The organism is Helcobacillus massiliensis, assembly GCF_033106145.1.
Lineage (GTDB): Bacteria > Actinomycetota > Actinomycetes > Actinomycetales > Dermabacteraceae > Helcobacillus > Helcobacillus massiliensis.
Genome location: NZ_CP136959.1, coordinates 2,237,689 through 2,295,359 on the forward strand (window position 1 = coordinate 2,237,689; position 57,671 = coordinate 2,295,359).

Below are 57,671 nucleotides of genomic sequence, written 5' to 3' on the forward strand. Positions count from 1 at the left end.
TTCGGCGCCGTCATGATCACGGCGATGCTGCTGTTCAAGGGCCTGAAGAACACCGGGTTCGAACCGACCACCACCCAGGCCGTCGTCGGCCTGGCCATGGTCGCTGTGATCGCGTGGATGTCCCTGTTCATGTTCGCGAACAGCCTGCAGACCCGCTCCCTGTCCCGAGCCACGTTCATCCTGTTCGCCTGGATGCAGGTGTTCACCGCGAGCGCGTTCGCGTTCTCGCACGGCTCCAACGACATCGCCAACGCCATCGGCCCGTTCGCCGCGGTGCTGGACGTCCTCGCCACCGGTGAGGTGGGCGAAGAGGCCATGATCCCGCTGCCGGTGCTGGTCGCGTTCGGCATCGCGCTCGTGGCGGGCCTGTGGTTCATCGGCCGCAACGTCATTCAGACCGTGGGGTCGGGCCTGACGAAGATGCACCCGTCCTCCGGCTTCGCTGCTGAGCTCGCCGCTGCAACCGTGGTGATGGGCGCCTCGCAGCTGGGCCTGCCGGTGTCCTCCACGCACATCCTCATCGGTGCCGTGCTCGGTGTGGGCATGGTGAACCGGGCCGCGAACTGGCGCATGATGCGTCCGATCGCGCTCGCGTGGATCGTGACGCTGCCGGTCGCCGCGGTGCTCGGCGCAATCGCCGTGACGGCGTTCCGCACCGTGTTCTGATCCGTTGCGCGGGCGCGGGGCTCTAGGCTGCCGATATGCAGGAACCTTCGGCCCCCACGGGCACCTCACCAGCCGCCTCCTCCCCACGCCCAGCACCCGCCCTCACCCCGGGGCTCTACGAGCGCGTAGAGACCGTCGGCCTCCTCCACCTCATCCAGGAGGCCCGCGATGCCGGCCTGCGCGTCGAGGAGCCCGCCGACGTGGACGCCGCGGACGCCGCACATGTGCTGACCGTGGAAGTAGCGGAGCGTCTGCACCGCGTCCTCGACCAGATGAAGGACAGCAGCGACCAGATCGACCTCGCCAACCGCATCCTCGACCTGCTCGACGCCGCCGCCCCTGCCCGCGACAGCGCCCCCGCCTCCACGATCATGCCGGGGCCGCGCCTGCTGCGCAGCATCGCCGACCCGCTCGTCGCCGCACCGCCGCACCCGGAGATCCCGCTGCGGGACGCCGCCCTGCTCACCAACGCGAAGCACGATCCGAGCCTGTCCAGTCAGCTGCTCAAGGAGATCGACAGCGCCGACCGCATCGACCTGCTGTGCGCCTTCGTCAAGCACTCGGGGCTGCGGATCCTGCACGCGAGCCTGAAGCGAGCCCGAGAGCGCGGCATCCCGATCCGGGTTCTGACCACCACCTATATGGGCGCCACGGACGCCACCGCGGTGCAGCGGCTGGCTCAGGAGTACGGCGCGCAGGTGAAGGTCTCGTACACGGCGGACACCACGCGGCTGCATGCGAAGGCGTGGATGTTCCACCGCCGCACCGGGTTCAGCACCGCGTATGTGGGGTCATCGAACCTGTCCTCGGCGGCGCTGGTGGACGGCTTGGAGTGGAACGTGCGGCTGTCCAGCACGGCGACTCCGCGGCTGCTGGAGAAGTTCGACTCCGCGTTCTCCACGTATTGGGAGTCCGACGAGTTCGTCCCGTTCGATCCGGCGCGGGACCTGGACCTGCTGACGTCCGAGATCGCGCGGCAGTCGATGCGCAGCGCGCCGGCGCCGCGGCCCAGCGAGGATCTGGCGATCACCACCGCGCACGTGGATGTGCGCCCGTACCCGCATCAGGCGCGGATGCTGGAGCATCTGGAGGCGGAGCGCACTCTGCATGACCGGCACCGGAACCTCGTGGTGGCGGCGACCGGCACCGGCAAGACGATCCTGGCCGCGCTCGACTACCTGCGGCTCTGCCCACCGAGTGGGCCGCGGCCCACCCTGCTGTTCGTGGCGCACCGGCAGGAGATCATCGAGCAGGCGCGCCGCACGTACCGCACGGTGCTGAAGGACGACACGTTCGGGGAGGTCCTGGTGGGCGGGCAGCGGCCGCAGCGGTGGCGGCACGTGTTCGCGTCGATCCAGAGCCTGTCGAAGGCGCGCCTGGTGAACGAGGTGGACCCGTCGGCCTTCCAGGTGGTGGTGGTGGACGAGTTCCACCACGCCAGCGCCTCCTCGTACCGCCGCGTCCTCGAGCACCTGCGGCCGGAGGAGCTGCTGGCGCTGACGGCCACACCGGAGCGGGCCGACGGGGTCAGCGTCGCGACCGAGTTCTTCGACGGCCGGATCGCGAGCGAGCTGCGGCTGTGGGACGCGCTGGAAGAGGACCTGTTGGTCCCGTTCCACTACTTCGGGGTGGCCGACGGGACCGACCTGACGCAGGTGCGCTTCGCCCGCGGCCGGTACGACGAGCAGCAGCTCGCGCAGATCCTCGCCCACAACCGGGACCGTGCGGCACGGGTGATCGAGGCGCTGCGCACCACGGTGACCGATGTGGCCGGGATGCGGGCGCTCGGGTTCTGTGTGAGCGTGGCGCATGCGCAGTTCATGGCCGAGGTGTTCACCGAAGCGGGGATCGCGTCGGTGGCGCTGTCGGGTGAGTCGCCGCAGGAGGTGCGCCGGGATGCGCTGAACGCCCTGCGCGCGGGGGATCTGCGGTGCATCTTCGCGGTTGACCTGTTCAATGAGGGCCTGGACATTCCTCAGATCGACACGATCCTGATGCTGCGGCCCACGCAGTCGGCGACGATCTTCCTGCAGCAGCTGGGGCGCGGTCTGCGCCGCAGTCACGGCAAGGCGCTGCTGACGGTGCTGGACTTCATCGGTGAACAGAACCGGTCGTTCCGCTTCGATCTGAAGTTCCGGGCGCTGACGGGCACGAGCCGGCGCCGCCTCGAGGACCAGGTGCGCAAGGGCTTCCCGTTCCTGGCGCCGGGGTGCGAGATCGTGCTGGATGAGACGGCGCAGGACATCGTGGTGCAGTCGATCCGCACCCAGATGGAGATGACCACGCGGGAGCTGGTGGCGGATGTGCGCTCTCACGCCGGTGTGGCGGCCGACGGGTCCCTGGGAGAGCTGACGCTGCGGGCGTACCTGGAGGAGGCGGATCGGACGCTCGAGGACGTGTACGGGGCGCGGGCGTCGACGCGCACCTATCAGGGGTCGAAGCGGTCGACGTCGTGGCGGAGCGTGTCGGATTGGGCGTTCGGCACGGACCTGATCCGGTTGCCGAGCGCGGAGGAGGAACGGCTGCTGCAGCGGGCGCGGGCGTTCACGGCGGTGGATGACCCGGTCCGGCTGCGCCTCTACCGCGACCTGCTGCTGAACCGGGTGGACCTCGCTGCAGCTGATGCGCCCACGAAGCTGGCGGCGGCGATGCTGGTGTTCTCGTTCTTCCCGGGCGGTTTCACCCGTCCTGATGGGGAGGCGTTCACCGGGTCGGATGGATCGACCGATTCGGTTCAGGCGCGGGAGGCGGCGGTCGCTGCCGGCGTGGAGCACCTGCGGTCTCTGCCGGCAGTGGTGGGTGAGCTGCTGCAGATCTTCGAGGTGCGTGCTGAGCAGATGGACACGGTGCCGCGAGCGCTGGAGGGCCGTTTGGGGGCGGTGTCGCCGCTGTGCACGCACGCCGCCTACACCCGCGAGGAGCTCCTGGCGGGGCTCGGGGTGGGGACGCTCGATGCGGAGAAGCCCGGGTCGATCCGTGAGGGCGTAAAGTACGTGCGGGCCTTGAACACGGACATCCTGCTGATCACGCTGAAGAAGTCGGAGGCGGACTTCTCCCCGTCCACTCTGTACCGCGACTATGCGCTGAACCAGCAGGAGATGCATTGGGAGTCGCAGTCGCTGACGGGGGCGGACAGCCCCACCGGCCGGCGGTACGCCGACGGGTCCTCGACCGTGGTCCTGTTCGTGCGTGAGACGAAGACGGGGGACATCGGAACGGAGCCGTACACCTGTCTCGGCACGGCGACGTGCGTCTCGGCCACTGGGTCGAAGCCGATGCAGATCCAGTGGCGCCTGGATCGGGCGATGCCGGGCGACCTGTTCCTCGCCGCGAAGGCCGTGGCGTAGGGCGTGCCCGCGTCCAGCTCGCCCGATTCGCTCGCCCCCGCCTCACCGTCGCCGTGAAGGCGAACACGCTGGGTGCGGGGCTGTTCGCGTTCTGACCGGGCTACGGTGGGTCCATGCCGCGCCCCGCTCGCCCCAGCCCCGCCTTCTCCCCAGCGCGCCTGCTCACCGGCCTCGCCCTGATCGCTGCGGCTCTCCTGATCGGTCTGCTCACCCGCACCAGTGCACTCACTGCCGCGGACCAGACGCTGTCCACGGCCGCGATCGACGCCCGCACTTCGGCCCTCACGGGGATCGCGCAGCTGTTCACGCCGCTGGCGAGCCCGCTCGGCAGTGTGGCCCTCGCCGCGGTCGCGGTGATCGCCCTGGTCGCGGCCACGAGGCGCTGGTGGTCCGGCCTGCTGGTCATCGCGTCCACGTCCGGCGCGGGGGTCCTCACGGACTGGTTGAAGGAGGTCTCCGGTCGGGAGCGGCCACCGGAGACCCTTCGCCTGGTGCACGAGACGAGCCCGGCGTTCCCGTCGGGTCATTCCACGGGCGCGGCGTCGCTGGTCACGGCGATCGTCCTTGTTCTCGTCCTGTGCGGCGCCGTCCGGACCAGACGCGCCCGCGCAGCCCTCATCGCCGCAGCGGCGGCGTGGGTGGTGACAACGGCGCTGATCCGCATCTACCTGGGGGTTCATTGGCCGTCGGACACCGTCGGCGGGGCACTGGTGGGCGCCGGGGCGGCGATCGCGCTCAGCTCCTGGTGGCCGTCCGAGAAGATCGTCGCGGAACCAGGCCAGCGCGAGCACCCGTCGGCCCCCTGAGCGCCGCTCGCCCGAGAAGGTCAGCCGAGGGCGATGCGGTGCGCGACCTTCAGCACCAGCTTCTTCGGCGCCCGCGGGATGATCACCTTCGCCAGCACGGTGTTCGCGAACCCGTCGATGAAGCTGGGGGCGCTGCCCTCGAGCTTCTTCAGCGTGGTGTCCACGAGATGGTCGGGGCTCTGCATCGGCAGGGCGAGACCGGTCGCCTCCGCGTTGTCGAAGAACTCGGTCTTCATCGGGCCGGGGCAGGCGGCGAGCACGCGGATGCCGTGCTTCTTCTCCTCGTACCAGAGCGCTTCGCTGAACGACAGCACGAGCGACTTCGACGCCGCGTAGACCGCCATATCGGGGATCGGCTGGTACGCGCCGGTGGAGGCGATGTTGATGATGGTGCCGCGGCCGCGCTCCCGCATCGCCGGCAGCACGCGGGCGGCGAGCCCGACGGGGGTGACGCAGTTGAGCTGCACCTGCTTCTCCAGCGTGCCCGGGGTGGAGTCCTTGACGGGGCGGATGGTGGCGAACCCGGCGTTGTTGACGAGGACATCGACCTCGAGGCCGCGGCGTTCGATCTCGGTCATGAGCGCCTCGGGGGCGCCTTCGCGGGCGAGGTCCTGGCCGATGACCTGGACGTCGATGCCGTAGCCGCTCGAAAGGCGGGTGGCGAGGGCTTCGAGGCGGTCGGTGCGGCGGGCCACGAGGATGAGGTCGTGACCACGGCGCGCGAAGCGGTCCGCGAAGATGGTGCCGAGGCCGGATGAGGCGCCGGTGATGAGGGTGTGCACGATGGGGCTCCTTGGGCCGCGGGGTCGGCGAGCGGTGGGGCGCGCCGACGGGTTCGGTCTCGCTGGTGCCTCCAGGCTAGGAAGGGCGGCCGACGGGTGCCAACACCCTGTGATGGACACGGATCACCGTTATGCTCTGAACTGCGCGAATCAGACACGGGCCCGGTGGTAGGTTGAGCGCTGTAGAAAACGGTGTGATGCGTCGGCCCACGGCACGCTGAGCATCCGTCGGCCGTGATGGCCGCCGAGCAGGAACGAACAGGAACAAGGGGGTTCGTCGTGCAGGATCCGAAGTCGGCATCGCCTGATTCGCGGCCGCCGTTCCTGAACACCGGCGATGAACCGCTGCCGTCGGATCTGCCGTCGGATCCTGATTTTCCGACCCGTTTCCAGGCCGCTGTTCAGCGGCGGAACCTGAGCCTGCACCGGATGCGGGAGCATCTGAAGTCGCACGGCGTCAGCGTGTCCGCCTCCACTCTCAGCATGTGGCGCACGGGCCGCACGAAGCCGTGGCGCGACCAGTCGCTGCGCGCGCTGCAGGCACTGGAGTCGATCCTGGACACGCCGCCGGGCTATCTGACGGCGGCGGAGCAGCAGGTGGAGAAGGGGTCGGAGTCGTGGTGGGCGTCGATCCGGACCCGTCCCGAAGTGCTGAACCATAGCGAGGAGTACGCGCAGGTGCGCAGGGAGGTGGGACTGGACGGCCCGCCGGAGCTGCGCAACGCGTTCATGCACTGCACTGTCTGGTACAACGAGAACGGCCAGTTCATGGGTGCGCGCAGCACCCACATCTTCCAGGCGGTGGAGGCGCGCGGTGAGCGGTCCCTGCAGGCCACGTTCCCGGATGCGCACGGTGATCGGAATCCGCATCGGGTCAACGTGCGCGCGGGCGGTCGCATCGGCCTGCAGCGCGTGTTCGAAGGATCGGGGCAGACCGTGTTCGAGCTGATCCTCGATCAGCCGCTGGAGCGCGGGCAGATGGCGTACGTGGAGTACGAGATGACCCCGAGCCGGCTGGACGCTCCGCGGTCGAGGCCCCTGTACGACGTCCGCACCACGAACGCGATCGGCCAGTTGGGCATGGAGCTGCACTTCCATCCGGACTGCCCTCCGCGCAGGCCGAAGATCCGCCGGCACAACATGGCCTCCCAGCCGGAGGGGACGGAGTTCCTTGACGACTCGAAGGACGGCGCCCTGCTGCTGGTCACCACCGATGAGTTCGTCGCCAACGGCGGCATCTGCATGGAGTGGGAGTGGGACGGATGAACACGAAGGCGGTGCACCACCCGGAGCCGACGGGGCCGACGGATCCTGCCGCTGACATGGGCGTTCGCCGTGACACGTTCGCGGAGGCGCTGGCCACGGCGATGACGGAGCGGGAGTTCACGTACGCGTCCCTGGCGCAGGCGCTGAAGAAGCGCGGCGCATCGGTGTCGGCGCCGACTCTGCGGACCTGGTCGAGGGGCGAGGGTGCGCCGGCGCGCGGCTCGACCCGCCGGGCGGTGGCCACGATCGAAGAGGTGCTGCAGCTGCGGCCGGGCAGTCTGAGCACCCTGCTGGATGTGGAGTCCTCCGAGCTCGCGGAGCACTCCTGCCATGACCATTTCCCCACCCTGTGCCGTGTCATGGCGGATTCTCGGCGGGCGTGCACGGTGACGCCGATGCCGGGGCACCGGCCGCTGATGCTGCTGTCCGAGCTGGATCTGCGGGACCCGTCGGCGCCGACCGTCACGCTGCGGCTCACGTTCACGTCGTCGCTGGCGGACATGAACTGCGTGCACGTCGCGGTGGACTCTGCTGACCTGTCGCGCGAACCCATCCGGATCGACGGCGCGCAGGTGGGCGAATGGTGGCCGGTGCCGGGGACGTCGCTGACGGTGGTGGAGCTGCTGCTGCCGCATCTTCTGGCGATCGATGACGCGTGGGCGATCGAGGCCGTGCTGCCGGCCGCTGAGGGGGCGGGCCAGCCCGGTGATGATGGGCGTCGCCGATTCCATACGGTGGCGACTCGCCCGTTCAATGCGTGCGTGGCGTCCGTGCTGCTGCCGGAGGCGACACGGACTGTGCCGGAGCCCGAGTATGTGGCGGGGTGGCGTCGGCGCCGGGCGGGGCAGACCACCCCGGATTCGTCGACGACAGTGGCGCCGGTGGCGGCGTCGATCCAGTCGGTCGCCGTCGATGGCGAGGATGGGGACGTCTGGGTCCGGTGGTGACCGGCCGACGCCCCCACCCGGCCGTCACGCCTTGGGGGCGCGGATCCGCTCGGGCAGTTCGAAGTCCTCGCTCGGGACCGCCACCTGCCCGGTGTCGACGAGGCCGGTGCAGCGGCCGTTCTCGACGCGAGCGAGAACGGGCTCGAAGTAGGAGCCGTACCCGGTGTCGCCCCAGGTGGTGAGCTCCACGCACGGGACACCGTCGAGGATCGCGTCCGGGCGGGTGCCGGTGACCGCCAGTTCGATGGCGCCGGCGGCGGGGTCGTAGGAGGACAGGGGCAGCTCGAACAGGCGGTCGCCGAGGCGCGCCACCCAGGTGCGGCCCCAGCCCGCGCTGTACGTGCCCTCAACGATCCCCGCGACCTGCTCCGCCGTCATCTCCTCACCGCCGATGGTGACGGAGGGCTGGTCGGCGAGCTCCTTCGGGCGGGGTCGGCCGACGGCTGCTCCGCCGCCCGCGGCGGCGCTTTCGAACATGTCCGCGTCGGGGGCGGGGCGCCCGGCGGCGAGCGCCAGCAGGCCCAGGATGCCGACGGCGATCTCCGATGACGGCGAGTCCGTGGACGTGCCGATGACGCTGACGCACAGGCGCGACGCGGGCACTGCCCAGGTGCGGGACAGCCCCGTGGGGAATCCACCGGAGTGGGCGAGGGCGGTGAAGCCGTGGAAGCGGCCCTGCTGGAGACCGAGACCGTAGTGCCCGCCTTCGCGCAGGGTCCACACCTTGCGGCGCATTTCGCGGCGGGACCGGTCGGTGAGCAGAGCGCTGTCGGTGAAGACACGGCCGGTGAACTCGGCGATGGACGCGGCGGTGGCCCAGAAGCCGGTGGCGGCGGCGAGTGCGCCGGTGCTGATCTGCTCAACAGCGCGGCGGTCCCCGTGGATGAGGCCCGTGTGGCCGTACGCGAACCCGTCGGCCTGCTCCGGTCCGGCGGCGCCCTCCGGGAGATCGGCGCCCAGGTGGAGGGTGCGGTCGCTGTCGCGCTCCACCTCCGCCGTGACGGGATCGAGGACGAGGTCGGTGACGGCGTCCTCGAACGACTGGCCGGTGACCGCTTCGATGGCGAGGCCGAGGAAGCCGTAGCCGATGTTGGAGTACTGCAGGTGGATGCCGGCCTCGGCGACCACGGCGCCGTCGCGCGCGATCTCGATCAGCTGAGCGCGGTCCGCGAACGGGGTCTGCAGCGCCCACCAGCGGGAGTCGGAGCTGTCGCGGGTGAGGCCCGCGGAGTGGGAGAGGAGGTCGCGGATGGTGCGGTCGGCGACAGGGGTGTCGGCGAGGTCGTCCACGAGGTCGCCGACGGCGTCGTCCAGTCGCATGCGGCCCTGCTCCACGAGCCGCATCACGGTGATGGCGGTGAACATCTTCGAATGCGAAGCGATGCGCAGGCGATGGGTGGGCAGCAGCTCGGTGCCGGTCTCGGGGTCGGCGGTGCCCTGCGCGTAGTCGAAGACGATGTCGCCGTCGTGCCAGATCGCGACCTGCAGGCCGGACAGGCGGCGCAGATCCCCGAGGGTGCTGAGCCACTGCGGCAGCTGGTCCACCACGGACTGCACCGCCTCCCGGGAGAGAGCCTCATCCTCGCGGACAAATGCGGACGTTCCGGTGGTGGCGGTGGCGGTCACGGGGGCTCCTTCGCTCATCGGTGATGGACCGGGACGATTCTCCCATGGGGACGCCGGCCCCGCAGGGTGTTCGGGCAGGTCGCCCGCACGTTCGGGGCCGCCCTGCGAACCTCCTGGTCACCGACTGTTCACCAAAGTACCCATGCGCGGGTCACATGTCCCCATCGGCAGGAATCGCAAGTGGTGCAACAGTTGTAGCCATCACCGCCCTTCCGATTCATAAGGAGCCCCTCATGAAGACCATCCGCAGCACCCGTGCCCGCGCCGCCTCTCTTGCCGCCATCGGAGTCCTGGCCCTCAGCCTCAGCGGCTGCGGCGCCCTCGGCATCGGCGGCGACCAGGACTCGGACACCGACGCCAAGCCCACGGAGGAGAGCTCCGCCCCGGCAGAGACCACCCCCGAAGAGACCACCCCCGAAGAGACCACGCCGGAGGAGACGACTCCCGAGGCGACGACTCCTGAGGAGTCCACCCCGGAGGCGACCACTCCTGCGGAGACCACCCCGGCGGAGACCACCCCGGCGGCCCCCACCACGGATGACTCCTCCGCGGACCCCGACAAGGAGCCGAGCACTGACGAGATGGCCAAGGGCATGGAGAAGATGACCGCTGAGGCCGGCTACTCCCGCGAGAAGTTCAAGGAGAGCGGCATCTCGGACGAGAAGATCGACAACTACTTCACGTGCATTGTCGAAGAGTCCGCCCCGTCGCTGAGCCCGAAGCTGAAGCGCGCCATCGCCGACGGTGACTCCAACGCCCCGCTTTCCCCGGAGGAGAAGAAGGTGCTGAACTCCGCGATCGACACCTGCGTGAGCAAGACCATCGGCTGATCCCGGCCATCCCCTTTTTCCACCTCCTCAACCCAAAGGAGAACATCATGATCACCACCACCCGTCGCGCCATCGCCGCCCTGGGCGCCAGCCTCGTCCTTGCCGGCAGCCTCGCCGCGTGCGGCTCGGAGCCGTCCGAGGCGGAGCTCGCCAAGGGCATGGAGAAGATGATGGCCGCCGAAGGCTTCGACCGCGCCAAGCTCAAGGAGTCCGGCATCACGGACGAGCAGATCGACGAGTTCTACACCTGCATCGCCAAGGAAGTGAAGCCGAACGTCTCCAGCCGCGGCCAGAAGCTCATCGCTGAGGGCGACGGCGAATCCAAGGTCAGTGACGAGGACTACAAGGCTGTGGAGAAGGCGGCCGACGGCTGCGCCTCCAAGATCATCGGCTGACCCGGGCCATCGACGGTCACTGACACGAACTCGGAACCCGTCGGCCTCCCCCTTTCTCTTCCTGTGGGAGGCGACGGGTTCTTCTATGCCCGGGGTCCGGCCGTCCCCGCATCAGCGGGAGGCGTGATCAGATGCCCAGACTCTGTTCATGGCACGGTCAGGCTGGCATGGAACAGTCGGCCCGTTCCCGGAACAATCCACTGATACAGGAGAGAACCGAATTGAGCACCACCATCCGCACCCACGGCAAGAAGATCGTCGCGCTGAGCGCTACGGGCCTGCTGGCCCTCGGCCTGGCTGCGTGCGGCGATGACAAGAAGGACGAGAAGCCCGCGGAGTCGAGCTCGTCGTCCTCGCAGCCGGCGGACACCACGCAGGACGCTGGGGCGTCTGACGCCGGGGGTGCATCCGATGCCGGCGGCGCCTCTGATGCCGGTGGCGCGTCGGATGCCGGTGGCGCGTCCGATGCGGGCGGTGCTTCTGACGCGGGCGGCGCCGCAGCCGGCCCCACCTCCAAGGAGGACTACACCGACGGCTTCATCAAGATCATGAAGGCGCAGGGCATGGCGGACCAGATGAAGGCCGCCGGCCTGAACGACAAGCAGGTCGATGACCTCCTGAAGTGCAGCGCCGAGAAGTCCTTCCCGGAGATGTCCGACGGGGTGAAGGCGGCGCTGGCCACCGGCGATCCGCAGACCCCGGCGCAGGTCACCCAGGAGGAGCAGCAGGCGCTCGCCACCGCCACCCAGACCTGTGTCTCGGAGCTCGGCCTGGACAAGGCCCTCCAGCAGAACCAGGGCGGCCAGGGCCAGGCACCCGGCGGTGACGGTCAGGCCCCCGGTGACGGCCAGGACTCCGGCAAGGGCGGCAACTGATCTCCCCACCCGGCTGATCGGCCCAGTCACCTGACCGGCGCCGACGCCCCCGTTGCGACACGTACCCCGCTCGGCACTGCCCGGGCGGGGTACTGTCATGTGGCCCCGACCCCGTCGAGACGCGGACGATCATCGCCGCAGAAGAGGGCGAGAAGATCGCCACCATCCCGGACGCCGACAACACCCTGGTGGAGAACGCGATCGACGCCTGCGCCGTCGAACTGGTCTCCTGACCGCAGGCGGGCACCAGCCTGACGGGCCTGCCGCATGGGCACTCCTGCACCCGCTGTCGGCGTGACTGCCCGTCGTGCCGTCTCTAGGCTGGGGACAGACGCCGGGCAGTGGGCCCGGCACCTGAGAAGAGGGGGACGCGATGCGTACTCGACCGCTCACTGCACGTCTGGCCTCCGTCGGCGCCGCGGCAGTGCTCACCATCAGCCTGGCCGCCTGCGGCGGCTCCACCACCGAAGGCCGGGGCACGGAGGAGCCGACGACGACGCCGACCATCACCTCCCCACCGAAGGAGACCAGCCCCGCTGAGGACGCCGACGCTGGCGACCGCAAGGACGCGTCGGCCGACGGGAAGCGCGCCACCGGCGCTAAGCCCCCGCGCGGTGACGACCTCGACGGCACCACCGGCACCGACGAGGGCGGCGGCACTGACAAGGCCACCCCAACCCCGGTGGACCCGAAGGACGTCCCATCCAAGGATGAGTTCTCCGCATACCTGGTGAAGCAGCTGCGCACCGCCGCCGAGGAGGACGGCGCCCTCGGGGAGATGAAGGCCACCGGCATTACCGACGAGCAGTTCGACCGGTTCTTCACCTGCTTCAGCGACGAGATCTACCCGCACCTGTCGGACGAGGCGAAGGTCGCGATAATGAACGGTGACACCCCGTCGGGCGAACCGCCTTCGGACGATGTGATGATGAATGCCCTCGTCACCTGCGGGAAGGATGACCCGGAGATGCTGAAGATCATGATGGAGGAGATGAAGGGATGACCCGACTCCTGCCGCGCCTGGCCTCGTGAAGGGCAGGGCGAGCGCGCGCCAACGGGTCCCGCACCCACACATGCGGAAGGCCCCGGTCCGATCCGCTGATCGGCCCGGTCACCTGACCGGCGCCGACGCCCCCGTTGGGACACGTACCCCGCTCGGCACTGCCCGGGCGGGGTACTGTCATTCCAACCCGTGTGTGCGGGCCTCCCATGCTGCTGCACTGTCGCCGCGGCACTCACCGACAGGATGTCCCCATGACTCTCCCCTTCCGCCCCCGCTCCTCCGCGCTGTTCCTCACCGCCGGTGCGCTGCTGTGCGCCTCCCTCACCGGCTGCGGCGCCATCGGCTCCCTCACCGCCGGTGGTGAGGACCCGTCGCCGTCGGCGTCGCCCGCGCCGGCGTCGACCTCCCCTCAGAAGCCGACGGATTCCGCGTCCCCGTCGGACTCCCCGTCCAGCCCCGCCGCGTCCCCCTCCAGCCCGGCCGCGTCCCCGTCCGAGTCGGCGTCGGCGAACAGCGGCGCTGCCCGGCCCGTCAGCAAGCAGGAGTACACCGACGGATTCGTGGAGACGATGCGGACGTTCACGCCGTCGCAGGAGGAGCTGAAGAAGAACGGCCTGACGCAGAAGGACATGGACGACATGTGGCGCTGCGTTGCCGACAAGACCTACGACGACATCTCCGACGAGACCCTCCAGATCATCTCCAACAAGGAGAGTGAGAAGTACGCCACCATCTCCGAGGAGGACAACACCCTCGTGGAGAACGCGATCGACGCCTGCGCCATCGACCTGGTGACGCAATGACGGCGCAATGGGCACTCCTCCACCCGGCGACCCGCTGACGGGACGCCGCATCCTCTCTACGCTGGAACCATGCGCCGGGCACCGGGCCCGGCATCAACCACGAGGAGGGTGCCATGCGCACTCGAAGGATCGCCGCCCGTCTGGCATCCGTCGGCGCCGCCGCCGTGCTCACCATCAGCCTCGCCGCCTGCGGCAGCTCCAGCACCGAGGGTGAAAGCACCACGGAGCCCGCATCGTCGCCGGCGACCACCGCGCCGCCGGAGAAGCCCAGCGAGAAGACCGACGACGCGAACTCCGACGCGTCAGCGGACCCGAGCGATGACACCGACGCATCCGATGGCGGCCCCACTGACACGAAGGCGTCGACCAGCCCCGGCGCCCCCACCGATGACGCCGACGATGACGATGACGCTGACGCTGACGATGACAAGGATGATGCGTCCGCGAAGACGGTGGATCCGAAGGACGTGCCGTCAAAGGAGGAGTTCATCGCCTCGACCGTGAAGCAGGTGCGGGCGAATTCTGCTGAGGACGGTTCGCTCGGCAAGATGAAGGAAGCCGGCATCACCGACGAGCAGTTCGACCGGTTCTTCACCTGCTTCAGCGAAGAGATCTACCCGCACCTGTCCGATGAGTCGAAGGTGGCGATCTCCAAGGGCGAGGACCTGCCAAGCAAGCCCGGCAACGAGGAGCAGATGATGACCGCCCTCGTGACCTGCGGCCAGAAGGAGCCCAAGGTGATGGAGTACATGATGAAGGCAATGGGCTGATCCCAGCGCAGACGGCTGACCGGCCAGTTCCCACTGCCGGACATGCGGAAGGCCCCGGCCCGATCTGCTGATCGGCCGGGGCCTCATCTGTGCGCAAGGGGGGACTTGAACCCCCACGCCCGCGAAGGCACACGGACCTGAACCGTGCGCGTCTACCAATTCCGCCACTTGCGCGTCTCTTCGGAGCCGGGTGTCAAGCACGACCAACGCCGAAGCATGATCAACTATAGGGCGCGCCCCGGGACTGGTCCACTCGGGCGCCACCCGCAGGCCGCACATGTGTCGTATGCCATTGTTCTGACCGTTCACCGGGCGGGCAGCACCCGTCGGCCCGCACCCCGCGCGCGGCCCGCAGCCCGGAGGCCGACAGCCGCGGTCGGCGGCGCGATCACTCGGCGGGGAACGCCTCCGTGGGGATCAGCACCGTGAGCCCCATGTCCTGCGACGGCGTCATGCCCAGGAAAGCGTAGCCCTGCCACGTGTCGCCGTGCTTCGTGGTGAACGTGCACGCCGTGGCGCTCTGCGACTGCGACAGCGGCCCCTCACAGTCCACCGCCGTCAGGTCCTTCTCCAGACCCACCTTCCCCAGGGCACTCATCGCGATCTGCTCCACGTCCGCCTTCGGCACCTCCTGGTCCACGCCGAACATGCCGCCCTGGCCGAAGGACACCACCGTCAGCTGGTTCGAATCCTGCCGATCCGCCACGAGCTGTGCGAGTTCGCTCTGCAGCGGCGTCCCCGTTGTCACCAGCGCGCCCCCGGTCTCGTCACCATCAGCGCGGGCAGTCACCATCGGCGTCACCGTCAGGACGCCCTTCCCCTCGGGGGCGCCCTTCTCCCGGCAGGTCACGGAGGCCGACGGGTCCGTCAGATCCAACGGGCCGTCACACTCAGCGCCACTGCTGTCCGGCAGGGACGATTCGATGCCGGAGGACAGCTCCTCCGGGCTCAGAGTGTCCGCGCCGTCGTCAGCGGCGATGGTGAAGAAACCGGTGGGGCCGGGCTGCGCCAGCGTCACCGCGGGAGCGCCCTTCACCTCGCCATGGGCGCCGCCGGCGTCAGATGTGCCGCCGGAGGCTCCACCATCGGACGCACCGCCATCGAACGCACCGCCGTCGGAGGCTGCAGTCCCATCCGCACCGGCCGACGGGGCCCCGCCATCGGACGAGGAGTCCTGCCCTGCGGACGTGGAGGAGTCAGTGGACGTGGAGGACGCGTCGGCCCCCTCCCCATCAGGGGTGACACCGCCGCAGCTGCTGAGCAGCAGCGCGGCGATGCCGGCACCAGCCGTGATGCCGCTGAGGCGCCGGGCGGACGAGAACGGGCTGCGGGAACGGATCGGGGTCATCAGGAGCTCCTCTCGGCGATGCCGGCGACTGTGCCGACACCCTCACAGTAGACGGGACGCCCCAGGACAGCGACGAAGGAGGCGGGCACAGCTGCGCCCGCCTCCTTCTGCTCTCGAGCACACGGCCCGGGCTTCAGTCCGTCAGCGTACGGGCCTGCTCCGCCTCCACGAACGACTCGTCGATCTCCGCAGCATCCACACGCCTGCGGAACACCGCGGCGTACGCGATCGCCATCAGCGCCACCGCCGGAACACCCAGCATCGCCGCGAGCGTCATCGACTCGACAGCGACCACGGTCGAGAACACGAAGACCAGCCCGATCAGGCCCAGCACCGCCATGACGGTGCCGCCGGGGGCGTGGAACGTCTCCAGGCCGTCGCGCGTGGGCCGGTACGCGATGTATGTGACGAGGATCAGCGCCCACACCAGCGTCACCGAGAACACCACGATCGCCATCAGCAGACCGAAGATGTTGCCGACCCCGGTCGCGGCGAGGATCGCCACCGCCACGATGAACACGATCGTCAGGCTCATCGCCGCCAGCGGCACATTGCGACGCGTGGTGTAGCGCGCGAACGCCGGGCCGAGACGGTCCACCGACAGCGAATGCATCATCCGGCTCGACGCGTACAGGTTCGCGTTCGCGGCACTCAGGGCCGCGATCAGCACCACGAAGTTCGTGATGGATGCGGCGCCCGGGATGCCGGCGTAGTCGAAGACGCGGACGAACGGGGACTGCTCGACCCCGTCGGCCTGCGCCGCCGACTGCCACGGCACCAGCGCCACCACGATGCCGATCGCCATCACGTAGAAGAACGCGAGCCGCACGATCGTGGTCTGGGCCGCCACGCGGATCGACCGCGCCGGATTCTTCGCCTCAGCGGCGGAGACGCTCAGCAGCTCGATGCCGCCGAAGGAGAACATCACGATGCTCATCGCCAGCCATACGGCACCGATGCCGTTGGGCAGGAAACCGCCGTCGTTCGTCCAGTTCTGCAGTCCCGGCGCCGGGTGGCTGCCCGTGCCCACGAACACGAAGAACAGGCCCACGATGATGAACGCGAGCACCGCGATCACCTTGATGGATGACAGGAAGAACTCGATCACGCCGAAGGAGTTCACGCTGTAGAGGTTCACCGCGATCACGGCGACGGCGAACACGAGGATGCCCCACCCGAGGTGCACCTGCGGGAACCAGTACTGCAGGTAGGTGGCGCAGGCGACCAGTTCAGCGCCGGTCACGCACAGGGTCACGAACCAGTACAGCCACCGCACCAGGTAGCCCCAGAACGGGGACAGGAACCGGGCGGCGAGGGTGCCGAAGCCGCCGCGCACGGGGTAGCGGGACGCCATCTCACCCATGGTCAGGGCGATGGTGGCGGCGATGGCGGAGCCGATCGCGAACGAGATGATGACGGCAGGTCCGGCCACGGCGATCGCCTGCCCGGACCCGAGGAACAGGCCGGTGCCGAGGGCAGAGCCCATCGCGATCATCGCCATCTGGCGGTGGGACAGCGTGCGGGAGAGGCCGACGGCGGCCGGGTCTGCGGTGGTGCTGCCCGTGCCGGGGCCGGCGACGGTGCCGGAACTCGATGCTGCGGGACGCTGCGGGTCGGACTGTGCGGAGGGATGGGATGAGCGGGTTCCCGATGAGTGGGAGCCGCCCGAGGGGGTGTCTTCGTTGTCCATCCGGCCAAAGTACCCCACGGTCACAGCTGGCGCAGGCGAATCCACCGAGGCGCCGCCGGCCCCCTGGTTCCGCCGAATCGCCGCCGGCCCCTGGTTCCGCCGAATCAACATCGGCACCACCGGCCCGATCTGCGATGTGCGCCCCTTCCCTCAGCTGGGATACCCAGATGCTCATTGCCCCCGGGATGCCGCGATGCTCACTGCCCCCGGGATGCCGCGATGCTCACTGCCGCCGTGCGCACTGCTCATCCCTGCCCCCGGGAGGGCGATCGCCAAAATTCGGAAGAATCATCCACCTCTCCAGACCCCCTCTCGAACTTGGGAAGAATCATCCACCTCAGAAGCCCTCCACGCGTGGATGATTCCCCACAAGTTCACAACCCGGAGCACAGGCGTGGATGATTCCCCGCAAGTTCAAGCCGAAGGCGCGAGCAGTGGCCCGAGCGGGGACACGGGCAACCGCCGACCGCGCGACGCGGAACCCGCGCGCAGGCATGCGAGAACCCGCCAGCAGCGGGGCCGAAGCCCCACCACCAGCGGGTTCTCAGACGATCACGCGACCAGCGTCGCTATCAGGCGCGGGCGCCCTTCGCTGCGACGACCTGGACGATGACCTTGGCATCGACCTCGTCATGCAGGTGGATCGTGACGGTGTACTCGCCGAGGGTCTTGATCGGAGCGTCGAACGCCACGGTGCGGCGGTCGATCTCGCGGTCGAAGGTCTCCTTGACGGCGTCGGCGACCTCACCGGAGGTGACGGCGCCGAACAGGCGGCCGGACTCGCCGGCGCGCTCAGCGATGACCAGCGGGCGGGTCTTCAGCAGGTCGCGCAGGGCCTGTGCGTCCTCGAGGGAAGCGATCGCACGCTTGGAGCGTGCAGCGGCCATCTGCTCGATCTGACGCTGTGCGCCCTTGGTCCACGGGGTGGCCAGGTTGCGCGGCAGCAGGAAGTTGCGTGCGTAGCCGGACTTGACCTCGACGACCTCGCCGGCAGCGCCGAGCTTGGCGACCGAGTGGGTGAGGATGAGCTTCGTGGTGGTTGCCATGTGAGTGTCTCTTCCTTTCCTGATCAGCGACCGGTGGTCGAGTAGGGCAGAAGAGCGATCTCGCGGGCGTTCTTGACGGCCTTGGCGATCTGGCGCTGCTCCTGGACGGACACGCCGGTCACACGGCGTGCGCGGATCTTGCCGCGGTCGGAGATGAACTTGCGGAGAAGTGCAGCGTCCTTGTAGTCGACCGACTCGATGCCGGCCGCCTTCAGCGGGTTCTGCTTCTTCTTCGGCTTACGAAGAACTGGCTTCGCCATCGTGGTGCTCCTTCAGCTTTCATGGAGCCCGGGGTTTCAGCCCGGGATGGGGTGAATAGGTGTGGTTGTGAACCCGTCGGGCGCCGGGGCTTCCCGGCCGGCGGACCGCTGAGGTCCGGCCGACGGATCCGTGACCGCCTCGCCGCAGCCGTCCCGGCCGCGCGTGGAGGTCATGCTGGCCGCGTGTGCGGCCGGTGAGGGATCTTAGAAGGGCGGGGGCTCTTCAGCACCGCCGGAGCCGCCCCACGGATCGACGTCCTGCGGTGCCTGACCGCCCTGGTTCTGGCCCTGACCGTAGCCGCCCTGGTTGCCGTAGCCGCCCTGGCCGCCCTGGTTCTGACCGTAGCCGCCCTGACCTCCGCCGAAGCCTCCCTGCTGACCGCCCTGGCCGCCGCCGAAGCCGCCGCCCTGGTTGCCGCCGAAGCCGCCGCCGCCACCGCCGCGCTGAACGCGGGTGGGCTTGGCCGTGGCGTAGCGCAGAGCCGGACCGATCTCATCGACATCGAGTTCGATGGTGGTGCGGTTGTTGCCGTCGCGGTCAGTGAAGGAACGCTGCTTCAAGCGGCCCTGAGCGATGACGCGGGTGCCCTTGGTGAGGGACTCGGCGACGTTCTCAGCGGCGTCGCGCCAGATGGAGCAGCGCAGGAAGAGGGCTTCGCCGTCCTTCCATTCCCCGGCCTGACGGTCGAAGGTTCGCGGAGTGGACGCGATGGTGAAGCCCGCCACGGGCACTCCGGAGTTCGTGAATCGCAGTTCGGGGTCCGCGGTCAGGTTGCCGACCACGGTGATGACGGTTTCGCCAGCCATTGCCTTCTCTTCCCTGATGAGGTTCGTGTACGGAGGTCGACTAGATCACTTGGCGTCGGTGCGCATCAGCTTGGTGCGCAGCACGGACTCGTTGAGGCCCAGCTGACGGTCGAGCTCGGCAGCGGTCTCGGGCTTGGAGACGAAGGAGAGGACCACGTAGATGCCCTCGGCCTTCTTGTTGATCTCGTAGGCGAACTTGCGCTTGCCCCAGACATCGACGTTCTCGATCTTGCCGCCCTCAGCGGGGACGACCTGCACAAGCTTCTCGAACGTGGATCCAACGGTGCGCTCGTCAATCGACGGGTCCAGGATCACAACCATCTCGTAGTTACGCATGTGTGTATACCCACCTCCTGTGGTCTATCGCGGCCACGGTCCTTCCGTGGCAGGAGGGTCATGCTGGTGGGCGAGGTCCGCCCACACGAACTCCAACCCTACCGCGCCCAGCGACCGGGCAGAAGAGCGATCGCTGGTGGCATAAGCCTCACCCGCGCGACCGGGGAGGCCGACGGGCGCCGGCAGGGGCTGACGGGTGCCGGCAACGGCGAAGGCGCCGCCCGTCCCCATGATCCCGGGGAGGGACGGCGCCTTCGCGCAGTGATGGAGCGGCACAGTGGCGAAGCAGCCCAGCGCCGCAGGAGCGGAGTCGATCAGCGCGGGGCAGTGCCGGGCGCATCAGCGGCCGGGCTGTCCGCAGTCGGCTGCGTCGCCGGAGGATCAGCAGGATCCGGTGCCGGAGCAGGGGTGGTGGGGGCGGGAGTCTTCTTCTCCTCCTCCTCGCGCTTCTTGCGCTCCTCCTCCTGCTTCTTCTTCTCCTCTTCCTGCTTCTTCTTCTCCTCTTCCTGCTTCTTCTTCTCCTCTTCCTGCTTCTTCTTCTCCTCTTCCTGCTTCTTCTTCTCTTCCTCCTGCTTCTTCTTCTCCTCTTCCTGCTTCTTCTCCTCTTCGCGCTTCTTGCGCTCCTCCTCGGTCTTCTTGTCCTGCTCCTCCTTCTGCTGGCGCTGCTCCTCCTGGCGCGCCTTCTCCTGCTCCTGGCGCTGCTGACGCTCCTTCTGGCGCTGCTCGGACACGGCCTTCTCATCAGTCTTCGAGCGCTGCTTCTGCGGCAGGTCACCCGGCGGCGGGAACTCCATGAACGGCTCGCCCTCCAGGGACGGCTTCATGATGTCCACCCAGAGCAGGGAGGGGAACGTGGCGCCGGTGATCTGATCGAACTCACCGAACGGAGTGAGGGACTCCGAGCCCTTGCCGTCCTCGGTGGGCTGGAACATGCCCACGCTCGTCACGAGCTGCGGGGTGAAGCCCACGAACCATGCGGAGTGGAACTTCTCGGAGGTGCCGGTCTTGCCGGCCACGGGGCGGCCGTCCATGTTCTGGGCGACACGGCGAGCCGACCCCTGCTGCGAGGGCGGGCCGGTCAGTGCCTCGATGGCGTTGGTGGCCACGCCCTCGTCCAGCACACGCTTGGCTTCGTCCTTCGGCTTATACCGCACGGAACCGTCGGGGTTCTTCACCTCGCGCACGATGTGCGAGGGGCGGTAGATGCCGCCGGAGGCGATGGTCGCGTACGCCTCGCCCATCTCCCGCACCGTCGGGGACGCGGTGCCGAGCACGTTGGTGACGTCGCCGTCCAGGCCCGGGGTCTTCTCCGGCAGGCCGAGCTTGATCGCGGTCTCCTTCGTGCGCTCCGGCCCCATCTCGAAGTTCAGCTGCCCGTAGGCGGTGTTGATCGAGTTGGTGGTGGCCTTCTTCAGGTCCACGCGGCCGTAGGAGGTGTTGCCGAAGTTCTTCACCTTCCAGCCGCGGATGTCCTTCGGCGAGTCGCCGTCCCACCGGGAGCGGAGGCCGTAGCCGTCCTCGAGGGCTGCGACCAGGGTGAAGGTCTTGAAGATCGAGCCGGCCTGCATGCGCGACTGGGTGGCGTCGTTGCGGCCCTGGGTGATGTAGTCCTTGCCGCCGTACATGGAGACGATCTCACCGTTGTTCGGGTCGATCGTGACCGTGCCGACATGGTTCCGCTCGGGGCGGTCCTCCGGCAGGCTGTTGACGGCGTCAACGGCGTACTGCTGCTTCTTCTTGTCGATCGTGGAGACGATGTGGTACCCGCCGGTGTCGATCTCCTCCGGGGTCAGGCCCTTCGCCTCGAGCTCCTTCTTCACCTCCGCGAGGAGGTAGCCGTTGGTGCCGCCGAAGCGGTTCTCCTTCTTCGGCTTCTTCACCTCGGGGAACTCCATCGCGTCCGCTTCCTTCTCGGTCAGCGTCTTCGTGTCGTTCACCTGGCGGGAGATCACGCGAGCCCAGCGCTGCTGCGCCATCTTCTCGTTCACCGCGGGATCCCAGGACGACGGCGCGGGGATCAGGCCCACGAGCATCGCGGCCTCGGAGTCGCTGAGGTCCTTCGCCGGCTTGTTGAAGTACGCCTGCGCGGCCGCTTCGATGCCGTACGCGCCGCGGCCGAAGTAGATGGTGTTGAGGTAGCGGGACAGGATCTCGTCCTTGGAGAGCTCCTGGTCGATCTTCAGCGCCATCACGGCCTCACGGGCCTTGCCCAGGTAGCCGGTCTGGGTGCCGGTGTGGTAGCGCTCCACGTACTGCTGGGTGATGGTGGAGCCGCCCTGCTGGGCGCCGCCGGACACGTTGTTGACGAAGGCGCGCACAATGCCCTTCGGGGACACGCCGCGGTTCTCGTAGAACGACGAGTCCTCGGACGCCACCACGGCGTCCTTCACGTTCTGCGGGATCTCGTCCGAGGGCAGGATCGTGCGGTCGATTTCGCTGAACTCACCCATCAGGGTGGTGCCGTCGGAGAAGTAGACGCGGGAGGTCTGGGCGACTGCGACGTCCGTCGGCTCCGGGACGTCGGTGCTGTTGTAGAACCACACGCCGACGCCGACACCGGCGAGGATCAGCAGGGCACCGACGAGGGCCAGCAGACGGAAGGACGGGATCCAGCGCCACAGGCCCTTCTTGCCGGCGCGGGGCCAGCCGATCATGTTGCCCTTGGGGCGGGCAGCGGCGGAACCGGCCGCGGCCGTCCCGGCGGCGCGACGGCGCCGACCACCGGCAGGGGTGCGCCTGGTGGAGGCGGCTGCGGCGCCGGCTCCGGTGCTGCGGCGACCCGACGACTCCGAACCGGGGGTGCGCACGGTGCGGCGCGATCCGCTGGCCGCCCGGCTGGGGCGGTGAGGATCCTTGCCTGACGATTTGTCGCTCACGCGGTCGATTCCTTCCGATTGATGGGAGTGATCAGAGCCTAGGTCCATTCCCTGGTGGTGAACACCTGCACCCGATTCAGTTCACACCTCATCTGCACAGACCGTCCCCATTCCTCCGGGCGCCGCGCGGCGCCCCGGGCCCGGCGGCCAGGGGCGAGCGTCAGTCGACGCTGCGGGCCCGCCACCAGGCGCGCAGCCGCTCGGTGGCCTCCTCCTGGCTGAGAGGACCCTCGTCCATCCGCACCTCAAGCATGTGCTTGTACGCCTCGCCGACCACGGGCCCGGGCGCGAGGTCGAGGATCTCCATGATCTGCCTGCCGTCGAGGTCGGGGCGGATCGCGTCGATCTCCTCCTGCTGGGCGAGCTCGTCGATGCGGCGCTCCAGGTCGTCGTAGGCGGAGGCGAGACGGCGCGCCTTGCGCTTGTTGCGGGTGGTGCAGTCAGCGCGGGTGAGGCGATGCAGGTGCTGCAGCACGGGGCCGGCGTCAGTGACGTAGCGGCGCACCGCGGAGTCGGTCCATTCGCCGTCGGCGTAGCCGTGGAAGCGCAGGTGCAGCTCCACCAGGCGGGTGACGGCCTTCGTGGTGTCCTTGTCGAACCGCAGCTGCTTCATCCGCTTCGCGGTCATGCGGGCGCCCACGATCTCGTGGAAGCGGAACGTGACCTGCCCGCCCTTCTCGAAGCGGCGCGTGTCCGGTTTGCCGATGTCGTGCATGAGGGCGGCGAAGCGGAGCACGAAGTCGGGCCGGGGGCAGGGGCCGTCGGCGTCGGTCTCGAGGTCGATCGCCTGCTCCAGCACGGTGAGCGTGTGCTCGTACACGTCCTTGTGGTGGTGGTGCTCGTCGCGCTCCAGCCGCAGCGCGGGCAGCTCCGGCAGGACGTATTCGGCGAGGCCGAGGTCCACCATCTGCTCGAGGCCGCGTCGCGGCTCGGCGCCGTTGATGAGCTTCACCAGCTCGTCGCGGACGCGTTCGGCGGAGACGATGTCGATGCGCTCGGCGAGCTGGGTGACGGCGGCGGCCGTCGCATCCTCGATCTCGAAGCCGAGCTGGGAGGCGAAGCGGACGGCGCGCATCATCCGCAGCGGGTCGTCGCTGAACGACTGCTCGGCGCGCACGGGGGTGCGCAGCAGCCCGTGGGCGAGGTCCTCGAGGCCGCCGAACGGGTCGATGAACTCCAGGGACGGCAGGCGCACCGCCATCGCGTTGACGGTGAAGTCGCGGCGAGAGAGGTCCCCGTCGATCGTGTCGCCGTAGGAGACCTCGGGCTTGCGGGAGAGCGGATCGTAGGTTTCGGAGCGGTAGGTGGTGATCTCCACCTGCACGCCGGCCTTCTGCGCGCCGAGGGTGCCGAAGTCGCGGCCCATGTCCCAGATGGTGCCGCCCCAGCGCTTGAGGATCGCCTCGGTGTCGTCGGGGCGGGCGCTGGTGGTGAAGTCGAGGTCGCTGCTGGAGCGGCCGAGGATGGCGTCGCGCACGGGGCCGCCGACGAGGGCGAGCTCATGCCCGGCGTCCTCGAAGAGGCGGCCCAGGTCGTGGATCTCCTGGGGCAGGGCCCGGAACATCTTCTCCGCTCTGGTGCGGGCCTGCTCGACGGCGTCGGGGCGGCTGGTCTCGTTCTCGGGTTCGCTCACGGGGCTCTTTCGTGTGGGATTCGTGATGGCCGTCTGCAGATGGCGGCGCGGCCTCTGCGTCCGGGGGCTCGGCACTTTACAGTAGAGGTCATGCGGACCCAGGCGACCATGAGGGGGGTGCGTGCTGTCATCAGCGCGCTCCTCATGCTTCTGTGCATCGCAGTGGTGCCGCAGGCCGCGAGCGCCGCAGCTCTGTCCGCCCAGTCTATCCGCCCGGCCCCGTCGGCCCCCTCCGCACCGACCGGCCCGGCCGCCCCCCGCAGCCCCTCTGCACCCCAGCCCACTGCGGGCGGCGCCCGCACAGCCGACGCCGCGCCCGCCGTGCCGATCGCCCCGATGGAGCGCGACGGGGTGCGGATGACGATCACGCACATGGCGCCCGCCGCCGTCACCCCCGACTCCACCCTCACCGTGAAGGTGACGGTCACGAACACGGGCGAGGAGCCGCTGGAGCGCGCCGCGGTGCAGCTCGGAATCAAGCGCCCCCGCCTGGACGATCGGGAGGATATCAGCCGCTGGGCCGCGACCGACGGGCTGAAGGACCTCGGCTCTGCCGTCGCGCTCTCACCCCGGTCCACGATCGCTCCCGGGAAGTCCGCGGAATTCGTGGTGACCGCGCGCGCCGCCGATCTCGGCCTCGGCCCCAGCCCCGACCATTGGGGCGCGCGGGCCGTGTCCCTCACCCTGGTGACGCTCGGCCCGGCCGACGGATCCCAGGCATCCGCCGATGCCGCCGACGGCGCCGGCACCTCCTCGGCCGCAGCCGCGAACGACTCCACCGCGATCACCGGCCCCGAGGCGCCGAACCTGCTGCCGCTGGAGGGGCAGAAGAGCGTCTCCGCTGTCCGCTCGTTCATCGTGTGGCAGCCGCAGGACGCGCAGGACCTGCCCACCACGGGCGTGTCCACCCTGGTGCCGGTGCGCTCCGAGGTGCCGGCGCAGGCCGTCACCGATCCCGCCGGGTACGCCGAGTCGCTGAACTCCGGGACGATGAAGAAGCAGCTGGAGGTGGCGCGGCGCCCCGATGCGGACTGGCTGCTGGATCCGTCGATGCTGGCGTCGGCGCCGGTGCCGCAGTCACTGGCGGAGGAGCCGGCCGCCTCGACTGCGAAGAAGCAGAAGGGCGGCGACGAGGGCACTGAGGGGTCGGCGAGCCCGTCGCCGTCCCCGAGCGCGCAGGCCGACGACCCCGCGGCCGCCTGGGCCTCCTCCGAGCCGTGGGTCGCTGATCCGACGGCCGCCGCCACCGCCTCCGCGCTCACCGACGCCGCCGAGGACCGCACCGTCATCGCCGCGCCGTACGGCCAGTTCGACCCCCTCGCGGTGGATGCGAAGTCCCGCCTCGCCGCCGCCGGGAGCGCCGAGACCGGCCGGGTCCTGAACGCGCGGTCCGTCACGCCCGCCGGCTCGGCGGTGCGGCTCGCACCGGGGGAGGCCTCCGCGCGCCTCGCGCAGGACGCCGCCGGCCGCGGCGCCGACATCGTCCTGGTGCCCGCGGAGTCCCTCGGCTCCACCCCGGAGCCGCAGGTCACCACCAGCGGCTACGGCCGCCTCGACCCCGCTAAGGGCAGCGGGAAGCGGGGTCCGAGCGTTCCGCTGCTGGCGTACGACACCCGCCTCAGCGCCCTCAGCGAAGCGGACTCCTCAGTGACCGACCCGATGCTGATCCGCCAGCAGGTGCTGGCGGACACCGCCGTGATCTCCGGGCAGTCCACGAACGCGCCGCGGCACGTGCTGATCTCCCCGGACCCGTCGGCGACGCTCGACCCCACCACGATGACGGCGGGGATGGACGCCCTGGCGGACGCGCCGTGGGTGGAGCAGCGCCCCACCAGTGACCTGGTGGATGCGGCGCGCTCCGGCAGCGGCACCCGCAGCCTGTGGGTGGACAAGGGGTCGCAGTCTCTGCTGTGGAGGGGCCCGTCGGCCTCCCTGGCGCCCGTCGCCATCGGGGCCGACGGCACCCTGGAGCGGCCCGATTCTCCGGCGGACCGCCCCGCGGTGTCCGGCGATGTGGTGACGGTGTCGGACGCGGCGGTGGGGCAGATCCTGCCGCTGCGGTCCATGATGAAGGACCAGACGCGGGCGAACCCGCCGCTGCTGACGGCGTTCGCGTCCACCTCGCCGCGGGCCGCGCGCGATGACGCGCTGGCGACCGCGCTGGCGGAGAGAACCGTGGACTTCAGCAGTGACTTCCACAAGCGAGTGACGGTGACGATGGCCTCCAGCTACAACCTGGCGTCCTCCTCCGTCGGTCTGCCGATCACGATCCGCAACGACTTCGACACCCCGGTCACGGTGACGCCGGACCTGTCGGTGTCGAAGCGGATCGTCCGGATCCAGAAGGAGCCGGGCGCGGTGACGATCCCGCCGCACTCCTCCGTGGACGTGTCAGTGCCGATCGAGGCGATCGCCAACGGCACCCTCGACCTCGACGTCACCCTCGTGACCCCGGACGGGTCGAAGCCGTTCGGGACGCAGTCCGTGGAGGTCCACGCCAATCCCGCCTGGGAGAACCGGACCACGCTCATCATCGTGGTGGGCATGGCCGTTCTCGTGGTGGCGGGTGTGATCCGGGCGGGCCGCTCCGGCCGCTCCGACGCCCGCAGCCCCGGCGTGCAGACCCCTGAGACCATCAATGAGAAGTGAGGCCCCCGACTCCATGCCTTCGGACTCCTCCGCACCTGCGGCCCCGCAGCGCGGGCGCGCCGCCCACATGCGCGCCTCCGCGCTCATGGCGGCCGGCTCCACCGTTTCCCGCATCCTCGGGTTCGTCCGCAACTTCCTGCTCGGCATGGTGCTGGGCGGCACCAGCACGGTGGCGGCGAACTCGTTCTCCGCGGCGAACATCCTGCCGAGCTCGCTGTGGCTGCTGATCGGCGGCGGCACCCTCAACGCGATCCTGGTGCCGGCGATCGTGCGGGCGATGAAGCGGCCCGACGGCGGCGACGACTACATGTCGCGCCTGACCACCCTGATCCTGGTGGTGACGGGTGCGGCGACGGCGCTGGCGATGCTGCTGGTGACGCCGCTGCTGGTGGTGGCGAACTCGAACCTCGACCCGGTGACGATGCAGGCGGCGACCACGCTGGCGTACTTCCTGCTGCCGCAGATGCTGCTGTCGGCGCTGTACGTGATGTTCGGGCAGGTGCTGAACGCGCACGAGTCGTTCGGCCCGTTCCAGTGGGCGCCGGCTCTGAACAACATCATGGCGATCCTCTCCTCGATCGCGTTCCTGGTGCTGTTCGGGTCGCAGCCGGACCCGACGGCGTGGACGATGCCGATGGTGCTGATGCTCGCCGGCATCCAGGTCTCCGGCTCCGTGGTGCAGTCGGCGTTCCTCTGGTACTGGACGCACCGCATCGGGCTGCGGATCCGCCTGAAGTGGGGCTTCCGCAACCTCGGCCTGCGCACCCTCGGCAAGCTCGGCATGTGGACCCTGGCGATGGTGATCCTGGGGCAGATCGGCGTGTTCGCCACTCGGTGGGCGTCCGGCCCCACGGTGGATGCGATTTCGCGCCTGCACCAGGAGGGCCGCACTGCGGAGGCGCAGAAGTATGCGGGTCTGGCGGCGCTGGACTGGTCCTACACGGTGTTCATGGTGCCGCAGGGCATCATCGCGGTGGCGCTGGTGACGAGCGTGTTCACGCAGATCTCCCGGCATGCCCGCGACGGCGATCACCAGGGCGCGTTCGAGACGTACGCGGAGACGGGCCGCATCCTGATGGTGCCGATGATCCTGTTCAGTGTGCTGTTCGGGGTGCTGGCGGGACCGATCATGTGGGTGGCGATCGGTGGAACCACGCCGACGTCCGCCGAAGCGAACGGCCTGGTGCTGGCCGCGTACATGGTGGGTCTGCTGCCGTTCGCGTCGCTGTACCTGACCAAGCGGTTCTTCTACGCGTATGAGGACGCGCGGATGAGCTTCCTGACGCAGATCCCCGTCACCGCGTTCAGCCTGGCGATGATCATTCCGATCTCGCGCCTGGTGGATCCGCAGTTCGCGACCCCGGCGGCGGCGCTGGTCACCAGCATCGGCAACCTGATGGCGTGGGGCATGGGCACGTGGATGCTGCGTCGGAAGCTGCAGCGCCTGGGGGTGCGGCCGCACGGCCTGGGCCTGACGATCTCCACGTTCCTGCGTCTGCTGGTGGCGGCGGTTGTGTCCGGCGCTGCCGGGTGGGGGCTGCTGCACGCGGCGCATGACTGGGTGTGGTCGAGCCGTCCGGTGGCGGTGCTGGTGTGCGGCGCGATCGGTGCGGTGATGGCGGCTCTGTTCATCGGTGCGGCGTTCGTGCTGCGGGTGGAGGAGATCCGCGCCATGGGGGCGTTCGTGGGCCGACGGCTGAAGCGCTCGAGGTGATCCGCACGCCGTGCGTCTACCATGGGGAAGCGGTATCGGCCGCGGGCCCTGCGCCGGGAGGCGCGTTCCGGCCGTGTGCGGCCGATGACCCGATGACTGAAGTCAGGATGACCATTGCCGAGCAGAGGTGACTGGATGGCCGAGCATTCCACGGTGGACGCATTCCTCAAGGAGTACGCGATCGTGCCCGGGTTCGACGGCGAGGGCGAGGCCCCCGCGGACCGGACGCTGCCCGCGCACCCTGTGGACGGCGCCACCTGGCATGTGGGTGAGAAGGAGGGCGGCAGCGTCCTCGTCTTCCTCGCGCGCGGGGAGATCGCCGCGGATGTGGCGGATGCGGCGCGGCGCTCTCAGCTGGTGGTGCACCAGTCGCTGGTGCCGATCGCCGCTGTTCATGAGCTGACCGACGACGACGGCACTGCCGTGGCGGCTGTTGTGTACGAGCGGGTCGATGCGCCGTCGCTGTCGGACATGGCGCGTGAGCGAGCGCTGCGCCCGGAGACGGTGCGGTCGATCGCCGGGCAGGCGTCGGTGGCGCTGGAGGCGGCGCGCCGCAAGGGTGTGACGCATCGCCTGCTGGATGAGGACCGTGTGTTCGTGGATGCGGACGCTGACCGGGTGCTGATCCTGGGTGCGGGCGTGGAGTCCGCGGCGCTGAGCGACCTGGACATCGTGGGCCTGACCTCGGGCGCCGGCCGCGGCAGCGGTGAGGGCGAGCCGGGAACGGTGGACCCGGATGCGCGGTCCCTGGGCCGGATCCTGTTCGTGGGCCTGACGGGCCGGGACAGTGAGTTCTTCGGCGGGTCCGATGTGGTGGATCCGCAGCTGGCGTCGGCGCGGACGGTGCCGGATGACCTGCGGGACATCACGGTGATGGCGCTGACGTATGTGGCCCCGCAGGTGGGCGACCCGGTGTACGAGCCGCAGGATGTGCACAATGATCTGCGGCCGTGGCAGTCGCTGCCGGTGACGCTGGAGGCGTTCGATCCGGAGCAGCGAGTGGGGGCGCCGCAGCCGCTGTCGGCGGCGCAGCTGGCCGTGATGCGCGGCGAGGAGCCGCCGGTCGAGGACGCGCCCGCTGATGATGCTCCCGCTGACCAGGCGCCCGCCGCCGGGACCGTCTCCGACCAGCCGGCCTCCGAGTCCGCCTCGGAGCCGACGGATCCTGCGGCCGCGTCCGGTTCCACGGCCGCCGGCGGCGCTTTCGCAGCGGGGCCCGAGGGCGACGACGCCCCGACGAGCCCCTCCGTCCTCACTGACGGCTCCGCCGACGACACCACCCCCGGCGCCGGCACTGCTGGCGCCTCGACCGCGGGCGCTGCCGCTGCTGGCGCTGCCACGGGCGGCGCCGCCGCTGCTGGCGCTGCCGATTCGGGCGCGCCGGCCACGCAGGCGTGGGGCGACGCGATCGGCCCCGCCCCCGAGTTCTCCTCCCGCACCGACAGGCAGCAGACCCGCGCTGAGGCGGAGAGCGCCGCCGCGACCGGTCCGCTGCGGGTGGCGGGCCGCACCGAGTCGCTGAGCGGGGAGCCGGCGACCACCACCGGCGGGATCGCGATGTCCAGTTCGTCCAGCGCCGCTGCGGGTGCCGCGGGTGCCGCCGCTCTCGGCGCTGCCGGTTCCGCGAGTACGGGTGGGCGCACCCCCCACGATCCGACGGGCGTGGGGTCGGTGCCGACGGCGTCGGAGGCCCCTGCGCCGGTCGACCCGTCGAAGCCGACGGGCGCGCCCGAGCCTGTCAATCCGTCGAAGCGGTCCGGGCGGTCCGCACCGGTGGAGCCGGTGCACCCGTCGGCCGCCGCGGCGCTGACCAGCGCGAACGACACCCCTCGCGGTGCCGGCGCGCCCGCGATCCCGGTGCCTGGGCGCCAGCGGTCCATGACGGAGCCGCCCACCGAGGACACCGGCGAGCGCGATTCGCCGTCGCTGCTGCGCGACGTGGTTGGGGTGGCCTTCGCATCGGATGACCCGGACTCGCTCAGCACCGGTGATGCTCGTGGTGACGGCCGCAGCTATCAGTCCCGCATCCTGATCATTCTGATGATCGTGCTGGTGGCGCTCGCCGGGTTCCTGGCGATCAACACGGTCACCTCGGTGAACCGCGACCGCGGGGTCTCCAGTGAGCCCGCGAAGACTGTGGAGCCGACCGCGACCGCGGAGTCGGAGGCTCCGGCGGAGAAGTCCCCGGAGCCGGCGAAGTCGGAGGAGCCGAAGGTCGAGCCGGCGGCGCTGAAGAATGCCGAGATCGTGTACCCGGAGGACCCCTCGAAGGCGGACTACCCGGAGAACGCGGGCCGCATCAACGACGGCGACATGGGCACCGTGTGGAAGACCAAGGAGTACGCCAGCGAGGACTTCGGCAACCTCCGAAACGGCATGGGTGTGCTGCTGAACTTCGAGAAGAAGGGCGAGGTCACCGAGGTGATCGTGCACGGTGGTGAGGCGCAGGGCGGCACCCTGGAGCTGCGCACCGTGAACCCCGACGGCACCCCCGGTGACGTCCTCGCCTCCACGGACCTGAACCCGGGTGAGATGTCGCTGAAGCCGGAGGAGCCCGTGGAGGCTGAGCGGCTGATGCTGTGGTCGCCGAAGCCGGGCGCCCTGCCGAACGGCCGCTTCCGTGTGGACGTCGCCGAAGTCGAGGTGAAGTGACTCGGTGGCGAAGCGCAGCGACCAGCCCGGGTCCCGGCGGCGCGTGACCCCGCGCCGCGCGGGAGAGCCGGGGAGCGGGCGGGGCCGTGGACGCCGCGCCCGGATCCTGAGGACTCCGCTGAAGGAGGCGATCGGGATGCCGCCGTCGATCATGCTGCTGCTGATCGCGGCCGCGATCCTGCTCGGCGTGATGCTGTCCTGGGGCCTGAGCGTGTCCAGCCAGACCTCGACCTCGGCGGCGGTGCCGGCGGGGTCGCAGTCGGAACGGGGAGTGGACGCGTCCGGCCTGCCGGTGCTGACGGAGAACTCCATCGGTAAGGAGGTGCAGCGCCTCGTGGACACCGGAACTCTGCAGAACCCCGCTTCGTTCGACGTCACCGCCTGCATGCAGGAGCAGGGCGTGGACGACCAGATCCTCATGATCGAGGAGGTGTTGTGGATGGATTCAGGGCCGGCCTGGCTGCTGGTGCACTCCGCGACCACCGCTGACGTGATCCACACCGAGGGCGGGGAAGTGAACGCGACGGTTGTGCGTTCTTCCTGTGGAACCCCCGAATCGAAGGGGGCGAGCAGTTCCCGCCTGTGGAACGGAGCCGTGAAGCTCGTGCCCACGTCCTAGATCCCGGCTCCGTCGGCCCGCCGACCGGTTCCCCGGCCCCGAACGCCCCGCCTCCACTGTCCGCCACCCGACCCCGTCGGCCCGTCCCGGCCGCTGACCCGTTCTCTGACCGCAGCGCCTCTGCGAAGAAAGGACCCTCGTGAACACTGAGACCAACCCGTCGATCCTCAGCTCCATCTCCGGCTTCGGCATCGGAGTCGGCGACTCCGATGCCGCCCCGCAGGCCGCGCCCGAGGCCGGTGCGGAGCCGCAGGCCGATTCGCCGGTGCGGGAGGTTGTGATCGTGGGGTCCGGCCCGGCCGGCTACACCGCCGCCGTGTACGCGGCCCGCGCCGAGCTGAAGCCCCTGGTGATCGCCGGCTCCCTCGACGCGGGCGGCGCCCTCATGACCACCACGGACGTGGAGAACTTCCCCGGCTTCCCCGAGGGCATCATGGGCCCGGAGCTGATGACGAACATGCAGGAGCAGGCGGAGCGCTTCGGCGCGGAGCTCGTGTACGAGGATGCGGTGCGTCTGCAGCTGGACGGCGAGATCAAGGAGATCGAGACGGAGTCCGGCGAGGTGCATCGTGCACGCGCGGTCATCATCGCGACGGGATCCGCGTACCGCAAGCTCGGCCTCGCACGCGAGGACGAACTGACGGGCAAGGGCGTCTCCTGGTGCGCCACCTGCGACGGCTTCTTCTTCAAGGACAAGAAGCTCGTGGTGGTCGGCGGCGGCGACAGCGCGGTGGAGGAGGCAACGTTCCTCACCCGCTTCGGTGACGTCACCCTGATGCACCGCCGCGACGAGCTGCGCGCCTCCAAGGCAATGGTGCGCCGCGCCGAGAACGACCCGAAGCTCACCATCATGTGGAACACCGAAGTGACGGAGCTGCACGGCGAGAACGCGCTCACGGGCCTCACGATCCGCGACACGGTCACCGGGGAGACCTCCCAGGTGGAGGCCGACGGGTTCTTCCAGGCCATTGGGCACCTGCCGCGCACTGACCTGGTGAAGGACCAGCTGGAGCTCGATGAGGCCGGGTACATCGCCGTTCAGGGGCGGTCCACGCTGACGAACCTCGAGGGTGTGTTCGCGTGCGGCGACGTTGTGGACCACACGTACCGTCAGGCGATCACCGCGGCCGGCTCCGGCTGCTCGGCGGCTCTGGATGCTGAGCGCTACCTGCTGGCGAAGGACGACGTCTGAGCAGTTCGGACCGCTCCGGCGGTGTGCATGCAGCGGGCAGCGGCGGGGAAGGCCCAGTGGAGGCTTCCCCTGCCGCTGGCGTTCCTGCTGCGGCTGCTCCTGTTGCGCCGGCGGCCGGTGCCCACGTGTCGGCCGTGGTGTTCTGGGCGCGGTGGAGCATTCCCTCCCTGCCGGCAGTGCTGGCGGCGGAGGAGATCGGCCAAGTCATGGGGCCGCGTGTCACGACAGCGACCGTGGATGTGTCCGACGGTTTCCCAACTTCTGATGACCTGAAGCAGTTGCCAGTGTTCTCCAGAAGCCGTCCCGCGCAGCTTCTGGAAGCGGTCGAAGACGACACGGCAGCTCTGATTGGCGATACCGCAACTGAGCGTCGCCTCCCAACATGGCTCCTCATTCCCGAGGCCGGCCTACACGCGGCAGCGGCGCACTCAGCTCCGGGCGGAGAGGGGCATAATGATGGCGGTGACGGCCCTGGCGCACTTGCCGATTCGCCAATCACACTTCTCCGGGGAGCCCGGCCGAAGTACGAGGTCGTCGACGCTATCGAGCGACTGCTGCACCCGTAATCCGTTCATCCCGTCCGCCTGGGTCGCCAGCTGGGCGCCAGGCGTGCCGGACCGCAGCTACTGGCCCCGCGCCTTGTTGGGTCAAGCTCACTTGTCCCCAGCCATCCACTAGGTTATCCACAACCTTGTGGATACAAGTCTGTGCAGATCCCAGGCCGTGCGCTCCGGCCCTCGTCGCGTGCGCTCGCACGGTGAGCGCTTCTCAAAGAGCCGAAAATCACCTCTGACCTGCGATTTTACCGCCTATGTGCCACACCGGTTCCACGTGGAACCCCGCTTAGCGATCACTGACGTTGTCACCAACACTGTGGATAACTCGACCGGACCACGTTCTTCCACAATTGATTGCACACTCGTGGATAACAGTTAGCCCCGGGCCTTGGCTCACCTCAATCGCAACCCTTCCAGAGGAGAGGCTGGGGGCCAGATGCCGACCCGTCCCCCTACAAAGAGGAATGCGCGCCCTGCCGCTTTCTCAACGCGGAGTTCCACGTGAAACGCATGGGCCGCGTGGCCAGCAGCAGCGTGCACACGCCGCAGGGGCCTCGGGCCCGGCCCACTGGTCGCTGTCGCCACCAAGTCGCGGGCACAAGTGTGGCTTGGGGCCAACAGAGCTTGGCGGTTCTGACGACGCCGCGCCCTCAGCCGGATGCTCTTTCAGAACGTTTCCCGTGAAACGGATGGCTTTGGGTACTGCCGTTCATTGGTTGCACGTGAAACATGCCGTCCCAGCATGGTTGGGAAGCCACCCTCTCGATTCCGATAGCAGCCTCCGACTCTTTTCGATGAGACAGAGACGTCATCACAATCGGCACCTCGCAGTAGGGACTCCGGTCCAGCCTTGGCCCTCTACAAACACGTCAGTCGCGTTTCACGTGAAACAAGCGCCCCATTGATCGCGCCGGCAACTGTCAGGTGCGCACAAGAGCCTCTAACAGGCCGAGGCACACCGGTCCGTTCCACGCGAAACGTGTCGCCATCGCCGGCGAGGGCGCGCGGCATGTTCATTCCGGAGCTCCGACACGTGCTATCTCGTGCCGCAGGCTGTTTCACGTGGAACTGCCTGCACCGGAAGGAAGCACGCCGGAGAGCCTTCGCACCCTACGCCGCCGAATGTGGCACGTCGTCGAGGATTCACGTGAAACCTCGCACGACCGCAACTTGAGCCAGTGGAGAGTCGCCATGGCCGTAGCTCCCTCCCTGTCGTTCCGTCCCAGTGGTTTCACGTGGAACACACTGTCGCAGACACAGCACCGCAGCATCTCCCCACATTGAGAACTCATTGCCACCGAAGAGCACGACTTTCGATCGACCGAACACAGTGACTCGGGGCAGCGGCTCTGCCAAGGTCGAAATACCACTCCGAATGATTGCCTGCGTTTCTGTTGCCGAGAGCGGTGGTTTCACGTGGAACCGAGTGAGCACACGACACCTCCACCGCCGCCTCGGCCGAGTTCGCAATGTGTCAATCAACGGGCATGCCCGCAGGGCACAGTCGTCCTATCCGCACAGCAAACGAAGAGGGTCAAGGGTGCATGCCGGTTGGCCGGCACGATGCTGCGTCCTGACTGAGGCCGAACAAGCGTGTTTCACGTGGAACCACTCCGCGGCATTGTCTGCATGCGAACTCCTCCCGCGTTGCGCATCCACACCGTTGCCGTTTCACGTACAACCACAGTCAGATACGACAACTCAAGAGGGTGGCAGTCAGCTGAACTCCACAGTCGTGCAGCGTCAGGAGGGTGTACCCCATCGCTCTGTCGTGTCTACGTGCGCGAAGGTTCTAGTGGAAAGGGTCTGTTTCACGTGAAACCTGAGGAGGCTAGCTATCTTTCGCACAAGTGGGTGTCCAGACCCGACTGGAGCAAACCATGACGTCATGTCTATCGAAGCGTTTCACGTGGAACACCTCCAACAACGCGCTGATCAGCACTTATCGGACCGGTTCCACGTGAAACCCGACTCCTGGGACAAGTCACCACACCCTCGGACCGACAGCGAAGCGAATAGGCGCCCCTGGGCGTGGTCCATTACTCAGCAGTTCTACGTGAAACGACCTTTCTGCCGAGTTGGACTCAATGGTCCCGGCACCTGAACTGATTCCTCAAGCACGCCGCTCCTTCCAGACGGAGCGGTGGTACTTTTCGCGATGCCCGCTGAGGATGCGTGGGGACGGGGGCTGAGGTTCCACGTGAAACCTAGCGGCAGATCAGTGCCGCTGTCCTTGTCCACAAGGCGGCCCGAGAGAGGGTGACAAGTCCTGACCAGAGCCCGACCAGTGCCACTATCCGCGCAGGTCAGGCATCGTTTCACGGAGTTATCCACAGAAGAGTGCACACACGTGGATACAGCACTCGAGAGGTGAGGTCAGCGCGGGTGAGCACCCTGACGGATCTCGCCCCAAGTCTGTGGACGGAAGAGACAGTCAGCACGGAGCGGCCTGCCGCAGCCCAGCCGCAGCCAGCACAGCACAGCACAGCACAGCACAGCACAAACCATCACAGCCCAACGCGCCCCAGCACAACCGAACACTGCGCAGCACAGACAGCTCACCCGCGCTCGACCCGGACGGACGAGATGGGCAGAGAAAAGGGAGGGCGCCCGTCGGCGCCCTCCCTTACCAGATGGTAATCAGAACCAGACCGTGACGCTCAGCCCTCGCCGGGCAGGTCATCGGCGTCGATCCCGAGGAGAGACGCCAGGCGATCGAGGTCCTCCATCGAGGAGAACTCAAAGGTGATCTTGCCCTTGCGCTTGCCCACATCGATCCGGACCGGAGTTTCGAAGCGGTTGCTGATGCGGGAGGTCAGGTCCACCACGTGCGGGTTGTAGGTGGTGCGGCGGGGAGTGGATGCACGCCCCGTCGGGCCGCTGCCTGTGGAGATCAGGCGCTCAACAGCGCGGACGGACAGCCCCTCGGCCACCACACGGGCCGCCAGCTCCTCCTGGAGCTTCGGATCGTCCACGGCCAGGAGAGCGCGCGCATGGCCCGCAGAGAGGGCCCCGGAGGCCACACGGCGCTGCACAAGCGGCGCCAGCTTCAGCAGACGCAGCGTGTTGGTGATCTGGGGACGGGAGCGGCCGATGCGCTCCGCCAGTTCGTCCTGCGTGGAACCGAAGTCCTCCAGGAGCTGCGCGTACGCGGCGGCCTCTTCCAGGGGGTTCAGCTGGCTGCGGTGCAGGTTCTCCAGCAGAGCATCGCGCAGGAGGTCATCGTCGCTGGTTTCACGAATGATCGCCGGGATCGAGGTCAGCCCACCGCGCTGCGCGGCGCGCCAACGGCGCTCACCCATGACGAGCTCAAACGATTCGCCGCTCTCCGTGACTGGAATTGGTCGAACCACAACCGGCTGCAGGACGCCGACCTCGCGCAGGGAGTACGCCAGCTCATCGAGCGCCTCCTCATCGAAGACGGTGCGCGGGTTCCGCGGGTTCTCGCGGATCTCATTGATGGGAAGCTCCGCGAACTCGGCACCGGGAACAGCGACGAGATCGTCTGTGTCGATCGACAGCTCCGAGGCGCTGGAGGCCTCGTGCTCATCGGAGCGGTCCTGAGCCGTCTCAGAGGCCGCTGACGGCGCCTCAGCGGAGGCATCTGCCCCAGGAGCATCGTCAGCCTCGGATTCGGCTGCCGCAGCGGGCCCAGCCGCGTCGGGATCGAACCGGCGCTCGTCCTCACCGACCATCACCACATCGTCGTACCCGAAGCCCTCGGTCGCGGACTTCGATGACGCCGCCGGCGCAGGAGACGCTTTCTCGGCATCCGTGCGCTCTGCCGACTCGGCAGCCGGGGCGTCGGTCTGGTCAGCGTCCGGGGTCGCTGCCGTCACGGCCGCCGGAGACTGCTCCGGGGCAGGGGTCGGCGCTGCGGGAGCACGGGTCTCCCCAGCCGGGGAGAGGACCTTCTCCTCCACGCTGGCACCGGAGGCGTCAGCGTCCTTCTGCTGAGCCGCGGTCGGTGCCGCAACGGGCGTCGCCGCAGCAGGGGCGGCAGTCGGAGCGGCGGAGGGGGCTGACGTCGGCGCAGCAGCCGGCGCGGGCGCGGCCGCACCTGCGGTGGCGGAACGTTTGGAGGCGGCACGGCGGGACCGGGCAGCGCGCGCCATATCGTTGGCGAGATCGCGCCGACGGGCAGCCCCATCCTCGCGGGGAGCGCCGACGGGATCACCCGAAAAGAACATGTCCACCGGGCGGCTCGAGGCACGACCGGAGGAGGCAGCACCACTGCGGTCCGCCGAGGCGGAGCCGTCAGTGGAGGAATCGGCTGCGGAGCTCTGCGACTGGGATCCGCGGCCTCCGTCGGCCTGCCGACGGGTGCGCAGCGCGGGAGCCGCCTCCTCGGCGGGAGCGGGAGTCGCTGCGGACGCAGCGGTGGGGGCAGAAGCAGCAGTGGGAGCGGACGCGGCGGTGGGGGTCGAGGCCTTCTTCGCAGGCGCAGACTTCTTCGCGGTCGCGCCCGACTTCACCGAGGACGACTTCGCGGCGCTGGACTTCGCGGGGGTCGACTTCTTCTCCGAGGACGCCGTCGCCTTCGAGGACTCGCCGGAGGGGGCCTCCGTCGGCTTCTCAGCTGCCGCTGGCTTCGCCGGCTCCGCCTGCCGACCGCTGGGAGCTGCGCTGGGGATCAGCGCGCCGATCCCGCGACCGAGTCCGCGTTTCTTCGCCATAGTCTTCCTTCATCAGTCTGCTGGAAGCCATGATTCTTCCAGGCCCACGATTGAAGCGCGAACCGCCAGCAGGTCGTTCTGCCGCGCCGCGCGTCGGATAAGTCAGGAACGGGTGGAGATCTCGTGCGCCGCCGCGCGGTACGCCAGGGCGCCGGTGCTCCCCGGATCGTAGGTGATCACCGTTTCGCCGTAGCTGGGCGCCTCGGAGATCCGCACCGACCGCGGAATCAGAGTCTGCAGGGTCTGCTCCGGGAAGTGCTCGCGCACATCCTCCGCCACCTGCGACGCCAGCCGGGTCCGGCCGTCGTACATCGTCAGCAGAATCGTGGACACCCGCAGATCCGAGTTCAGATGCTGCTGGATCAGCTCAATGTTCTTCCACAGCATCGCGATGCCCTCCAGCGCGTAGTACTCCGCCTGGATCGGCATCAGCACCTCCCGCGCCGCCACCAGCGAATTGATGGTCAGCAGACCCAGCGACGGCGGGCAGTCGATGAAGATGTAGTCCAGGCGCGGCTCACCCGCCTGCTCCCGGTGTTCGATGTAGGCACGGATGGCGTTCTTCATCCGCGACTCCCGCGCCACCATCGGCACCAGTTCGATCTCCGCACCCGACAGGTCGATCGTGGCGGGCGCGCACTGCAGCGTCTCGAACTGCTCCGAGGGGACCAGGATCTCGTGCAGCGGCTTGTCATCCACCAGGACGTCGTACAACGACGCGATATCGGGATCGTGCTCCACACCCAGCGCCGTGGACGCATTGCCCTGCGGGTCCGCATCGATCAGCAGAACATGCAGTCCGCCCTGCGCCAGCGCAGCCGCCACGTTCACAGCAGTGGAGGTCTTGCCGACCCCGCCCTTCTGGTTCGCCACCGAGATGATGCGGGTCTCCGCCGGCGCCTCGAAGGTGGCGTTCTCCAGCTTCCTGCGCAGCTGGGTGTCCTGCCTCAGCTGCCGCATCAGCGGAGTGTCCTCCTGCGAGCCTTTGCTATTTGCCACCACGGGAGCCTTTCTTCTGCGGACGTGCGGTCACATCAACGCTCACCACTGTAGTGGGAACCTCAATGCCCTCCGCTCGGATCAGCTCGATCCGGGCGTTCTCCCCGCCCAGCCGCTGCAGCGTCTTCTGCGCCTTCTCGATCTCCTGCGGGGCGCTCTGCCCCTTCAGCGCCACGAGCCGGCCGCCCACCCGCACCAGCGGGAGCGTCCACTTCGCGAGCTTGTCCAGCGCCGCAACCGCCCGCGCGGTCACCACATCGAACTCCTGCTCACCGTGCAGCTCCTCCGCGCGGGCCCGCACCACGGTCACCTGCGGGAGCTGCGTGCCGACGGAGTCTTCCTCATCCAAGGCGGCGAGATCCTCCAGGGTCTCCTCCAGCCAGGTGCAGCGTCGCTGCATCGTCTCGATCAGGGTGATGTCGATGTCGGGCCGGGCGATCGCCAGGACCAGGCCGGGCAGGCCGGCGCCGGAGCCCACATCGGCGAGCGTGCGGACGGGCTCGGGCAAGGCCGCAGCAGAGTCGGCGGATCCACCGGACGCAGCGGTCCCGACGGATGCGGCGGCCCCGTCGGCCCCCTCCGGCGCCTCCAGCGCGCGCACCATCAGCGCGCAGTTGAGCACGTGGCGCTCCCAGATGCGATCGACCTCGCGCGGGCCGATCAGGCCCTGCTCCGCGCCCTTGGTCTGCAGCAGGCGGGCGTAGCGCTCCGCCAGCGGCAGGTTCCGGCCGAACAGCTCCTCAGCCAGCGCACGATGCTCCGCCGGCGGCGCCAGACGCTCAGTCATGGGGGTAGATCACCACGTGGCGGGTACCGCCCTCACCATCGGACTCCGAGCGGAGACCGGCGCGCTTGGCGACATCGTGCACCACCTTGCGCTCGAACGGGTTCATCGGGCGCAGCGGCACGGGGATCGTGCCGTTCTTCGCCTGCTCCACCGCCTTCTCAGCCAGCTCCTCCAGCTCGCTGCGGTGGTTCGCACGGAAACCGCCGATGTCCAGCATCAGGCGCGAGCGCTGACCGGTGCGGGCCTGCACCGCCAGGCGCGTCAGCTCCTGCAGCGCCTCCAGCAGTTCGCCCTTCGGCTCATTCAGCGCGGTGAGCTCGTCGGCGCCGCGGATCTCCACGGATGCGCGGTCGCCGTCCACGTCGATGTCGATGTCACCGTCCAGGTCAGCGATGTCCATCAGCTCTTCGAGGTAGTCGGCGGCGAAATCGCCTTCCTCCTCGAGGCGCTGCAGGCGGTCGCCTCCGTTGCTGTGGGAGTCGGCGGAGGTCTCCTCGACCTCGGGCGCCTGGTCCTCGCGCAGATCCTCCGGGGTGTCGGCAGTGGGGGTGTCGTTCACAATGGCCTCATTTCACTCGGGTGTGCGGGTTCCACCCACGTGGGGTGGGGCAGCCCGCCTGGGTCGCCGTCAGCGGCGGTTGCGCTTCTTCGCGCTGGACTTCTTCTTGCCGGAGCCCTTCCTGCCGGCTGCGGAGCTGCCGCCGGGATTCTGGGCACGGCGCTTGGCCTGTGCTTCGGCGCGCTGGCGGCGGGCCCGCTCCAGCATCTCCTCATCGGAGAGGCGGCGGCCCTTCTCGTAGCGCTTCGGCTGGACCCGGATCTGCTGCTCCTCGACCGGCTTCTCCACCTTCGCGGGGCGGAAGTCCAGCGGCTCCAGGCCCTTCTTCGCGCGCTTCTCGTTGATGCGCTCGTGGCGGACCTTCTCCGCGTCCGAACCGGGGGTCGGGTTGTTGCGGATCATCCACCACTGCTGGCCGAAGCTCCACACGTTCGTGGTGAGCCAGTAGATCAGCACGCCCAGCGGCATGCCGGGGCCGGTGATGATGTAGATGAACGGAAGAACATAGAGCATGATCTTCTGCATGTTCGCCGCGGGGCCCTCGAGGGCCGACGGCGGCAGGTTCTTCATCGTCAGTTCCTTCTGGGTGAGGAACGTGACGGCGCACATCAGCGCGATGATGATGCCGGTGATCAGCTTCGTCTCGATGGTGCCGGAGAGGAAGCTGTCAGCGATCGTGGTGTGGCTGAAGATCGTGGAGGTCGAGGCGCTCTTCGCCAGCTCCGGGGTCATGCCGCCGAAGGTCTCGCCGTAGCTCTTCCCGCCCGGGGAGTGCTCCGGCAGGGTGTAGAACAGGGCGCGGAACAGGCCGAAGAAGATCGGCATCTGGATCAGCAGCGGCAGGCACGAGGACACCGGGGAGGCGCCGTGCTTGCGGTAGACCTCCATGGTCTCCTGCGTCATCGCCTGGCGGGACTCCGGGTCGGTCTTGCCCTTGTACTTCTGCTGCACGGCCCGCAGTTCGGGGCCGGCGATCTGCATGGCACGGGAGGCGCGGATCTGCTTGGCGAACAGCGGCAGGATCAGGATGCGGACCAGGACGGTCAGACCCACGATCGACAGGATCCAGGTCCAGCCGCTGTTGGGGTCCATCACGAAGGACAGCACCTTGTGGAACTGCACCATGATCCAGAAGACCGCCCATTCGATGGGCATCAGAATCTTTGACATCGGCCTTGTCTTTCTATCCGTCCCGGATGCGCATGACGGTCATGCGAGGGGCGGCGTCGGTCGGGTTCGGGTCTAATCTACAAGTCGTCGCCTGCGCGGTCCTCGGGCCTGCGCAGGGCGCGCGGATTGCTCCACATGCCCGGCGCCGGGGTGGGGTCGAGGCCGCCCCCGGTGAGGGGGTTGCAGCGCAGGATCCGCCACGCGGACAGCACGGTGCCCTTGACGGCGCCGTGGCGGCGCAGGGAGTCCACCGCGTACTGGGAGCACACGGGGGTGAAGCCGCACGCCGGCGGCGTGTACGGCGAGATCCCCCGCTGATAGGCGCGGACCAGGGCGGTGAGGATCGCCGTGGGCCACTGCAGCGGGGAGCGCATGGTGGTGGTCAGGCCGGCCGACGGGTGCGCTGGGCACCGTCGGTGCGCCGCTGCAGCTTGGTGACGGCGGCGGCGACGGCGGATTCGGTCTGCGCGGCGAGGTCCTGGAACTGCACGGACTGGATACCGGGCAGGGCTCGGACCACGCAGGTGGAGCGCGGGGGCAGCAGGTGCATGCGCGGCCGCATGATCTCCCGCAGACGCCTGGTCACACGGTGACGGATCACCGAATTGCCGACCTTTTTGGACACGACGAAACCCACGCGGGGCTCATCCTGCTGTCGCGGCCCGCTGGTGTGCGGATCGGGAACAGCCACGTGAACCACCACGTGGGATCGTGCTGCCCTCGTCCCGGTGCGGGACGTGAGGCGGAAGTCGTCGCTGTGGCGCAGACGGTGAGCGGGAGCGGTCACGCTGGGACCGGCTCAGCTCACGCGGACAGCGAAGCGCGGCCCCGCGAGCGGCGTGCGTTGATGATGGCGCGGCCTGCGCGGGTGCGCATGCGGGCGCGGAAGCCGTGCTTCTTGGCGCGGCGGCGGTTGTTCGGCTGGAACGTGCGCTTGGACATCTCGTTCTCCTACGGATCGGTGGCCCCGGGAGGGGCCTGTGGGCGGGGCGGGGCCCCGTGGCTTTTCGGTGGCTGCGCAGCTGCCGGGTTCGCGCGTCGAACCGTCACGGGGAGCGTCGAGGGGAAGTCCCGGTGGCGCAGCACAGACTGATCAAGCGTAGGGCGGTGCGCGGGCAGGGTCAATGGATCCGCGGTGTCTTCGCCCGTCTGTGGGCGGAATCTCACGGGTCGTTCGGGACTGCACCACACCTTATCCCCAATGGCTGACACTTTTCCCCACCATTTGTGGAAAACTGTGTGCACGATCCCCACCGATCCGGCCCTTCCCCATGCCGACCAAGGAGCAACGATGGACAACGCGGCGCCCGACCACGACGAACTGTGGGCACAGTGCATTCAGATCCTGCGCGCCGATCCCGATGTCTCCGACCGCCACATCGCCTTCCTCACCCTCTCCCGCCTCAAGGGCTTCCTCGACGACACCGCCCTCATCGCCGTCCCCTCCGGCCTGGCGAAGGACATCTTCGAAACCGCCATCCGCGACTCGCTGAAAGCAGCGCTCACCCAGGTCACAGGCCGGGACAGCCGCTTCGCCGTCACCATCGACGAGTCGCTCCTGGACTCCCTCCACAGCGACGGCCCCGCGCCGCGGCCCGCCCCGTCGGCCTCCCTGCCGGCACAGCCGGCCCCCTCCGGCCAGTCGACCCCGCCGACCGGCAGCGCAGGCATCGCAGGAGCGGACCCGTCGGCCTTCGCGGCGATGTCCGCGCAGTCCGCCCCCGCGGCGCCGCACACCTCCGAGGATGCGCCCGCCGGCTTCGGCGCGACCGGGGTGCAGCAGCGTCCCCAGCAGCAGCGATCCACACAATCCGCCTCGAATGTGAACAGTTCTGTGGATAACTCTGGGTCGGGGCTCGGATCCTCCACCCGCCTCAACCCGAAGTACACCTTCGACACCTTCGTGATCGGCGCCTCCAACCGCTTCGCGCAGGCCGCCGCCTTCGCGGTCGCCGAACAGCCCGCCCAGGCGTACAACCCCCTGTTCATCTACGGCGGGTCGGGCCTGGGCAAAACGCACCTGCTGCACGCCACCGGCCACTACGCCCTCGGCCTGCAGCCGAACATCCACGTGCGCTACGTCAACTCCGAAGAGTTCACCAACGACTTCATCAACTCCGTCTCCTCCGGTCAGTTCGGCCGCGCTCAGGAGTTCCAGCGCCGCTACCGCGACATCGACATCCTGCTGATCGATGACATCCAGTTCCTGCAGCGCGCCCCCGAGACCATGGAGGCGTTCTTCCACACGTTCAACACGCTGCACAACGCCAACAAGCAGATCGTCATCACATCGGACCTTCCGCCGAAGCAGCTCGGCGGCTTCGAGGACCGCATGCGCTCCCGCTTCGAAATGGGTCTGATGACGGACGTGCAGCCGCCGGACCTCGAGACCCGCATCGCGATCCTCCGCAAGAAGGTCACCGCCGAGGGCAACGACGAGGTCCCCCACGACGTCCTCGAGTACATCGCGCAGAACATCTCCACCAACATCCGCGAACTCGAAGGCGCGCTGATCCGCGTGCAGGCGCTGCATTCGCTGTCCCGCGCGCCGATGGACGTCTCCCTCGCCGAATCGGTGCTGAAGGATCTGCGGATCCACGACGGCGCCGCCGAGATCACCGCACCGCTGATCATCGCGGAGACCTCCAGCTACTTCGGGCTGTCCGTGGATGACATCAAGGGCACCAACCGCACCCGCGCGCTGGTGACGGCGCGGCAGATCGCGATGTACCTGTGCCGTGAGCTCACCGAAATGCCGCTGATGAAGATCGGCGACGAGTTCGGCGGCCGCGACCACACCACTGTGATCCACGCGAACAAGAAGGTGACGCAGCTGATGAAGGAGCGTCGCGCCCTGTTCAATCAGGTGTCGGAGCTCACCGCGCGCGTGAAGGCGAAGGCACAGGAGCACGGCCGCGGCTGATCCGGCGGGCCGACGGGTGCTGCGCGAGCACATTGCGCCGCAGCGGGCGTCCGGCGGTGTCCGCCGCGAATGACACGTCTGTGTTTCAGCAGGCTGGGCCGCAGAACCTCTGGTTTCCGTCCCTCGATTTCATCCACATTGTGGATAACTTTGGGGATACTGTGCATGCATACGGGCCCCGATGTGGATCCTCCCGCAGCACCTGACCGAGCAGCCGCGGACTTATGCCCATGATGTCCACAGAGTTCGATGAGCTCTCCAGAAGCGACCTGAACGACGAAAATCGGCCTGACCAGCAGAAACACCACTTATGCACAGGATCAACAGTCGTCATTAAGGTGAGTGTTTAAGTTTGGTTCACTGTGGGTGTGGACAAGCGGGGCCGGCCGGGCCCTGAGTCGCGGACCGGGCTCGAACACCTGTGCACATGAGCGGAGACGAACGGATGTTCAGAATGACAAGGATGGGATTCCGAACCGCGCGGGGGTCCTCGAAACTGACTACAGTTGACCCTGTCCGCACCGAGACGCACACCAGAGGGCTGCGCCGCTGCGACCATCCGCTTCTGACTGTCACGAAGGAGAGCACACGGTGAGATTCCACCTTGATCGAGATGTCCTGAACGAGGCCGTCTCCTGGGCGACTCGCACGCTCCCCACCCGCCCGGCGATGCCCATCCTGCAGGGTGTCAAGATCGTCGCCGACACCACCGGCGAGCTGAAGCTCTCCACCTTCGACTACGAAGTCAGCGCCCACATCACGCTGCCCGCCGAAGTCGATGAGGCCGGCGAAGTCCTCGTCCAGGGCCGTATGCTCTCCGAGATCGTCCGCGCCCTGCCGAACAAGCCGGTCTCCTTCCAGCTCGAGGGCACCAAGGTGGAGATCCGCTGCGGCTCCTCCCGCTTCACCCTCGCCGTGCTTCCCATCGGCGACTACCCGGCGCTGCCGGAACTCCCGCCCGTGGTCGGCACGATTGACTCCTCGCTGTTCGCGCAGGCCATCAGCCAGGTGTCCATCGCCGCCTCGAAGGATGACGTGGTCCCCCTGCTGACCGGCGTGCGCATCGAGATCGACGGCGAGAAGGTCGCCATGATGGCCACGGACCGGTTCCGCCTCGCGATGCGCGAGTTCACGTGGAACCCGTCGGATCCCTCTGCGGAGATGTCCGCGATCGTGCGCTCGCGCACCCTCACCGAAGTGGCCCGCTCCCTCGGCTCGGGCAGCGTGGAGATCGCACTGAACACCGGCGAGCAGTCCAGCATCATCGGCTTCGAATCCGCCGGCCGCCGCACCACCTCCACCCTCGTGGACGGCGACTACCCGCCGGTGCGCCGCCTCTTCCCGGACAACACGAACTACTCCATGACCGTGGCGACCCAGCCGCTCATCGAAGCGGTCAAGCGTGTCAGCCTGGTTGCCGAGCGCAACACCCCCGTGCGGCTCACCTTCAGCGAAGGCCAGGTCGCCCTCGAAGCCGGCGCCGGTGACGACGCCCAGGCATCCGAAGTCATCGAAGCGCAGGTCGAAGGCGGCGAACTCGTCGTCGGGTACAACTCCGGGTTCCTCCTCGAGGGCCTCGGCGCATTCACCACCGACTTCGTGCAGTTCAAGATGCCGGACTCGATCAAGCCGTCCGTGATCCGCGGGCAGGAGTCGCAGGACGCGGACGCGGACGACTCCTACCGCTACCTGCTGATGCCGATGCGCATCTGACGCGGCGCGCATGCACCTGCGCGTCCTCGACCTGACCGACTTCCGCTCCTACGAGCACGTCACGCTGCAGCTGCGGCCCGGGGTGACCGTGTTCGTCGGATCGAACGGCCAGGGCAAGACCAACCTCGTCGAAGCGGTCTGGTACCTCGCGGCGCTGTCCTCCCACCGCGTCTCCCACGACGCCGCGATGGTCCGCCGCGGCGCCGAGACCGCGATCATCCGCGCCGGATTCGTCCGCGCCGGCCGCGACGTCCGGATCGATGCGCAGCTCGCGCCCGGCCGCGGCACCACCATCCGCCTCAACGGGCAGGGCCTCTCCCGCCCCCGTGAGGTCCTCGGTCAGGTCCGCGCCGTCCTGTTCTCACCGGAGGACCTCGCGCTCATCAAGGGGGACCCGGAGGGCCGCCGACGCTTCCTCGACGAGATCCTGTACGAGATCGCACCGAGGTTCGCCAGCATCCGCGCCGACTTCGACCGTGTGCTGAAGCAGCGCAACTCCCTGCTCAAACAGATGCGGCAGATGCGCCGCGCCGCCGCCCGCACCGGCGGGTCCAGTGGGCACGGGTCCGGACGGTCCAGCGCGGGCCGCGGCCGAGGCCAGCGCCCGTCGGCCGCGCCCCTGCCCGACGGCACCGACCCCGCCGAAGCCGCGCAGACCACGCTGCAGGTGTGGGATGAGCAGCTCGCCCGCACCGGCGCCGAACTGATCCGCGCCCGCCTGCATCTGGTGAACCGTCTGCGGCCGCATGTGGGCTACTCCTATATGAGGGTCGCGACCGATGAGGGCGCCGAAGTGGGGCTCCAGCTGCACCCCGCGGATCGCGGCGCCGTGGCCACGCCCGCGAACATCCGGTACACCTCGAGCGTGCTTGAGGGTGAGCTGCAGGCCGCGTCGGGACCCGTCGGCCCCGATTCCCCCGAGGCGGCGGAGGACCCGGAGGTGGCGCGTGCGGAGAAGCGCAACGCCGGCTCGGATCCGCCTCTGCCGACCCTGCAGCAGCTGCATGACGCCCTGCTCGAGCAGCTCACTGCCCGCCACGATGACGAGATCGACCGCGGCATCACCCTCAGCGGCCCCCACCGCGACGACATGGAGATCCGCCTGCACGACTTCCCCGCGAAGGGGTACGCCAGCCACGGCGAATCGTGGTCGCTGGCGCTTGCGCTGCGCCTGGGCTCCTACGACCTGCTCACCATCGAGGAGGGAGACCTCGGCGACGGCGAACCGATCCTCATCCTCGATGACGTCTTCTCCGAGCTCGACCAGCACCGCCGGGAGCGGCTCGGCCGCATCATCGCCGGCGCTGAGCAGGTGCTGATCACCACCGCGAACGATTCGGATATTCCGCGGTCGGTGGCCGACGGGTCCGCCGGTGAGCTGACCCTGGTGGATGTGACGAAGGGACGGGCCGAGATCCGCGGCGGGACCAGTGGCTCCGGTCGACCCGGCGGGGCTGGTGGTGGCCGGTGATCCAGCCGCCGAACCCGTACGCGCTGGGCACCTGGCAGAACCCACCGGCCCAGCCCACCGCGCCGAAGGACCCGTCGGCTGCGCCCGCCTCGCCGGCGCCGCATGAGCGGGCGAACGAGATGCCGAGCCCCGGCGCCCCACCCGAGCCCGAGGATTGGGATGATGCCAATCCCGTGGGTGATGGCTCCGGTGAGGGCGACGGCGGCGCGGACGAGGCCGACGAGTTCCGCATCGCCCGCGACCCGAACGCGACTGTCCGCGACTTCTCCCGCCCGGACGAGTACGCCCGCCGCGCCCTCAACCACGCCCGCGCCACCGCGAAGCGCTACGGGTACAAACCACGCCGCGGCACCAGTCGCGGACGCTTCAGCGCACGCGACGCCACCACCCTCAAGGGCGGGTTCTCCGGGGCCCGGCCCGACGCCCGCGACCCGCAGGGCTTCAAGACGGTGCTGGCGCGCGTGCTCGGCGACCTCGGATGGGAGGACGGAATGAGTCAGGGGCAGGTGCTCGCCGACTGGGAGCAGATCGTGGGGCCGCAGATCGCGCAGCACTGCGAGGTCGCGAGCTTCGAGGACGGCCAGCTCGTTGTTGCTGCGGATTCGTCGGTGTGGGCGTCGCAGCTGCGGATGCTGACCCCGCAGCTCATCACCACGATCCACGAGTATGTGGGCCGGCAGATCGTCACGGAGCTGAAGGTGACGGGCCCGCAGGGAGTCTCGTGGGTGAAGGGCAAGCGCACCGTGAAGTGGCGCGGCCCGCGCGACACGTACGGGTGATGGGGGCGTCGGATCAGGGGCTGATTCGCCACAGCTGCTGTGCTGCGGCCACGCTGAATGCTGACAGTCCGCACCGTTCCAAGCTGCTCAGGATCTCCCGGATCGTCATCGGTGGATTCTGTGTCGCCTGCGCCATGTGTTGCAGTGCGATCATGACATCCTGAGGTGCCAGGTCCAGCTGATTCATCAAGAACTGGTCGGGGCTTTGAACCTCAATTCCCAATGGTGCGAGGTGCTCAACCGGAAAGTCCTTGAGGTTGGCTGTCACGAGCAGGTCTGCTCTGCCCCTCACCGCCGCAGCAACCACATGTCGATCGTCGGGGTCCGGAAGGTCCACTGACTCAACGAACGGTTCCCAGTGATCAACGCATGCGTCAAGGAAAACCTTGTTCATGGTATTCACTCGGCGCCGGGCGCTGCCGGACGCTTTGGTCTGGGGATGGACAGCCTCGATCGCAGCGACTGTCTCCTCCAAAATCCGGTGGTTCCATAGCGGGCGGTACAGCCCCGCCTCAGCCAGTCGTAACAGCAGATCGGCCTGGGTGATCGGCACAAGCGCGCAGGCATCGAGAAGCGCGCTGAACCGTGCCATCAGCTCGTCACAGGCGGGCGCATTCTCGCGGCCGCCAGCGCCTCGACGTACAGGGATGCGTCCGCTTCATACAGGCCCTCGGCCGCGGCTTCAGCAGTCATATCGTCGAGAGCGCTGCGGGAGGCCCGACGCTTCTTCTCCTGGTAGTCCACGAGGTCTTGCAGACGAACGCGCCGATGCCGTCCCCCAGTCGTATAGGTGAAGTCGATTTCTCCGCTCTCGAGGATCTTCACCAGGGTGGGGCGACTGATGCCAAGGAAGTTCGCCGCTTCCTGAGTTGTCAGCGTCTTATCGACGGGAACGACAGTGATGGCTTTGCCTTGTCGCATCGCGTCGACGATCTCGCGGAGCACCGTGTACGCCTCGAGAGGCAGGGGTACGCACTGCCCATCCGGCCCCACAAGCCCTGCTGGCTCACTGTGCTGAGCCAAGAAGTGGCTCAGGTCCAGCATCTGTTCAAGATCCTCAGGCGGAAGAACAGTGTGGCGAGAACTCGCTCGGGTGGTCATGGCAGGAGAATACGCAGATATTCGAAAAATTCGCAAGGGTTGTCGCGGTGGTGCCGACTACCATCGCGGTATGAGTCCAGTCGTTGCCGCATCTGGCGCTGTGTTTTCCGGGGTCCGATCGATGAACCCGCGCTACCGCGTCCCTGCCCTGGCCAGCGCCGGCAGCCGTTTGTGATTGGTGTACGACGTCCGGTCTTCTCCACTGGACCTGCCGGGCCCCCACGGGATCGCCGTGCAGCACTCCCTCGATGCCGGCGCCACCTGGATCGACCCACGCTGGCTGCGCGAGCCTCGCCCGGACGGCACCTGGGGCTGCGGCGACCCCAGCCTGATCCCGCGGCTCGCTTGACTGCCCGCCGGCGCGCGCAGCCGCCGGACCCTGCGCCACAACCCCTATCCGCGCCTGCGCGGAGGAACTGAGTGTGCAAAAAATGGAGTGGAACGCCCTCTGATGCGCTGTGGTGAGTCGATTTCCTCGTTTTTGGTCGGAATTTGCACACCACTCGGCTCTTACCCGCCCCTTGCCCCGGCCGCACCGCCGCCCGCCGCGGAACCACCCCCGCCAGGGCATGACACAGGGCGCCGGGCCGGCTGTGATGGCCTGCCCAGCGCCCTTGGTGTCAGGTGCACCGTGCGCCCGCCCGCCTCAGTTCGGCGGCGCAGGGCGCGTGTCGGTCGCGACCACGCGGGTCAGCCCGCAGGCCACGACCACGCGGGACAGCCCTCATGTCGCTTCCGTGCGGGTCAGCGGGTCGGGTTGAACGGCTTCAGCTCTGCCGGCACAACACCTTCGACGATCTGCTTGGCGAGCAGCTTGCCGGAGGCGGGGCCGAGGCTGATTCCCCACATGCCGTGGCCGCCGTTGACGAACACGCGCGGCACGCGGGTGGCGCCGATGAGCGGCTTGGAGTCCACGCAGACGGGGCGGCCGCCGACCCATTCGTCGCGCTTGTCGGTGTAGTCGAGGTGCTCCATCAACGGGCGGGCGGACTTCTCAAGGGCGTCCACGCGGGAGCGGCGCAGCGGCGCATCCACGTGGTCGAACTCCATGGTGCCGGCGATGCGGAACCGCTTCCCGATCGGGGTGCAGGCCACGCGCTCGCGCGGGAAGTAGTACGGGGTCGGGACCGGGCGCAGCGACGGCTCGGTAACGCCCACGGAGAAGCTGTAGCCGCGGCCGGCCTGCACGATCTTCTTCACGCCGTAGCGCTGCGCGAGTTCGGGCAGCCAGGCGCCGGTGGCGATGACCACGGCGTCGCCGGAGATCGGCTCACCGGAGTCGACCTCAACGGAGACGCCCTTCGGGCCGTGGTGGATGTGGCGGGCCTGGGCACCGATGATGACCTTGCCGCCGCGTGCCTTCACGGATTCGGCGACGGATTCGGTGTAGTTGCCGGGCTCGATGAAGCGCTGCTTGGTGATGTGGACGGCGCGCTGGATGGACGGTGCCAGCAGCGGTGCTTCCTTCGCGAAGTCGGCGTTGTCGAGTTCGCGGAAGCCGACTTCGAGGCCGGCGTCGGCGAAGAGGGTGAGTTCGTTGACGAGGGCGTCGCCGTGCTCGGGGTTCACCCAGGCGGCGATGAAGTCGGTGTCGCGGGTCTTCTCCTTGACGCCTCCGTCGGCCATCTCATCGAACGCGTCGAGGGCGGTGAGGTTGATGGGGACGTACTGCTTGAGCGCCTTGGTCCACTGGCCGGCGGTGCAGCGGGCGGCGAAGCCCATCATGAAGCGGGCGAGGGTGGGGTCCATGCGGGGCTGCACGTACATCGGGGAGGACGGGTCCACGAGGGACTCCATGCCGAACTTCAGCACGGACGGCTCGTTCAGCGGGGCGGAGAGGCCCGGGGTGAGCCAACCGGCGTTGCCCCAGGAGCTGCCGGCGGCGACGCCGGAGCGGTCCAGAACCGTGACCTCGACGCCGTACTCCTGCAGGAACCAGGCGGTGGAGAGGCCCACGAGGCCGGCACCGATGATGACGACGTGCGGGGTGTCCCGCCCTTCGGTGAGGCCGAATTCGGCCGGCAGGGACGTGACGAGCTGGTTGGCCACGGGCTACTCCTTTGCAGCAAGACGATGGGGCCCGCTCGGATCCGCCGTGACCCCTGTCTCGTCATTATGGAACACCGCTGTGCGTCTGTGGGGTTCAGGAATGAGGGGGATCACAGGCCGACGGATGCTGACCTTCTGAGCGGCCGGAATCCCTTGCGGTTGTTGGGCCGTCGACGGGTCGGGGCGAGCCCTGTGGACCCGCTGGTCACAGCGATGTGGAGGTGTTCGAAGGGCACGCAAGCTCGATGACGGAGGGCCGGTACATGGGGTGGCGACCGGCTCTGCACCAGGCAGGCCGGAAGTGATCGGCACCTCTGGTGCCGAGGAAGGACTTCCACATGTCATACCGTCTTGTGAACCCGAAGACCGGCGAGTCAATGCCCATTGATGCCTACTGCGTTGTTGTGAACGAGGACGACCTCAGTTCGGCTGACCATGACGCGATCCGGGAGGATTGGACGTCTGAGGGGGCGCTGGCTGTCCTCCGGAAGAAGGGCAGCCAGTTCTTCCGAAGTGAGCCTGGGATGCCTGGCCGCCTGAAGCCGGGCCAGGCATCCAGGCTGGTTGAGGTTATGGAGGATCGTGTTGAGGCTGATCGTGAACGTCTGTACTCGCTGACCGATCTGGATGAGGGGAGCGCGTATGAGGACGTCGTTGATCAGTTGATCGATGACGATGTGCTGCTGGACCATCTCCGGGATCTGGCAGCGGGGGGAGCAGCAACCGAAGGATCTCTGATCTCGGCAGCCGAGGCGTTCCGGAACTATGTGAAGCTCCGTCCTGTGTCGGCAGATGGCGAGGATGGACATATGCCTTTCAGCGCGGTGTCACGTCGGCTGAGGGATCATCTGGTTCTTCTCCCCGATGAGGAGATCACCAAGTTGCTTGCGGCCACGATGACTGACGCTCTCAGGGCTGAGTGGGCGTTGCTCTGTGGTCGAGTGGTTGAAGAGGAGGCCAGTCGCTTCTACGGTCGGTGAGCCCAAGGGACGATGGCTCCCCGCTCTCAGTGGAGGGCGGGGAGCCACCCTACTCATTCTTCAAACTGTCCGGCGAGCTGCCTTGATGACCCTTCAGGGCCGCACGGAGTACCGGTAGATGGGCCTCAACAACGTTGGCAACAATCTCGATGTCTACCCCGAAGTACTGGTGTACCAAGATGTTTCGGAACCCCCGTATCTGAACCCATGGCACTTCGGGGTGATCTTCTGTCAACTCGGGAGGCAAGTGCTTGACGGCTTCACCAATGATCTGGAGGTTGCGTTCGATAGCATCCTCCGCCATCTCCACAGCAACTGGGTCGGTGGCCGATTGGGCGAAAGAAACGTAGCGACTGCACTTGGTGATCGCACCCAGGATGTCATCGACTCGATGTGTAGGCGATCTGGTCATAGCGGCACCGCATCGCGCTCAGCCTGATCAGCCAGGGGAGTCTTCAGCAGTTGGAGCGGGAAGATATCTATGTCGTCGCGGCCGAACAGCTCGCGCGTCTCCTCGAGCAGGCCTGAGGCCCTCATCAGAATGTTCCCGTCAGCCGGATTCATTTCTACAAGAATGTCGATGTCGCTTTCGGGCCCGGCTGTGCCCCGAGCGACGGACCCGAAGATTCTCGGCTTGCTCGCTCCATACCGGTCCAGCAGTGCCATGAGCTCAGAACGACGTGCCTCGAGTAGCTGCCGCAACTCGAGGGTGTCCCTGCTCACCGTCCCCTCAGACATGCCGGTAGCGTAGCAAGGCGCCGAAAATGACGGGAGTCGGGCGTCGGCGGCTGCACCGGTTCAATTGAGTGAGCCCCTTGAGGCAGTGGACAAGTCAAGGCAAGAAGTATCCAACGATGGACGGCACGCCGGTCTGCCGCAGGCTAGCGGCAATCAGAGCCTCGCCGGTGGCGTACCCCAGCTGTTCTGCCGTCGCCCTCGCGCTCCCATGCGAAGCGGCGGGGGCTGATCGACAGCCATGCGGCGCGAAGCTCCTGTAGGCGGCCATGCTGGGATGAGGGAAGCGCGTAGACGCCTCTTTGGATCTGCGTGAGTGTTCCGGTGTTGTGAAGTCGTCGGATTGCGGTGCGGGAGATTCCTGCCTCGACCGCTTGGCCGGCGGTGACCAGCGACCACTGACCGGCGCCCAGCTGTTCGAGGGTGGCGAGATGGGCGGACATCGGTCACCTCCGGCAACTTAGTTACATCTCGGCGTAACTATCTTGCCGCCGACAGAGCTGCAATGTCACTGACTTGGCACAGCTGTCACTGATCCAGCCCAGCCCGCTCCCGCAGCGCCTCCCACAGTCCCATCTCGTCCACGAGCAGGCGCAGCAGCAGCTGCGGCGGCATCTCGCGCGCGAACTTCAGGACGGCGGCGTTGCCTTCGTCCACGCTCCACTGTGCATCTTCCACGATCCGGAGCATGCCAGCGGTGTTGAGGAAGTCCATCTTCGTGTTCGCTGCAGCGATGGACTGTGCCTTCTCGTCATCGAGCGCCTCCGCGAACAGGCCCTGGGCGAAGCCGACCTTGTACTCGTCCCGCGCTTCGAGGTCACCGAAGTACTTGTTGACCTTCTCGATGATGGCGGCGTGGCTGGAGCGTTCGCGTTCGCGGATCTGCGCCATACCGGCTTCGGTGATGCCGGAGAGCCCGTCGGCCTCCCCGCTGCGCAGCTGGAGCTGCTCGTCGCGGAGCTTCTCGAGCTTGTAGTGGGTGAGGACGATGTCGCTGACGTCCACGTCGACCTTCTCCACCGTGTCGTCGGAGAAGTCGCGGAGTTTGCGGGCGAGGAGGTCGGCGAACACGCTGAACTTCTCGTACCGCGGGTCCCCGAAGTTGAGGATCTGGGAGAAGAACGCGTAGCTGGTGACGTACTGGCGCAGCGTGGAGCGGAAGTCGATGAGTTCGTCGCGGGCCTTGGTGTCGCCGTCGTAGATGGCGTCCTGCCAGCGTTTGGCGAACCGGTCCACGGCCTGGTCGAGCGGCCCGGACAGGCCCGCGGGCTTCGCGCCGGCCTTCGTCCACGTCACCCACACCTGTTCCACTTCGGACTGGGTGTAGATGCCGGTGGAGTCGAGCTTCATCAGCATGTTGGCTACGAGTTCCGGGTCGGAGCTGCGTTCGATGCGGGCGTCCTCGTAGTACTCCTGGAACGCTTCTTCGATGCGGTCGGCCTGGTCCACGAAGTCCAGCACGTACGTGTTGTTCTTGCCCGGCATGGTGCGGTTGAGGCGTGACAGGGTCTGCACGGCGGTGATGCCGGAGAGTTCCTTGTCGATGTACATCGCGACCAGCAGCGGCTGATCGAACCCGGTCTGGTACTTGTTCGCCACGATGAGGACGTGCTCGCCGGGCTCGGCGAAGACTTTCGCGAGGTCGCGGCCTTTGAGGCGCGGGTTCATGGAATGTTCGGTCACCGTCGGCCGCTCCACCCCGGGGACGGGTTTGACGTCCGGGTCGGGCACCTCGCCGGAGAAGGCGACGAGGGCCTGCAGGTCGTGTCCTTCGGCTTCGCTGACCTTCTGGAAGTGGCGGGCGTACTCCACGGCTGCGGCGCGGGACTTCGTCACAACCATTGCTTTGGCGCGGCCGCCGAGTTCATGGCGCACCACGCCGTTGAAGTGCCGGATGATTTCGCGGACCTTCTGGTCGATGTTGGTGGGGTGCAGTTCCACGGCCTTGATGTAGGCGCGGGTGCCGGAGCGGATGTCGATCTCGTCGTCGAGGTCCTCCTCGCCTTTGCGGGCGATGCGGGCGGCCAGTTCGTAGGAGGTGTAGTTCTTGAGGACGTCGAGGATGAAGCCCTCTTCGATGGCCTGCTTCATCGGGTAGAGGTCGAACGGCTGCTCTTTCTCGTCCGGTGAGGGTTTGCGGCCGAACAGTTCGAGGGTTTTCGCTTTGGGGGTGGCGGTGAAGGCGAAGAAGGAGATGCGGCCGTAGTCGTCCACGGACGCCGCCATCCGGGTGAGGGCTTCCTGGTCGGAGTCGGCGTCCGCTTCGTCGCCGACGGGTGCCCCGTCGGCCTTCTGCTCCCCGGAGTAGAGGAGCTGTTTGAGGGCGGAGGAGGCGGAGCCGGTCTGGGAGGAGTGTGCTTCGTCGGCGATGACGGCGAAGGTGCGGCCGGCGAGCTGGCCATCACTGTCCTTCATCTTCGCGAGGGCGTAGGGGAAGGTCTGGAGGGTGACGCCGATGATGGGGACGCCGCGGATGAGGGCGTCGGTGAGCTGGTCGGTTTTGGACCCGTCGGCGCGGGTGATGGCTTCGAAGGTGCCGGTGGTGGTGACGAGCTGGTCGACTGCGTCCTGGAGCTGCCGGTCGAGGACCTGCCGGTCGGCGATGACGATGACGGAGTCGAACACTTTGTCGCCGCCCGGGGTGTGGAGGGAGGCGAGCCGGTGCGCCGTCCAGGCGATGGAGTCGGTTTTGCCGGACCCGGCGGAGTGCTGGATGAGGTATTTGTGGCCGGGGCCTTCACGGCGGGCGGCGTGGACGAGGGCGTTGACGGCGCGCCACTGGTGGAAGCGGGGGAAGCGGATCTGGCTGCTGGTGATGCGGTCCCCGGTGGCGGGGTCGGTGCGTTCCTGGTGATTGACGTAGATGAACTTCGCGAGGACGGTCAGCCAGGCGTCGCGGTCGAGGACGTCCTCCCAGAAGTAGTGGGTGCGGTGCCCGGTGGGGTTGGGCGGGTTGCCGGCGCCGTTGTTGTGGCCGGTGTCGAAGGGGAGGAAGTAGGTGGAGGGGCCGTCGAGCCGGGTGGTCATGGCGATGGCGGTGTCGCTGACGGCGAAGTGGACGAGGGCGCCGCGCAGCGCGGTGAGGAGGGGTTCGCGGTCGGGCCTGCGGTCGGTGCGGTACTGCTGTTTGGCGGCTTCGAGGCTCTGGGTGAAGCCGGTCTTCAGTTCGATGGTGGCGGTGGGGATGCCGTTGGTGAACAGGACGAGGTCGATGCGGTCGGTCTTGGTGGTGGAGTAGACGACTTCTTGGACCACGCGGAGGCGGTTGCGCTGGTAGCGCTCGGTGAGGCGGGGGTTGCGGTCGTCGGCGGGCGGCATCTGCATCATGGTGAAGGGCCGACGGGCTCCGGGGTAGGAGAATCCCTTCCGGAGCACGTTGAGGGTGCCGCCGCCGTGGGCTTCGGGCATGGCGAGAACGCGGACGAGCCGGTCGAGGATCTTCTCTTCGGCTTTCTTGCGGGCGTCGCCGGTGAGGTCGGCGGGCACGATCCGCTCGTAGTTCTCCGGGTCGGACTCGGAGAGCCAGGCGAGGACGTCTGCGGGGAAGAGGGCGCGTTCTTTGTCGTAGCCCTGGGTGTTCGGGGAGTGCAGCCAGCCGTGGTTCTCCAGGTGGGTGGCGATCTCCTGCTGGAACGCTTTTTCTTTGGCGAGGTCGGTGGCGCTCACTTCTGCTCCTCGATGTCGTCCTGCAGCTGTTCCACTGCGGGGCGGTTCTTCTTCGTGACGTCGATCTGGCCCGTGACTGCGGCGGTGATCAGCGCGGCGCGACGCTCCTTGGCGAGGGTGATGGCGCGGGTGATGTCCTCGAGTTCGGCGGCACAGATTCGATCGGTCGTCTTTTGACGTTTGATGAATTCGCGTTGCTGCTCAACTGAGGGAACTGGGAAGCGGAAACTCCGGAGCAGAGTGACGTTTGTGGAAGCAAGGTTTGTGGACTGGCGCGCGGTTTGGTCGAAGTACACCCGCGCTCGTTGACCTTCCAACACGTATGTGAGGTATTCCGGTTCGAGGGTCTCTTTACAGCGAACGGCGAAAACATGGTTCTGATGCAACATTGGAGCGATATGGCCCGGCCAAATTGCTCCACGGCCGAGCTTGTCGCGATCGCCGCCTTCGGTGACGAGGACATCGCCTTCGCGCAATGTGACCGCTTGCGCCACATTCGCGGGGACTGCCACAGTCTTGATCTCATCTAAGTCCAGGGAGCCATCCTGCACGTTTGCTACCCGTAAAT

The 57,671-nt window shown here is 68.2% G+C and carries 48 protein-coding genes and 1 tRNA gene (2 of these 49 only partly in view); 22 read left to right on the forward strand and 27 right to left on the reverse strand.

The window, feature by feature from the left end; translation table 11 throughout:
- From R3I40_RS10195 to R3I40_RS10205, 3 genes are all read left to right on the forward strand, one after another.
- Positions 1-666 carry the 3' end of an inorganic phosphate transporter gene (locus R3I40_RS10195; protein ID WP_259923688.1) on the forward strand. Its footprint begins 954 nt before the window's first position, so the window shows 666 of its 1,620 coding nt (coding positions 955-1,620); its start codon lies off the left edge, out of view; the stop codon is at positions 664-666.
- Positions 667-701: 35 nt separating this feature from the next.
- Positions 702-4,013 carry a DEAD/DEAH box helicase gene (locus tag R3I40_RS10200; RefSeq protein WP_285261730.1) on the forward strand — a complete coding sequence of 1,104 codons (3,312 nt, stop codon included), beginning with the start codon at positions 702-704 and terminating at the stop codon, positions 4,011-4,013.
- 113 nt (positions 4,014-4,126) lie between these two features.
- Positions 4,127-4,819: a phosphatase PAP2 family protein gene (locus tag R3I40_RS10205; protein WP_285261729.1), complete on the forward strand. Its 693-nt coding sequence runs from the start codon at positions 4,127-4,129 to the stop codon at positions 4,817-4,819.
- A gap of 20 nt (positions 4,820-4,839) precedes the next feature.
- Here R3I40_RS10205 and R3I40_RS10210 read toward each other — a convergent pair whose 3' ends face one another.
- The gene (locus R3I40_RS10210) at positions 4,840-5,601 is read right to left on the reverse strand and encodes an SDR family NAD(P)-dependent oxidoreductase (protein WP_259923685.1); all 762 of its coding nucleotides are present in this window, start codon (positions 5,599-5,601) and stop codon (positions 4,840-4,842) included.
- 279 nt (positions 5,602-5,880) lie between these two features.
- Between R3I40_RS10210 and R3I40_RS10215 the strand changes: the two genes are divergently transcribed.
- Both R3I40_RS10215 and R3I40_RS10220 read left to right on the forward strand, forming a co-directional pair.
- Positions 5,881-6,867 carry a helix-turn-helix domain-containing protein gene (locus R3I40_RS10215; RefSeq protein ID WP_285261728.1) on the forward strand — a complete coding sequence of 329 codons (987 nt, stop codon included), beginning with the start codon at positions 5,881-5,883 and terminating at the stop codon, positions 6,865-6,867.
- A complete protein-coding gene (locus tag R3I40_RS10220) occupies positions 6,855-7,814 on the forward strand; it encodes a hypothetical protein (protein ID WP_317699979.1) in 960 nt (319 codons plus the stop codon). The genes R3I40_RS10215 and R3I40_RS10220 overlap by 13 nt, the downstream gene beginning before the upstream one ends.
- A gap of 24 nt (positions 7,815-7,838) precedes the next feature.
- Here R3I40_RS10220 and R3I40_RS10225 read toward each other — a convergent pair whose 3' ends face one another.
- Positions 7,839-9,440, reverse strand: a complete 1,602-nt coding sequence (locus R3I40_RS10225; RefSeq protein WP_285261727.1) for a serine hydrolase domain-containing protein — start codon at positions 9,438-9,440, stop codon at positions 7,839-7,841.
- A 233-nt stretch (positions 9,441-9,673) separates the two neighbouring features.
- Here R3I40_RS10225 and R3I40_RS10230 point away from each other — a divergent pair, with 233 nt between their 5' ends.
- From R3I40_RS10230 to R3I40_RS10255, 6 genes are all read left to right on the forward strand, one after another.
- Positions 9,674-10,270, forward strand: a complete 597-nt coding sequence (locus tag R3I40_RS10230) for a hypothetical protein (RefSeq protein ID WP_183377133.1) — start codon at positions 9,674-9,676, stop codon at positions 10,268-10,270.
- Positions 10,271-10,317: 47 nt separating this feature from the next.
- The gene (locus R3I40_RS10235) at positions 10,318-10,665 is read left to right on the forward strand and encodes a hypothetical protein (RefSeq protein ID WP_183377132.1); all 348 of its coding nucleotides are present in this window, start codon (positions 10,318-10,320) and stop codon (positions 10,663-10,665) included.
- 221 nt (positions 10,666-10,886) lie between these two features.
- Entirely contained in the window at positions 10,887-11,540 is a 654-nt protein-coding gene (locus tag R3I40_RS10240; protein ID WP_183377131.1) for a hypothetical protein, read from the forward strand.
- A 373-nt stretch (positions 11,541-11,913) separates the two neighbouring features.
- Complete coding sequence (locus tag R3I40_RS10245) at positions 11,914-12,543, forward strand: hypothetical protein (RefSeq protein WP_285261726.1); 630 nt, start codon at positions 11,914-11,916, stop codon at positions 12,541-12,543.
- Between the two features lie 251 nt (positions 12,544-12,794).
- The gene (locus tag R3I40_RS10250; RefSeq protein ID WP_285261725.1) at positions 12,795-13,346 is read left to right on the forward strand and encodes a hypothetical protein; all 552 of its coding nucleotides are present in this window, start codon (positions 12,795-12,797) and stop codon (positions 13,344-13,346) included.
- Between the two features lie 113 nt (positions 13,347-13,459).
- Positions 13,460-14,116: a hypothetical protein gene (locus tag R3I40_RS10255; RefSeq protein WP_239376374.1), complete on the forward strand. Its 657-nt coding sequence runs from the start codon at positions 13,460-13,462 to the stop codon at positions 14,114-14,116.
- Between the two features lie 90 nt (positions 14,117-14,206).
- On the opposite strand, the gene R3I40_RS10260 is transcribed toward R3I40_RS10255, so the two are convergent.
- The 9 genes from R3I40_RS10260 to R3I40_RS10300 all read right to left on the reverse strand — a co-directional run bounded on the left by R3I40_RS10260 (position 14,207) and on the right by R3I40_RS10300 (position 24,043).
- A tRNA-Leu gene (locus R3I40_RS10260) sits at positions 14,207-14,290 on the reverse strand.
- A gap of 214 nt (positions 14,291-14,504) precedes the next feature.
- On the reverse strand, positions 14,505-15,464 hold the full coding sequence (locus R3I40_RS10265; RefSeq protein WP_285261724.1) for a hypothetical protein: 960 nt from the start codon (positions 15,462-15,464) through the stop codon (positions 14,505-14,507).
- Between the two features lie 133 nt (positions 15,465-15,597).
- Positions 15,598-17,154 (reverse strand): amino acid permease, encoded by a 1,557-nt coding sequence (locus R3I40_RS10270; protein ID WP_285261723.1) that lies wholly within the window; start codon positions 17,152-17,154, stop codon positions 15,598-15,600.
- 572 nt (positions 17,155-17,726) lie between these two features.
- Positions 17,727-18,200, reverse strand: coding sequence for a 50S ribosomal protein L9 (gene rplI, locus R3I40_RS10275; RefSeq protein WP_183377126.1), 474 nt, complete (start codon positions 18,198-18,200; stop codon positions 17,727-17,729).
- Positions 18,201-18,223: 23 nt separating this feature from the next.
- On the reverse strand, positions 18,224-18,460 hold the full coding sequence (gene rpsR / locus R3I40_RS10280) for a 30S ribosomal protein S18 (RefSeq protein WP_183377125.1): 237 nt from the start codon (positions 18,458-18,460) through the stop codon (positions 18,224-18,226).
- 204 nt (positions 18,461-18,664) lie between these two features.
- A complete protein-coding gene (locus R3I40_RS10285; protein WP_239376382.1) occupies positions 18,665-19,267 on the reverse strand; it encodes a single-stranded DNA-binding protein in 603 nt (200 codons plus the stop codon).
- 45 nt (positions 19,268-19,312) lie between these two features.
- Positions 19,313-19,603, reverse strand: a complete 291-nt coding sequence (gene rpsF, locus R3I40_RS10290; RefSeq protein ID WP_183377123.1) for a 30S ribosomal protein S6 — start codon at positions 19,601-19,603, stop codon at positions 19,313-19,315.
- Positions 19,604-19,917: 314 nt separating this feature from the next.
- Complete coding sequence (locus R3I40_RS10295) at positions 19,918-22,479, reverse strand: transglycosylase domain-containing protein (RefSeq protein ID WP_317699981.1); 2,562 nt, start codon at positions 22,477-22,479, stop codon at positions 19,918-19,920.
- 160 nt (positions 22,480-22,639) lie between these two features.
- Positions 22,640-24,043, reverse strand: a complete 1,404-nt coding sequence (locus R3I40_RS10300; protein ID WP_183377143.1) for a CCA tRNA nucleotidyltransferase — start codon at positions 24,041-24,043, stop codon at positions 22,640-22,642.
- A gap of 186 nt (positions 24,044-24,229) precedes the next feature.
- Here R3I40_RS10300 and R3I40_RS10305 point away from each other — a divergent pair, with 186 nt between their 5' ends.
- The 6 genes from R3I40_RS10305 to R3I40_RS10330 all read left to right on the forward strand — a co-directional run bounded on the left by R3I40_RS10305 (position 24,230) and on the right by R3I40_RS10330 (position 33,504).
- Complete coding sequence (locus R3I40_RS10305; protein WP_285261722.1) at positions 24,230-26,761, forward strand: DUF6049 family protein; 2,532 nt, start codon at positions 24,230-24,232, stop codon at positions 26,759-26,761.
- Between the two features lie 13 nt (positions 26,762-26,774).
- On the forward strand, positions 26,775-28,475 hold the full coding sequence (gene murJ / locus R3I40_RS10310; protein ID WP_183377120.1) for a murein biosynthesis integral membrane protein MurJ: 1,701 nt from the start codon (positions 26,775-26,777) through the stop codon (positions 28,473-28,475).
- Positions 28,476-28,610: 135 nt separating this feature from the next.
- Positions 28,611-31,127 carry a protein kinase family protein gene (locus R3I40_RS10315; RefSeq protein WP_285261721.1) on the forward strand — a complete coding sequence of 839 codons (2,517 nt, stop codon included), beginning with the start codon at positions 28,611-28,613 and terminating at the stop codon, positions 31,125-31,127.
- Positions 31,128-31,263: 136 nt separating this feature from the next.
- Entirely contained in the window at positions 31,264-31,746 is a 483-nt protein-coding gene (locus tag R3I40_RS10320) for a hypothetical protein (RefSeq protein WP_317699982.1), read from the forward strand.
- Positions 31,747-31,909: 163 nt separating this feature from the next.
- Positions 31,910-32,938: a thioredoxin-disulfide reductase gene (trxB, locus tag R3I40_RS10325; protein ID WP_375544841.1), complete on the forward strand. Its 1,029-nt coding sequence runs from the start codon at positions 31,910-31,912 to the stop codon at positions 32,936-32,938.
- Between the two features lie 125 nt (positions 32,939-33,063).
- The gene (locus tag R3I40_RS10330) at positions 33,064-33,504 is read left to right on the forward strand and encodes a hypothetical protein (protein ID WP_183377117.1); all 441 of its coding nucleotides are present in this window, start codon (positions 33,064-33,066) and stop codon (positions 33,502-33,504) included.
- 2,651 nt (positions 33,505-36,155) lie between these two features.
- On the opposite strand, the gene R3I40_RS10335 is transcribed toward R3I40_RS10330, so the two are convergent.
- The 8 genes from R3I40_RS10335 to rpmH all read right to left on the reverse strand — a co-directional run bounded on the left by R3I40_RS10335 (position 36,156) and on the right by rpmH (position 42,628).
- Entirely contained in the window at positions 36,156-38,171 is a 2,016-nt protein-coding gene (locus tag R3I40_RS10335; RefSeq protein ID WP_285261720.1) for a ParB/RepB/Spo0J family partition protein, read from the reverse strand.
- Between the two features lie 102 nt (positions 38,172-38,273).
- Positions 38,274-39,131 (reverse strand): ParA family protein, encoded by an 858-nt coding sequence (locus R3I40_RS10340; RefSeq protein ID WP_183377349.1) that lies wholly within the window; start codon positions 39,129-39,131, stop codon positions 38,274-38,276.
- A gap of 28 nt (positions 39,132-39,159) precedes the next feature.
- Positions 39,160-39,957 (reverse strand): 16S rRNA (guanine(527)-N(7))-methyltransferase RsmG, encoded by a 798-nt coding sequence (rsmG, locus tag R3I40_RS10345; RefSeq protein ID WP_285261719.1) that lies wholly within the window; start codon positions 39,955-39,957, stop codon positions 39,160-39,162.
- Positions 39,950-40,516 carry a Jag family protein gene (locus R3I40_RS10350; protein ID WP_396349471.1) on the reverse strand — a complete coding sequence of 189 codons (567 nt, stop codon included), beginning with the start codon at positions 40,514-40,516 and terminating at the stop codon, positions 39,950-39,952. The genes rsmG and R3I40_RS10350 overlap by 8 nt, the downstream gene beginning before the upstream one ends.
- 69 nt (positions 40,517-40,585) lie before the next feature.
- Positions 40,586-41,686 (reverse strand): membrane protein insertase YidC, encoded by a 1,101-nt coding sequence (gene yidC / locus R3I40_RS10355; protein WP_285261718.1) that lies wholly within the window; start codon positions 41,684-41,686, stop codon positions 40,586-40,588.
- Positions 41,687-41,763: 77 nt separating this feature from the next.
- A complete protein-coding gene (yidD, locus tag R3I40_RS10360) occupies positions 41,764-42,060 on the reverse strand; it encodes a membrane protein insertion efficiency factor YidD (RefSeq protein WP_183377344.1) in 297 nt (98 codons plus the stop codon).
- 8 nt (positions 42,061-42,068) lie between these two features.
- Positions 42,069-42,473, reverse strand: a complete 405-nt coding sequence (gene rnpA / locus R3I40_RS10365) for a ribonuclease P protein component (protein ID WP_183377343.1) — start codon at positions 42,471-42,473, stop codon at positions 42,069-42,071.
- Positions 42,474-42,490: 17 nt separating this feature from the next.
- Positions 42,491-42,628, reverse strand: coding sequence for a 50S ribosomal protein L34 (gene rpmH / locus R3I40_RS10370; RefSeq protein WP_183377342.1), 138 nt, complete (start codon positions 42,626-42,628; stop codon positions 42,491-42,493).
- A 349-nt stretch (positions 42,629-42,977) separates the two neighbouring features.
- Between rpmH and dnaA the strand changes: the two genes are divergently transcribed.
- From dnaA to R3I40_RS10390, 4 genes are all read left to right on the forward strand, one after another.
- Positions 42,978-44,609, forward strand: coding sequence for a chromosomal replication initiator protein DnaA (gene dnaA / locus R3I40_RS10375; RefSeq protein WP_183377341.1), 1,632 nt, complete (start codon positions 42,978-42,980; stop codon positions 44,607-44,609).
- A gap of 591 nt (positions 44,610-45,200) precedes the next feature.
- A complete protein-coding gene (gene dnaN, locus R3I40_RS10380) occupies positions 45,201-46,322 on the forward strand; it encodes a DNA polymerase III subunit beta (RefSeq protein ID WP_285261717.1) in 1,122 nt (373 codons plus the stop codon).
- A 10-nt stretch (positions 46,323-46,332) separates the two neighbouring features.
- Positions 46,333-47,793 (forward strand): DNA replication/repair protein RecF, encoded by a 1,461-nt coding sequence (locus R3I40_RS10385; protein ID WP_285261716.1) that lies wholly within the window; start codon positions 46,333-46,335, stop codon positions 47,791-47,793.
- Positions 47,790-48,572, forward strand: coding sequence for a DciA family protein (locus R3I40_RS10390; protein WP_285261715.1), 783 nt, complete (start codon positions 47,790-47,792; stop codon positions 48,570-48,572). The genes R3I40_RS10385 and R3I40_RS10390 overlap by 4 nt, the downstream gene beginning before the upstream one ends.
- A 13-nt stretch (positions 48,573-48,585) precedes the next feature.
- On the opposite strand, the gene R3I40_RS10395 is transcribed toward R3I40_RS10390, so the two are convergent.
- From R3I40_RS10395 to R3I40_RS10405, 3 genes are all read right to left on the reverse strand, one after another.
- A complete protein-coding gene (locus R3I40_RS10395) occupies positions 48,586-49,164 on the reverse strand; it encodes a PIN domain-containing protein (protein ID WP_259922166.1) in 579 nt (192 codons plus the stop codon).
- A complete protein-coding gene (locus tag R3I40_RS10400; RefSeq protein WP_285261714.1) occupies positions 49,164-49,673 on the reverse strand; it encodes a helix-turn-helix domain-containing protein in 510 nt (169 codons plus the stop codon). Before R3I40_RS10400 ends, R3I40_RS10395 begins: the two co-directional genes overlap by 1 nt.
- Before the next feature lie 744 nt (positions 49,674-50,417).
- Positions 50,418-51,722 (reverse strand): NAD(P)/FAD-dependent oxidoreductase, encoded by a 1,305-nt coding sequence (locus tag R3I40_RS10405; protein WP_285261713.1) that lies wholly within the window; start codon positions 51,720-51,722, stop codon positions 50,418-50,420.
- 338 nt (positions 51,723-52,060) lie between these two features.
- Between R3I40_RS10405 and R3I40_RS10410 the strand changes: the two genes are divergently transcribed.
- On the forward strand, positions 52,061-52,702 hold the full coding sequence (locus R3I40_RS10410; RefSeq protein WP_259922172.1) for a hypothetical protein: 642 nt from the start codon (positions 52,061-52,063) through the stop codon (positions 52,700-52,702).
- Positions 52,703-52,751: 49 nt separating this feature from the next.
- Here R3I40_RS10410 and R3I40_RS10415 read toward each other — a convergent pair whose 3' ends face one another.
- The 5 genes from R3I40_RS10415 to R3I40_RS10430 all read right to left on the reverse strand — a co-directional run.
- Entirely contained in the window at positions 52,752-53,114 is a 363-nt protein-coding gene (locus R3I40_RS10415; protein ID WP_259922173.1) for a HepT-like ribonuclease domain-containing protein, read from the reverse strand.
- Positions 53,111-53,440: a nucleotidyltransferase family protein gene (locus R3I40_RS10420; protein ID WP_259922175.1), complete on the reverse strand. Its 330-nt coding sequence runs from the start codon at positions 53,438-53,440 to the stop codon at positions 53,111-53,113. Before R3I40_RS10420 ends, R3I40_RS10415 begins: the two co-directional genes overlap by 4 nt.
- A gap of 143 nt (positions 53,441-53,583) precedes the next feature.
- Complete coding sequence (locus R3I40_RS11595; RefSeq protein WP_396349472.1) at positions 53,584-53,880, reverse strand: type IV toxin-antitoxin system AbiEi family antitoxin domain-containing protein; 297 nt, start codon at positions 53,878-53,880, stop codon at positions 53,584-53,586.
- 85 nt (positions 53,881-53,965) lie between these two features.
- Positions 53,966-57,103, reverse strand: a complete 3,138-nt coding sequence (locus tag R3I40_RS10425) for a type I restriction endonuclease subunit R (RefSeq protein ID WP_285261712.1) — start codon at positions 57,101-57,103, stop codon at positions 53,966-53,968.
- A protein-coding gene (locus R3I40_RS10430) for a restriction endonuclease subunit S (RefSeq protein WP_285261711.1) crosses the window boundary here: on the reverse strand, positions 57,100-57,671 show its 3' portion. The gene runs 628 nt beyond the window's last position; 572 of the gene's 1,200 nt are visible here — the last part of the coding sequence; the start codon falls outside the window, past its right edge; its stop codon occupies positions 57,100-57,102. Before R3I40_RS10430 ends, R3I40_RS10425 begins: the two co-directional genes overlap by 4 nt.

Bases quoted from the DNA above. Each gene is read 5' to 3' on its own strand.
- R3I40_RS10200 (WP_285261730.1), top strand. From the start codon at position 702: ATGCAGGAACCTTCGGCCCCCACGGGCACCTCACCAGCCGCCTCCTCC.
- R3I40_RS10205 (WP_285261729.1), top strand. From the start codon at position 4,127: ATGCCGCGCCCCGCTCGCCCCAGCCCCGCCTTCTCCCCAGCGCGCCTG.
- R3I40_RS10230 (WP_183377133.1), top strand. From the start codon at position 9,674: ATGAAGACCATCCGCAGCACCCGTGCCCGCGCCGCCTCTCTTGCCGCC.
- R3I40_RS10235 (WP_183377132.1), top strand. From the start codon at position 10,318: ATGATCACCACCACCCGTCGCGCCATCGCCGCCCTGGGCGCCAGCCTC.
- R3I40_RS10245 (WP_285261726.1), top strand. From the start codon at position 11,914: ATGCGTACTCGACCGCTCACTGCACGTCTGGCCTCCGTCGGCGCCGCG.
- R3I40_RS10250 (WP_285261725.1), top strand. From the start codon at position 12,795: ATGACTCTCCCCTTCCGCCCCCGCTCCTCCGCGCTGTTCCTCACCGCC.
- R3I40_RS10255 (WP_239376374.1), top strand. From the start codon at position 13,460: ATGCGCACTCGAAGGATCGCCGCCCGTCTGGCATCCGTCGGCGCCGCC.
- R3I40_RS10265 (WP_285261724.1), bottom strand. From the start codon at position 15,464: ATGACCCCGATCCGTTCCCGCAGCCCGTTCTCGTCCGCCCGGCGCCTC.
- R3I40_RS10270 (WP_285261723.1), bottom strand. From the start codon at position 17,154: ATGGACAACGAAGACACCCCCTCGGGCGGCTCCCACTCATCGGGAACC.
- rplI (WP_183377126.1), bottom strand. From the start codon at position 18,200: ATGGCAACCACCACGAAGCTCATCCTCACCCACTCGGTCGCCAAGCTC.
- rpsR (WP_183377125.1), bottom strand. From the start codon at position 18,460: ATGGCGAAGCCAGTTCTTCGTAAGCCGAAGAAGAAGCAGAACCCGCTG.
- R3I40_RS10285 (WP_239376382.1), bottom strand. From the start codon at position 19,267: ATGGCTGGCGAAACCGTCATCACCGTGGTCGGCAACCTGACCGCGGAC.
- rpsF (WP_183377123.1), bottom strand. From the start codon at position 19,603: ATGCGTAACTACGAGATGGTTGTGATCCTGGACCCGTCGATTGACGAG.
- R3I40_RS10300 (WP_183377143.1), bottom strand. From the start codon at position 24,043: ATGTTCCGGGCCCTGCCCCAGGAGATCCACGACCTGGGCCGCCTCTTC.
- murJ (WP_183377120.1), top strand. From the start codon at position 26,775: ATGCCTTCGGACTCCTCCGCACCTGCGGCCCCGCAGCGCGGGCGCGCC.
- R3I40_RS10315 (WP_285261721.1), top strand. From the start codon at position 28,611: ATGGCCGAGCATTCCACGGTGGACGCATTCCTCAAGGAGTACGCGATC.
- R3I40_RS10320 (WP_317699982.1), top strand. From the start codon at position 31,264: ATGCCGCCGTCGATCATGCTGCTGCTGATCGCGGCCGCGATCCTGCTC.
- R3I40_RS10335 (WP_285261720.1), bottom strand. From the start codon at position 38,171: ATGGCGAAGAAACGCGGACTCGGTCGCGGGATCGGCGCGCTGATCCCC.
- R3I40_RS10340 (WP_183377349.1), bottom strand. From the start codon at position 39,131: ATGCGGCAGCTGAGGCAGGACACCCAGCTGCGCAGGAAGCTGGAGAAC.
- rsmG (WP_285261719.1), bottom strand. From the start codon at position 39,957: ATGACTGAGCGTCTGGCGCCGCCGGCGGAGCATCGTGCGCTGGCTGAG.
- yidC (WP_285261718.1), bottom strand. From the start codon at position 41,686: ATGTCAAAGATTCTGATGCCCATCGAATGGGCGGTCTTCTGGATCATG.
- yidD (WP_183377344.1), bottom strand. From the start codon at position 42,060: ATGCGCTCCCCGCTGCAGTGGCCCACGGCGATCCTCACCGCCCTGGTC.
- rpmH (WP_183377342.1), bottom strand. From the start codon at position 42,628: ATGTCCAAGCGCACGTTCCAGCCGAACAACCGCCGCCGCGCCAAGAAG.
- dnaA (WP_183377341.1), top strand. From the start codon at position 42,978: ATGGACAACGCGGCGCCCGACCACGACGAACTGTGGGCACAGTGCATT.
- R3I40_RS10385 (WP_285261716.1), top strand. From the start codon at position 46,333: ATGCACCTGCGCGTCCTCGACCTGACCGACTTCCGCTCCTACGAGCAC.
- R3I40_RS10395 (WP_259922166.1), bottom strand. From the start codon at position 49,164: ATGGCACGGTTCAGCGCGCTTCTCGATGCCTGCGCGCTTGTGCCGATC.
- R3I40_RS10400 (WP_285261714.1), bottom strand. From the start codon at position 49,673: ATGACCACCCGAGCGAGTTCTCGCCACACTGTTCTTCCGCCTGAGGAT.
- R3I40_RS10410 (WP_259922172.1), top strand. From the start codon at position 52,061: ATGTCATACCGTCTTGTGAACCCGAAGACCGGCGAGTCAATGCCCATT.
- R3I40_RS10415 (WP_259922173.1), bottom strand. From the start codon at position 53,114: ATGACCAGATCGCCTACACATCGAGTCGATGACATCCTGGGTGCGATC.
- R3I40_RS10420 (WP_259922175.1), bottom strand. From the start codon at position 53,440: ATGTCTGAGGGGACGGTGAGCAGGGACACCCTCGAGTTGCGGCAGCTA.
- R3I40_RS11595 (WP_396349472.1), bottom strand. From the start codon at position 53,880: ATGTCCGCCCATCTCGCCACCCTCGAACAGCTGGGCGCCGGTCAGTGG.